Genomic DNA, 57671 nt, shown 5'->3' with positions numbered 1-57671 from the left:
AGATTAATTCATAATTCAATTTTTAATCTAGGAGGAAGAATAATGGAAAATAATAATATAGAAAATGGAATGAGAGTTTATTTTGATGGAGATAGCGAATGGTACGCTAGTCCTTGGGATATCGAAGAAACAAAGAAATGGGCAGTTAAAGAATATGGATATGGTGAGGATTTAGAGTTTGAAGAATGCGACTTGAATAATGATTGTATGTGGCTTACAACAAAAGAAGAAAAGTATATAAAAGCACTTGGAGATTATGATGAACAATGCAATGGTGGCATTGGAGATTTAAGAAAAAGCCGTAATGAGGAAGGAGCAGTTGATAGGTTAACAAGTTTTAGAGAAGTATTAAAAGAAAATGGATTTTCTAAACAACCTTATGAAATTGCTTCAACTAATTATTAATTCACAATTCAAATAGAGGTTGTAGGTATTGAGAAATAAGGTGATAGGATGAATGTACTATATGAACAAAGCAAAATTAACAATAAAGATCATGTGGAGACTCCAAGATGGGTGGTGGAAAATATATATGATCTAATAGATATAAAATCATTTAAAAATATATGGTTTCCATTTAACAACTACGATAGTGAATTCAAATTAAAAGGTGATGAACTTAGGTTAAAATATAAGGCTACTCACATTTTTGACAATTTAGGAAATGATTTTTTTAAAACAGAACCACCAAAGGGATGTGAGTTACTTATAAGCAACCCACCTTTTAGCAACCAAAATGAAATTATATCTAGAAGTTTTGAACTTGTAGATAGCGGTAAAGTTAAATCATTTGTTCTATTACTTCCTTTGGCAACTTTAGAAACGGAAACAAGAGCTAATATGTATGAGCAACACAGGGAAGGTCTTTCAATATTAATTTTTAAAAAAAGAATTAAATTTAAAGGATGCTCACAGGTCTTTAATAGAGGTTGTTGTTGGATATGCTACAACATTCCAGCATTGAAGAATAAAAAAATTAATTGGGTGTAAGTAGTAATAGGACAACCCTATGTTCTTATGTAAATTGTTCTTTGAAAATTGAATAGTACGGTGTTGGGAAATATGCTATTATATGTATGTAGATAGAAAAATATATTGCATAATAGTATTAAATTATATTCGTTAAAGAGGAATTTGATATTGGGTAAAGTTCGCATTATGGAATGATGGAAAGTAAAATAAAAATATTTTGAGGGAGGTACAAAATGAGTTTGACTGATGAACAAATAATACAGATATTAATTGATTATGTAAAAGATAGTAGATATAAACAAGCAGTTTTAATTGATGGAGAATGGGGTTCGGGAAAAACTTTTTTTGTTGAAGAAAAATTGCAGAGCAGATTAAATGAGGAGCTTTCTGAGAATTCGATTTTCTATATTTCACTCTATGGATTAGATAACTTTGCACAAATCATGGATGAAATTTATTCAATAGCATTTGAAGATTATTTTGACAAAAAGCTAGGAGATGGAAAAGGAGAAAAGCTAGGAAAAGGACTAAAATTTACATCTAAAATACTTTCGGTTGGGTTAAAGCATTTTAATATTGATTCTAAGGATTTACCGTCGTTATCTGATATTAAGCAAATCAAAGACACTATAATTATTTTTGATGACCTTGAAAGATGTAACATTGATGTTAATCAATTACTCGGCTTTATCAATAATTTAGTTGAACACAACAATATTAAAGTTATTCTTATAGCTAATCAAACTGAGATAGGGAGAATAGGAATTTCAAAAGATTTACCACAGAAATATTCAGTTGTGTTAGATTCTAGAATTCTTTTAGATGAAGTAAAAAATGATACGAAATATAACCAAAGTGAAAATCTTTTTAATGAAGTAAAAAATGATACGAAATATAACCAAAGCGAAGAGAAAGAAAACATCAGTAAAGAAAAGCTTATTTATCGAACTAAAAAACTTTTTTCTGATGACATTTCATATAAGGAAAGAAAAGAAAAGTTAATTGGACTTACGATATATTATCAAGCTGATTTTGTTGCTATTTATGAAGATATTGTAGAAAAGTATGTGGAAGATGAACAAACAAAAGAACAATTGAACAATTATAAGCAAGTTGTATTAGAAATTTTCGAAAAAAATCAACATCATAATATTCGTACATTAATATTTGCATTAATGGCTTATGAAAGATTTTTTGTAATTCTCGATACGATTGATTTTGAGCCTAAAAAGTATTTAAACGAACAGAAAGAAAAAGTTTTAGAATATACAATAGAATTGTCTATTCAAATTAAACAAGGAAAATCAGAATATTCATGGGAAAGTACAGAGGATCAAACAGGAAATATTTATTGGCGTGAGGGTAACTTTGTAAAAAGTATATTTGCATATAAATTTGTAGATACTTATCTCGTACATCATTATTGGGATTCAGATGAAATTAAAAAAATTATAAAATCAATTATGGAGGAAGAGAAAGAAAAAGATGATCATCTTATTACGGAAAAATCATTAGGATACAATAAATTATATTCCTGGTGGGAATTAGAAGATGAAGAAATAATTCAAGTTCTTTCACAAATTAAAGATGAACTTGCTACGAGAAAATACAATCCTCGTTATTTTAAAGATATGATAGTTAGATTTATTCAAATCAAATATGCCGAATTCGATGAAATGAAATATGATGAACATATTTCATTAATGAAAAGTAATTTGGAAGAATACACTGATACTTTTGAAAAGCGCTATCTTGAAATATTAAGTAGTGATTCAGAATTTTTAAATAAATACAATGATTTGGTAAAACCTCTATTTAATGTAATTGATAGAAAAGAAAAAGAGAGTAAAGAAAAACTCAACTGTTTTCTTAATGATGTAAAAGAATGGGATGATGAGTTTGTTAGTAAGTGTAGAGATAACAGATCAACTTATATAATGGATAAAAAGTTTTTCTTTTATATGGATATTGATAATGTTATAAAAAAATTAAAGACATCCCATGTAAAAGGGATATACTTTTTTATAAACGGAATAAATGAAGTGTATAGTTTTTCAAATTTGGAGGAGTTTTTTAAGGCTGATATTTCTAATATACAAAATTTAATAGATAAAATGGATATAGAAGAATTAAGTAAAAGCAAGCGTACTCGGAAAAAAGCACTCATTGCGTTACAAGAAAAACTACAACAATCATTGAAGCTTATTAAAAGGTAAGGCTTTTAATATATTATGAAGTTAAAATAAAAAATTAAATTCAATCTAGTACCGTACTATTCAGAAATGAATATGCGGTGTTTTTTTATTCGATTTTAATGAAATGAAGAAGGAAATAGGTTATGAAGTTAATAGATTTTTTAGAGAAATATATATTTACAAGTGATGAAAGAAAGAAGAAAAAGAAGGTGATTAAGTGATTTTAGCAATAGATCCAGGGAACATTGAAAGTGGATATGCATTAATAAACAAAAATACCTTGAAACCTTTAGAAATAGGGAAAATAGCCAATGATGATTTATTAAATAAATGTGGAAATGGTGATTTTGGAGAATGTAAGTATATTGCTATCGAAATGATTGCAAGTAATGGAATGCCAGTAGGAAAAACAGTGTTTGATACATGCTTCTGGATAGGAAGATTTTATGACAGGCTGATTTATGAACTTGATATAGAACCAAAGCTTATTTATAGAGAAAATGAAAAGATAAATCTATGTGGAACTAAAAGAGCCAAGGACAGCAATATAATACAGGCCTTAGTAGATAGGTTTGCACCTTATACAAGTAATAAGGGTAAAGGTACTAAGAAAGAGCCAGGATGGTTTTATGGATTTAAAAAGGATATATGGCAGGCATACGCTGTGGGTGTGACTTATTATGATATGTATTTGAAGGAGGAGATAAAATGAGTAACTGTAAATATGATTTTGGGGTTTTTAATGATGGGCATGAAGTAACAAATATAGTAGGCGTAGTAGAGCTTTTTAAGGATAAAGAGAAATTCTTAAAAGCTTGTTATGCAAATTATGCGGATGTTATAAAAGATAAAACATTTACTGTTGATGATGTAAGAGAAGGTCAAATAAGATATTTACCTAGAGGTAAGGATGGCAATGGAAGTGGATATTATCTTGTAAGTGGAAGAATGAAAGGCTCTTCAGATGTTTATTATATAGATTTATAAAATAATAATTAATTTGGGTGATAAGTACTACTATGAAGAAAATTAAGGATAGACCGAGGGTGAAGGAATAATTTGTAGGTAGTGTGAAATAACCATGTTGGTGAGGTCAACAAAATGGTAGATAGAAAGGAAGTATTGAGAATGAGTATTTATAAGGTAGGTAAATGTGATTATTGTGGAGAAGAAAATATAATATTAAGACCAACTCCATTTATGGTAGATAGAGATGCTATGATGTGTGAATATTGCTGGGATATAACACAAAAAGGATATGGAGCATCTAACGGAGAGTATATTCCAGATTTTCAAAGTGAAAAAGTAGAATATCAAGATGCTATTAAATTAAGAGCGATAGACTTATTCAATCAAATGCAAATAGAAGAAGTTTCAGCAGCGTGTGGAGAGATAGAATATATTTTAGTTTTAAGGAATGATAAAAACATAGGAATATTAAAAGAAATTGGATTTACTGATAATGAAATCAACGAAGAATGTTATTCGGAAGAAAATAGTGTATACATGGATATATCTTCTATAGCCTTTAAATATGCTGATGGATTTAATGGTAAAACAAATAAATTCTATGTGAATGAAAGATTATTCTAATTCACAAACCCAGGAGTGAAGGTGATAAATTGAAGAATGAACAACTTTCATTTTTAGAACTAAAAGAAAAACTTATTGAAGAGCATAAAATTATTGAAAAGCATGAAGTATATGATGCAACTATATGTGGTAGATGTTACTGTGAAAAGTGCAAATACAATGCTGAATCAAGATACTTTAGTGAAAATGAAACGAAGGCAGCATGGAGAAAATATGAACTCTGTTTTAACTGTGATGATTGCTTTTATTATGGTATGGATGATGAAAGCTTAAGCAAAAACATAGTTAGATTTGAGTGTGAAAGGTTTGAAATGTTAGATTATTATGCAGAGCTTGAAGCAAAAAGGAAGAGAAAAAGTTTTAAAATAATTTAGTTTGCAATTTAAAGAAAGTCAGAACCAAGGATGTAGGGTAACCTTGCATCCTTATATAAATTGTTCTTTGAAAATTGAATAGTACGGTGTTTAAATTAAGTGATATAATTATAGTAATATAATTGAAAATAAATCGTGATTAAAAGATAGTGCATACAAGGGAGATATGAAATGGGAAATAGTATTGTTGAAAAATTTATTAAAAGGTTCCATAAGAGTCAAATTCAAAATAATAATTGCGAAATAGAAACATGTAACATGAGTAAATATGAATGGGAAAATATCAATAAAGAAATAGAGTATTTGTATGAAGATGCGTTTGATGGTATAGAAGAGGTATACTTTGGTATTGAAATTGAATTCCAACTTTCGGAAAGAACAGTAAATGGAGATGATATAGTAAATTTACTAAAAAAATATGGTATATCGGTCAATACAAATGTTATTGAAGATAGAAGTGAGACAAGGGAGTATAATAACTGGCAAGTTATGAAAGAATCAACATGTGACTGGGAAGTTATTTCTCCAATTCTAAATGATACTGATAGATGTTGGAAAGAACTTCAAGAAGTATGTAATGTATTAAAAAAACAATTAAAAGCAACTGTTGATGAAAATTGTGCAATTCATTTGCATATACAAAGAGAGCCATTGCTACGCACTGGAAATGATTATGTGAAACTAATGAAGTTGTATAGGTATTTAGAACCGTTTACATATGCAGTTTCAGCTGGTGAAGAATCTGAAATTTCCTTAACTCGAACAAAGAAATATGCTGCTACACTTAAATTTGCTGATGAAAATTTATGGACTAAAGGAGTAAAGCAAAATGAAATACTCGAAGAAATCAAAAATGGTAATCTTGAATTAATTAATTATTACTTTTTTACACGTCTTTTAGGATTAAGCTTTTCAACTGCAAGTACGGAATTTAGAACTGTTGAATTCCGCACTTTTAATGGAACATTAAACCCTATAGCAATTCAGTCATATGTAATATATGTGGTAAATATGATTAATGCGGCTGTGAAAAATGATTTTATTGAAGAGTATCATGGGCAAATATTTGGAACTGGAAAAGTTGGAAAAGTGCTTGAAAAGGAATATATTAATAAATGTTTATCGCTTTTAGCTAAAAATGAGAATCAAAGGGACAGATTTGTAAGACCATTAATAAGGAATAATTATACTATTTCCCAAACCTTACATGATGCGTTAAACGGAAAATACACGAAAGAAGAGGAAAACTTTTTTTTCATATAGTTAATTCATTTTAATATAAATTATTCATATAATTAAATAGTTTATTTTTAACACCGTACTATTCAAAATGAATATGCGGTATTTTTTTATTCAAATTGAGGGGTTGATATATATAAATAAAATTACAGAATATAATCAATTATAGATGATATTTTTAATTGGTAAATGGGAGTGATAAAACATGGGTAAGAATATCATTCAAGATGAAGATATAAAGACTTTTCAGGCTATAATGGAAGAGTTCAAAGGACTCCAGGACACAGAATACGATAAAGCTTATGAACTACACAAAGTTGCATTAAGTGCTTACGATAGATGGAGTACAATCTTGTTTGAAACTAGACAAGCTGAATGGAAGGGGAAGGATCCAGCACTTAAAGAAAGAATTAAGCAAGTACTTGATATGTTAGATAAGGTTTATACATCAGCGAGAATGGTGTGGGGAAGAAGTAAAACAGATTATGATAACAAAAGTAGATATTAGCAATAGGGGGATATTATGAGTAATACTTTAGATAGAATAAAGAAATATAAAGAACTTAAAGCTGATATAGTTGATATTAATATAAGAATGGAAGAGTTAGAAGAAGAGGTTGTGGGAATAAGTGCACAACCTCAAGGTGAGAGAACATCACAGACATACAAAATAACTTCTAGTGTAGAGCAACAAGCAGAAAAGCTAATGGAAAAGAAGGATGAACTTCTTAAAATAAAAGCTGGCAAGGAAAGGGAATTAGATAGAATAGATAATGCACTAACAGTATTAACAGATGAAGAAAGAGATATAATAGAAACCGTATATATAGAACATAAAAAGTATTGGAAACTAGAAGAAAGACTAAATAAAACATATGCTAGATTAAAGCAAATAGAGAAAGTAGCCATTAGGAAGATGTCAAAGTATATACCATAGTACAACTTCAAGAGAACAACAATAAAAACTATAGAAAAACTATAGAAAAACTATAAGAAATCAATATATGCATATGAGATAATTGTATTAGGTTAAATAGTAACCAAGAGTTTTTCAACATTACTTCCCCTTTTTAAAATAATGTGAACAACCCCAATGTAAAAGACATCTATAGAAATATAGGTGTCTTTTATTGTTATATTTTAGAAGGTGTTGTAAAATATTTATGGGGGTGGGGATATGAATAATGAAAAAATAGTTTTAATTAGGGATACACTGGTTATAATATCAACTATTATTACTCTATTCACAATATTTGTAAAAATATTTTCTAATATATTTAAAGAAAGCATTAAAAGTAAGTTTAAATATGTTCCTGAGGATGATTCGTTGTTTAATTTAATATTACAAATGCTAGCGCATATCATTAGTTCAGGATTGTATCTTTTAGTTATAGTTGTTTCAGCATTAACTATTTATATTTATATAAAGAATGGATCTACAATTAGTGATGTGCTATCTAGCTTTAAATATATTGAGAAAAATAAAACTGACCTATTTGCCGATAGAATATTTTATATACAGTTAGTAATAGTATTTGTAGTAACATTTTGCTTTATCAATTGCTATGAAAGGGTTAAAAATGAATTCGTCAGAAAATTTAGTGGGGTAAAGTGGGTTAAATCAAAGAGAAAAGGCATAAAAATATGGATGCCAAATAAAAAAGTCAATATAAGAAGATTGAAATGGTATAATAGAATCACTAAGTTTGGTTCATCAATTATTAGTTTTTTTTATGCATTTATGTTCTTTATAGCTATTATGAGTAATGAAAAAATATCTTATTCAGCTACATTAAGTGGAATATTTCTAATATGTGCATACCTAGCGATTCTAATAATTGCTGTTAGCTTAGATGAAATTATAGAAGTTATTGCTTATTATAATAAATATGAATTTATTTTAGATGGTGAAAAAGTTATTTGTGAATGCTTCTTAGAGTATAAGCAACATTATCTAATTTATGAATCTAAGTTAGTTAATGGACATAATAACATTGAGAGATATATTAGAAAGAATGAAGTTAAAGAAATTAGAAAAATTTGTGGAGATAAAATTGTATATAATAAAACTAAGAGGTCTATTAAGGATAGAAAAACTAAGAAATCTGTTAAAGAAATTATAAATACATTAATAAAAAAAGATAAAAGTAGTTTTATAAATAATACAAATAAAGATTTAGAATCCTAATTACAGGGTTCTTTTTTATTTAGTAAAAAGGTGGTGTGAATATGCTAAATATCTATACAAGCTACATATGTAGAGGATGCAGTAGAGAATTTATATTGATAACTTCAGAGGTGCAAAATGCTATTAGTACAGGTAAGTATTTAGCATGTCCATATTGTGGGAATAAGAGAATAAGAAAAGAATTGGCTACAGATGACCTTAGAGAAGTAATGAAGTCTAGAAGATATAAGAGGGTAAATGGTGCAATACATCAGAAATAAAGGGAAAAGTATATTTGTATAGAATATAATTTAAATAAATATATTTTATATAAGGGAGAAATAATATTATGATAGATAAGTTAATGAACTTAATTTTAAATGATGACTTAAAGTCGTTTAAGGAGATAGTAGAATCTGGGTCAAAAGACATAATTGAAGAAAATAACTTTACAGAACTAGCATCAAGTGCATACGAAAATAATGCATATAAAATATTGGAATTTATATTAAGTGAAAAAGAAACAGTTTATTTAGATTCGACTGAGGTTGCTGATAAAGGTGCATGTGACAGAGAATTTATAGTTGATTCTATACGTAGTGGAAATATAAAGGGTGCAAAGTTTACAGTATTAAGATTAGATAATAAAATAGACTTTAGCAAACTCTATAGAAACGATTATGTATATAGAGATCTTAATGATAATAATAGCAGATATTATGGTAAACAAATTAAAGGATTAAACAGATGTCAAAGACATGAAACTTTAATAGCAATGTGTTTAGACTTGATTTTATTTGGAAGATATTTAGGTGGAAAGCTAGAAACTGTTGAATTGAAAAATATAGATAATATAGATGAAATACCTGTACCTAATGATAAGAAATATAGAGAAATGCTTTTAGATATTTTAGAGCTTATAAATATAATAAAAATAAAGCATGGAATTAAAGAGGAGTATATTAGAGAAAGGCATACACATTTTGATAAGCAAGAAAATATATATAGGGAGTATGACATTAATTATAGAGTTCTTTTAAATAAGTTTGATAAATTCATAATTCAATATGATAAGTGTATAAATATGGATTGGGAATTACCTAATATAGAAGAAATTTTAGAAGAATATAGAAAAACAAAAAATATACTTGTAAGCATAAGAGAAATGTTAAATATATAAATTAATTAGCTTATAAATATTGATATAATATTATTATAGGAGTGTGATTGTATGGTTGGAATTTATCTTAGAATGAATAATGTAAAGATTTCAATAGTAGAATAGTGTAAAGAACTAGCAAAAGAGAGTTATGAGCTATTCATTGACGAATGAAATGATTTAAGAAGGATTTGATATAATCAAGTCCTTCTTTATTTACAGGTAAATATGAATAAGTTAGAGATGAGGTGGTGGTGTGGCGAGGGTACGAAGTCCCAATAGGGATAAGGCGTATGAAATATATAAAGAACATAATGGAGAAATAACTAATAGAGAAATTGCTAAAATACTAAATGAAGATGAAAAGAAGATAGCAGTATGGAAGCAAAGAGATAAATGGAATAGTAATGTTGTACAACATAAAAATAAAAGTAGTACAACGGATAAAAAGAGTACTAAAAATAATGGCAATAAATGTAGTAAAAAAGCAGATGTTAATAATATATCTCAAATTAGCAATTCAAACACCAAAAATAAATCCCAAGCTAGATATGGTAATAAAAATGCAGTAGGCCATGGAGCACCGAAAGGAAATAAGAATGGTGAAACCCATGGCTTTTATGCTAAATACCTTCCAGAAGATACATTTGAAATGATTAAAGAGATAGAAACTAGACATCCTTTAGATATTCTTTGGGATAACATAGTAATTCAATATGCAGCTATAATAAGAGCTCAAAAGATTATGTATGTTAAATCTAAAGAAGAAATGATAAAGGAATTAAAAAAAGAAGAGAAGTCAGTTTTTGAAGGTGGAAGCACAGAAAAAACTGAATGGGAATTTCAATTTGCATGGGATAGACAGGCTACTTTTTTAAATGCACAGAGTAGGGCCATGGGTGAGTTAAGGTCTTTGATTAAGCAATATGATGAAATGTTGCATAATAATTGGGATATGGCTACTGAGGAACAGAAACTAAGAATATCTAAATTAAAAGGTGAAGTTGACAAGCTTAATGGAGATAAGAATGATGAACCAATTAAGATACAATTTATAAAGGCAAGTGATAGAAATGATAAGTAAGAAAACAAGTCTAATAGTTGAGTTTGCCTTAAACGACCATTTCTTTGACTTTGTAGATGATTGGAACCATAAATTTTATTTTCTTGTAGGAGGATATGGAAGTTCTAAAAGTTATCATGTAGCTGTTAAATTGATTAAAAAACTATGTGAAGAGAAAAGAACAGCTTTAGTAGTGAGAGAAGTCTTTGAAACAATTAGAGATTCATGCTTTTCATTATTACAAGAAGTGGCTTTAGCAATGGGACTTGAAGAAAACATAGTAAGATTTACTACATCACCTATGCAAGTTAGATTTTCAAATGGATCTAAAATAATTTTCAAAGGTATGGATAAACCTGCAAAACTTAAGTCTATGAATGATGTGTCAATAGTATGGATAGAAGAATGTTCTGAGGTTAAATATGCAGGGTTTAAAGAAATACTCGGAAGGTTAAGACATTTTAAAGTGTCTAATCACATTATTTTATCTACTAATCCAGTTAGTAAAGGCAATTGGTGCTATAAGCATTTCTTTATAGATAAACACAATAAAAGAACAGTACTTGACGATAAGGAGCTTTATAAAAAAAGAGTAGTAACAAAGAAAGATATTTATTACCATCACTCAAATGCAGATGATAATTATTTTTTACCAGGTGATTATATAAAGCAACTTGATGAAATGAAAGAATATGATCCTGACTTATATAGAATAGCTAGAAAAGGTCAATTTGGAACTAATGGATTAAAGGTGCTTCCACAACTAGAAGTAAAACCACATTATTGGATTTTAGACAGTATGAAAAAGATTAAGAAACAAGTGCTTAGAGTGGGAATGGACTTTGGGTTTGAAACTTCTTATAATGCAGTTGTTAGAATGTGCATTGATGATGATAAAAAAGATTTATATATTTATTGGTGCTATTACAAAAATAAAATGACTGATGACAGAACAGCTTTAGAACTCCAAGAGTTTAAAGTAAGCAAAGAATTGATTCGTTCAGATAGTGCAGAGCCTAAAACTATTACATATTACCAGCAAGAAGGGTTCAATATGATAGGAGCGAAGAAACCTCCAGGGAGCAGACTGCAAAATACTAAAAAAGTAAAAAGGTTTAGGCATATATATGTATCAGAAGATTGTGAGCCTGTTGTGGATGAATTACAAGAATTAGTATATGCAACAGATAAAGATGAAGAAATAATTGAAGATGAATTCAATATTGATCCGCACACATTTAGTGCAATTTGGTATGGATTAGATGGTTATGAAGTAGCTGATATAAAAGAACAGAAATATAGTGAAGAAATAACATCTCAAGGAAGAGGGGTTATTAATACTAATAATAATACAAGAAGGAAAGGAGGTACTATATTCTAATGGCAGATAGTAAAAGAAACTTAAAAACCATAAGAGAACAATTATTAAAATTACCTGATGTAGAAAAAAAAGAAAGAGGAAAGGTAAGAGTTGATTATTATTTTTATAAAGGCAGATGTGAAGATGAAGATAAAGCTAAAACTGATAAAGCATTACTAGGGCAAAATTGGGAGCTGCAAGACAATATAGGTTATATACCTACACAGGAAATAAGGAATAAAGTAAAACCTCTTATAAAAAAACAAGCCAGGTTTATGTTTGGCAAGGAGCCTACAATAACTCTAAAGCCTAAAGACATAAAAGATAAAGAAAAATGTGAAGCTCTAAGGCAGTTCATAGATAAAGTATTTATGGATAAAACAAATCAATTTTGGAAAAAGACCAGAAAAGCATTTTTAAATAGCACTATAAAGAAAAGAGTTTTACTAAGGGTGGAAGCTAATCCTAATTCACCTATTCTAATTAGGTACGAGGATATAGAGGATTTCTACTATAAGGAAATTAATAATGTTTTAGTAGAAGCTAAATTCTTTGAAGAGGATAAGAAGAACATATATGCAAAAGAAGATTCTGAAAAGATTTATTATATTCATAGATATTACTATAACAAACTAGAAGAAAGTGAAGAAATATCAGCCTTTTATCAAAAGTTAACTTATAAAGGCGATAAACTCAATGAAGCTATAGCAGATGAACCTATTGATACAGGGTTTTCAATAATTCCATGTTGGCTTATAAAAAATGGCGGTGAGTTAAATGAAGAGTTTGGAGAGTCTGATATAGAAGATTTAAAGGATATTCAGAATAATTACAATAGAACTGTTTCTGATTATAGGGATGCTCTTAGATTTGAAATGTTTGGTGCTGAAGCAGTAATTGATGGAAATCAAGATGACGTAAACAACTTTGTTATTGCGCCAGGAGCACTTCATGCAGTTAAAACAGACCAACAAGCAGCAGCACAAGGAAAGCAAGCAGTAGTTCAAAGAATAGAGTACAGTTTTAGTTCAAGTGGTGCAGTGAATAATTATCTTGATAGATCAATGCAAGATATGAATTTTGTTTTGGATATGCCTAGTATAAAAGATATGAATAACATACCTTCTGCTAAAGCTATGAAATATCTTTATAATGATCTTATTGCTAGGTGTGAAGAAAAATGGAGTGACTGGCAACCTGTTTTTGAAGAATTAATCCATTTTATAATTAATGCTGCAAAGTATTGTTATAGTGATTTTAAAGAAGAATGGAAATCATTAGAATATACTATACTATTTGAACGTAATTATCCTATACCAAGTGATGAAGAGGATAAAAAGAAAATAGGAATGGATGAAGTGGCTTCAGGGGTAAGAAGTAAGAAATCTTATATAAAAGAGTTTACAGATGAAGAAGATTCAGAAGAATCGTATAAGGAGATTTTAGAAGAAAAGTCACTTGAAGCTGGCATTGAAATGGGTGAATTAAGTCCAGGTAATAAAACTAATGCTAAGAATAATACTGATAAAGATGAAGAGGATGAAGAAAAAGAAGATGATCTAAATGAGTGATAGTACAGTTTTATATAAAAAGTTAATGGAAGAAGCTCAGAAGAAGAAGCTCAAGTTAAATTCTGATAGTATAAGGAAATTAAATAAGTTGTATGAAAGCACACTAGAATCTGTTATAAGAAAGGCAGGTAGTGCTAGAGGTGGTTTCACTAAAACATGGTTAAAAGATTATGAAAAGTTTCTTAGAATTAAAATGAATGAGCTAAACGAGCAATTAGTAAGATTAACAAAAGATACAATTAAAACTTCGTCACAAATAGCATCTAGTGTAGAGGGGGACTTTTTAACTCATATAGATAATAAGTATGATTTAGATATTCCAATAGAATTAATTGATTTTGCTTATAGTATTAATAATGATGCAATCTTAAACATAATCAATGGTGGATTTTACAAGGACAATAAGAGTCTATCAGACCGTATATGGGGATATGGAGATAAAAACATATCAGATATACAATACATTTTAAATAAAGGCATGATGGAACAGAAATCATATTTAGAGATTGTAAAAGACTTAGAGAAATATGTTAATCCTACTGCTAAAAAGGATTTTAACTGGAAGAGAGTATATCCTGGGGTTAATAAGAATGTTGATTATAATGCTCAAAGACTTTTAAGAACTTCTATGAATCATTCATTTTTTAATAGTAATATTTCTAATTGGAATGGAAATCCTTATGTTGAAGCTATACATTGGGAGTTATCATCTCAGCATTATTCAAGACAAATAAAAGCATTTGGTCCTGATGTATGTGATGATTACGCTAATCAAGATGATTATGGCTTAGGTCAAGGGAACTTTCCTAAAGATAGAGTACCGATACCACATCCAAATTGTATGTGCATAATTTATGCTGTAATTCCTAAATCTTTAGATGAAGTAGGTAGAGAGCTTAGACAATGGTTAAATGGTGGTAGTAATTCAATATTGGATGGTTGGTATAGTAATTATAAAGAGGTGGGGTAAAGTATGAACAATAGTAAAACTAGGGTAACTAATATGAATGTAGTGTGTGATAAATGCAAACATGAATTTAAAGTTAAACCCAATAGAATTAAAACTAAGTATATTACTGATGATGTAGAGAAGATGTACTTTAAATGTCCTAAGTGCAAAGAAGAATACATTGTTGGATATAGAGATAGTGAAGTAAGGGACAACATTGAACGTATAGTAGCTATCGTAGATGAAATAAATCAGAATAGGGTTAAATATACCCTTCAAGCAATTGAAAGTCTACAGAAGGAATATGGAGAGCTTAAGGATAGAAACATGGAATTAAGTAATAGGTATAAAGCTTTATTTAAATAATAAGGCTTATTTTTACTTGTAGGAGGTTTTCTATGAAATGGTTAATTAAAAAGTTAAAGCAAGTGTTTGGAATTAAAAGCCATGAACATAAAATAGTTTATCAAAAGGGCTATGGGTATAGATGCAAACACTGTGGAAAAACTAAAAGCGAAGTTGTGGAGGGTAAATAATGAATATACCAAACAAAGTTAGAATTGGTAGTGCAGATTACGAGGTCAAACAAGAGGATAAAACTATCACAATAAATTCAGCACAATGTAAAGGTATGATAGATTATGAATACCATGAAATTAAAATTGATACGAGTATTCAAGATAAACAAGGAATGGAACAGACATTTTTACATGAATTAGTCCATGGGATAGTAAGGGAAAGAAGCTTAGATTTACAGAATAGTGATGATGAAACTATTGTGGATGAAATTGCAATGGGATTACATCAAGTTATTAGGGATAATATAGAAATTTTCAGTAGTAGTGTTAAGCTTAATTTTTCAACTTCAGCAATAACACTATTAGGTAACAGGGAGAATGAATAATTAAATCTTAGAAATAAAGGGGATGTATAAGATGGATATAAAGAGTAATAGGGAAGGTTCGAAATGGATTGAAATAACAAAAGTTTTATTTTTATGGAGAACGCATCCTAAAGCTAGGTCGCAGTTTATAGCATGGAAAGCACCAGGTATTAAAAAACTCTATGCATTGCAAAATTGTAGATTTAGAATACACAAAGGAGCGAATTTTGAGCCTTGGAGCATTAAAAATTTAAGGGTATTTATTAGGCTACCATTTTTCTATTGGGATAAACATAATAGTGGTTGGGAGTTTGGATTACCTAATTTATATTTATGGTGGCACGTAGCAAGAACTCATTAAGCTTTAGGAATAAGGCTTTTTATTTTCGCCTTTTTTAGTTGTTAAGTAGGCGGTAAAGAACTTAAGAACAACTCTATTCGTGGTTCACTTGCACGGTAAAAAGTGAAATTAGAGATTAATTAGGAGGAATACACACTATGCCAAACTTAAAAGAAATTATTGGAGAAGAATTATATAAGCAAATACCTGAGGACACTAAGAAAAAGTATAAAGATGCTAATTTAGAAGATGTGTCAAATGGTGCTTATGTTACTAAAGAAAGATTTAACCAGGTAAATACAGAAGCTAAAGATTATAAGCAACAAGTAGCTGAAAGGGATAAGCAAATTACTAGCTTGAAAGATGAATTTAAAGATGCAACAGGATTAAAAGAAAAGGTAGAGAAACTTGAAGCTGATAATAAGAAGAAAGATGATGATTACCAATCTCAACTTAAACAGTTGCAATTTGATAATGCATTAAATCAAGCACTTAAGGATAACAATCCTAAGAATGTTAAGGCATTAAAAGCAATGCTTGAATTAGACAAAGTAAAACTTGATGGTGATACATTATTAGGTTTAGATGACCAAATAAAGTCCATTAAAAAAGAACATGACTATTTATTTGAAAAAGAGATAAAGGGCACAGGTAGTTTTGTAACTGGCGGCAAAGGTGATGGAACAGACCCAGCACCAGTAAATTTTGCAACTAACTTAGGTAAACAAAAAGCTGAACGATCAAAAGCAAAAGGTATTACTGATTTTATTAAATAAGAAATAATAGGAGGAATTGTTTATGAAACAAAGTTCATATCAAATAGGAGTAACTCAAAAGGATATTAGAGCATTAGCAGGAGACCATTATGTAAATGTACCTATAAAGGTTACAAAAACAAATGTTACTGCAAGTTTAGTCAATGGAGTGTTGGAAGCTGGCACATTAATTACTGCAGGCGGAAAAACAGTAACATCAACTAGCAGTACTACTGACGTTTATGGAATTGTATTTGCTGATGTAGACTTTAATAACTCTAAAGGAACAGAGGTAGTTCCAGTAATGATACATGGTTTTGTTAATACTGCAAAGATAAAGCTAAATTCTACAACAGAAGTTTCAGCAGTAGAAAAAGCTAAGTTAAACATGATCGCATTTTTATAATTATAAGATAATATAGGAGGAATAACACATGGAATTAAAAGATTTTATAAACAGTGCTAATATAGCATTATACATGAAGGAATTACCACAGGAAGAAAGCATAGATAAAGCTTTATTCCCTGTTAAAAAACAGATGGGAACAGAAATTGAGTTAGCTAAAGGAGCTAAAAAGAAAGCGGTAGCATTAAGAATGTCACAATTAGATGTAGCTGCTAAAGTTAGAGCATTAAATGCTACTTTAAGTGTAGAAAAAAGAGAATTACCATTTTTCAAAGAAGCTATAGGAATTAATGAAACTACTAGAAGAGATTTAGTTAATGCTGCTAATTCTAACAACCAAAACTTAGTTGAAGCTCTTACTAAACAAGTTTTTGAGAACTATGAAAACTTAGTTGAGGGTGCTAATATACAAGCAAAGAGAATGAGAGCATCTCTAATTCAAAATGGTGAGATAAACATAACTACTGATGATGGTGATATCGTAGTAGATTATGGAGTCCCAGCTAATCACAAAGTTACAGTTCTAAGTTCAGATATGTGGAATGTACCAGCTGCAGATATAATTGGGGATATAAAGAAATATCAAAAGGCAATTACAGATGATCATTACACAAAACCTACCATACTTTTATTAACTGAATCTACATTTGATGCTACATTCTTAGTGAATACTGCAATAATTAATCACTTAAAAGGTGGAGAAAGCACTAAGAATATGATTTTATCGCAAGCTGATTTCATTAATTTTGCTAAAGAAAGACTAGGAATATCTGTAGTATTCTTAGAAGAAAGTACTTATATACCAGCAGAAGGTGCTTCAGAACAACCTTACTATGAGAATGGTAAGATAACTCTTATGAGTGGTACTACATTAGGTAATACTGTGTATGGTGCAACACCTGAGGAGTGGGATAAGCTCTATGGTGGAGGTAAATTAGATACTTCACTTGTTAACAATGCCATTGCAATAACTGTTATGGTAAAGGAAGATCCAGTATCTGTAGATACTAAAGTTTCTCAAATGGTACTTCCTAGCTTTGAAAGAGCTGACGAAGTATTCTTTGCTAAAGTTTATACAGTATAGAGGGAGAGAGAAATCTCTTCTTCTTTTATTTTATTTTTGAAAGGCAGGTAATTATAAATTATGGCTAGTAAATATATTAATGTAAAATCATTGATAAATGTACAATATAATAAAAAAATATACAAAGTTAACTCAGTGATAAAAATGAAGGAAACTGATTATGTAAAATTGAAGGATAAAGGAATAGTTGAACTATTAGAAAATGAACCAGATGAAAAGCCAAATGAAGAATTAGATGAAGAACCTGGTGAAGAAAATCCTAAAGAAGAATAGGTGGTAAAGTGGATAATTTAGAATTATTAAAAATATTATTGCAAGAAAAAAAGTACCCTTATTTTGATGATACAGAATTACAGGTACTTTTAGAGTCTAATGATAATGATGTTTATCTAACCGCTTCAAAATTAGCATTAATGAAAGCGAATGGTGATAAGAGTATAAAAGTAGGGCCAATAACAATAGAAGGACCAGGTGCAGAGTATTGGATTAATTTATCTAATCATTATAATGAAACTTCAAAAAATAATAATAGTTCTATTGTATCGAGCGGATATAAAACTACGATGGCAAGGTGTGATGGTCAATGAGCATAAATAAGCAATATTTAAGAACCAAAGTAGCTGAAGCTATTAAGCAAATGCCTTATGACGTAGTTATTTACAGAGAAAAATTAAATGCTTACAAAGAGCCTGAAGGATATATTAAAGTAACTGAATTAGTAGGTATGCTTTATAAGGATTCTGATAGAAATATTCAAATCAATTTAAGTGATAAAGGAGAAGTTAATACACCTATAAATAAGAAGTTCTTAGTAGATTACAATGATAAATCTATATTAGTTCAGGAAGGGGATTTCTTATTTTGGGGAAATAAATGTTGGGAGATAATTTCACTTGGAGAAGAATTTGAAATTTACTTTGAAATGGTGGTAAAAGAGCATGAGTGGTTTGAAGTTTGATATTAGTGGTATAACAAAAGGTTTATTAGAATTTGATGCTAAAGCTAAGGCAGTATCTAAGATTTATGCAGAAACTGCTGGAGAGAAAATGGTCGGATATGCAAAACCAAATGCACCATGGACAGATAGAACAGGTAACTCTAGGCAGACAATAGATAAAAATATAGTCACAGGCGCAAACACTACACAAATACAACTTAGAGGTAATACGCCACATTTTAAATATTTGGAGCTATGTCATGAGAAAAAAAATGCAATATTATGGCCAACAATCCAAAGATATTCTACTGAAATTCTCAAGGGATGGGCAAAACTAATATGGAAGTGATTAAATGTTAATCAAATTATATGATTTTCTATATAGTAAAAGTGTTAATGTGTATTTCATAGGTCAGCATAGTGGTATATGTGAAAAAAACTATGTAGTAATTAAAGATGGTGGTATATCAAGTTTGAACGGTAAGGCTGGGGATAAATATCTAGACCTTATTTTTTTTATACCTCAAAATAGATTCACTTCTATTGAAGCATATAGAAAAACTATTATGAGTTATGTTAAGGAGTTTGGAAAATTAAGATATACAGGTAATGAAACATCAATAGTTACGGATGATGAAAAGAAAGCATTAACATTTTCTATAACTTATAAGATTCAAATGAAATTGGAGGGATAATTATTATGGCAGGAACACAATTAGAAGATAAGGTAATTTGTAATATAGAGCTAGTAGAAATAATAACCGGTGAAGAAGTGCCTAAAACATATTATTTTGATACTGCAGATGAAGCAGTTTATTCACCGGATATATCTGAAGGAAATGAGGATATAAAAAGAATTAAAAATAGGATAGTAGCAGTTAACAAAACTGAGGATATCCAATATGGTTCATCTATAACACTTAAAGATACATGTTTCCAACCAGAAGTACTAGCAATAGTAGATGGAGGGACAATAAAAGGTACTACCGGAAGTGTAACAGGATATTCAGCGCCTAAGAATGGTGAAGTTGTAAAAAGAATACCATTTACTTTGAATTTATATACTGCTGAAAAAGGTACAGAGGGAGAAGTAATTACTTATGCTAAATTCTCTTATCCAAGCTGCAAGGGTACACCAGCTAAGTTCTCATTTAAGGATGGAGAATATATGACACCTGAATATACTATAGTTTCAAGACCAGGTAAAGGGAAAGCACCGTACGACATAGATTTTGTTGAAGCATTACCAAACACTACAACTACACCGTAAAAGAGAGGATGATTTAAATGGAATTAACAAGTTTAGATAAATTAAAAGAAATTTCTAAAGGTCAAATAGTTAAATTAACAGGGTTTGATGAAGAGCCATTTGTAGCTAGGTTGAAAAGACCTAGCTTTTTAAATATGGTTAGCAATGGAACAATCCCAAATGAATTATTAAATGCAGCTTATATAGTTTTTAATGGAGCAAAAACAAGCAAAGATGTAGTTTCTATGAAAGAAGCTAATGAGCTTTATAGATTAGTTGCTAAATCCGCACTAGCTGAGCCTACACTAGCGCAATTAGAAGAAATAGGACTTGAGCTAACAGATGAACAATTGATAGAGATATTTAATTTTACTCAATTGGGGGTAAAAGCACTTAGATCCTTTCGTGATGAGCAAGAACGTACTAAGAGTAATAAGAGTAAGTAAAAAATATAATCAAAGACCTAGCGAGGTAATAGGAATCAAAGATGATACTTACCTCGCTTTTTGTTTTGATGAAGCATGTGAGTATATTATGTCACATAAGAAAGTTAGATACGACACCAAAGGCAAAGGTGAAGAATATTGGGAGCCAAAACCTAAATGGATAGATGAAGTAAAAGAAAAGAAAACAAATAATACGGATTTAATAAAAGAGATGAAAGCCAATTTAGAAAAACATAAACAAGGGGGTAAATAATTAATGAGTGTAAATATAGGTAGTGCAGTCGGATATTTAACCCTTGATAGAAGCCCTTTTACAGCCGGATTAATGAGTGCTGGAAGGGATTTAGATACTTTTCTTAATAGAACTAAAAGTGGTAATGAGAGAATACGAGCTTTAGGAAGTACAATGACTACTGTGGGTAGTACAGTTACTAAAACAGTTACCGTACCATTATTAGGAGTTGGAGCCGCTGCTACTATGACTGCTGCTAACTTTCAAGAAGGGATGTCCAAAGTACAAGCAATAAGTGGTGCTACTGCTAGTGATATGGAATTACTAAGTTCTAAAGCTAAAGAGATGGGAGCTAAGACTAAATTTAGTGCAAATGAAGCAAGTGAAGCTTTAAGTTATATGGCCATGGCAGGATGGAAAACTACTGATATGTTAGATGGCTTAGAAGGAATAATGGATTTAGCTGCTGCTAGTGGAGAAGATTTAGGATTAGTAAGTGATATAGTTACAGATGCTTTAACTGCATTTGGACTTCAAGCTAAAGATAGTGCACATTTTGCAGATGTATTAGCTATGGCAAGTAATGCATCTAATACAGGTGTAAGCATGTTAGGAGAATCATTCAAGTATTTTGGACCAGTAGCAGGAGCTATGAAATATTCAATTGAAGATACAGCTATAGCTATGGGTATAATGGCCAATAGTGGAGTTAAAGCTAGTCAAGCGGGTACTGCATTAAGAGCGGCTTTAGCATCACTATTAAAACCAAGTGACCCAGTATTTTCAGCTATGGAAAAGTATAATATATCTCTAACCAGAGCAGATGGAAGTACTAAATCTTTGAATGAAGTAATGTTAATGTTGAGAGAAAATTTAGGAGGGTTAGATGAAGCTGAAAAAGCAGCTGCAGCATCCACTTTATTTGGAACAGAAGCTATGTCTGGTATGCTAGCTATAGTAAATGCTAGTGAGGGAGACTATAATAAATTAGCTCAATCTATAAATAATGCTGAAGGAACTACTAAATCTATGGCAGCTACAATGCAAGATAATTTAAAAGGCTCTATAACTAAAATAAAAAGTGCATTAGAAGGAGCTGCAATAAGCGTAGGTGAAAGGTTAATACCTATGATTGATAATCTTGCAGATAAGGTACAAGATGTAGTTGATTGGTTTAATAGCCTTGATGATGCTACAAAAGATAATATAGTAAGACAAGGATTATTTGTTGCAGCAGCAGGTCCGACACTTATGATTTTAGGAAAATTAACTAGTGGGATAGGAAAAGGTGTTTTTACTGTAGGTAAATTAACCAGTGGCATAATTAAAATGAGCACAGCTACAGGAAAAGCAAATCTTATTGCATCATTGACTGCAAAAGGTGGTATTGGACAACTAGCCGCATCCTTCATAGGGTTAAATCCAGTAACAATAGCAGTAGGAGCTGGAATAGTAGCTTTGGGAGCTGGAATGTATATTTCTAAGAAAAATTCAGATTTACTTAACAAGTCAATTTTATACACTACTGATGAAATGAGTGGACTAGAAAGAACTTTAAGTAAATTGAATGGTACCCAAGCCAAAAGTAAAGATGAGTTAATAGAAATGGGACTAATATATAAAGACTTTAATGATAATATTAGTCCGGAATTTCAAGAGCAAGTAAAAAAATCAGCTAAAGAATTGAATGATTTTTCTTTATTTTTAGGTGAAATAAATATAGATAAAGCAATAACAGAAGATGAAAGTGCTGAATTTAATAATAAGGTAGGTTCTATGTGCGATAGAGCAATAGAAACAATAAAATCTAAACAAGAAGAAAGTACAAATGCATTAAAAGAAGTTTTTGCGAGTGATAAAGTACTAGATAGATCAGAAAAAATTGTACTAGCATATTTCGAAAGAACAGCAGAAGTTAGCGTAAAAGAAGTGACAAGTCTAGAAAATGAAATTTATAACATTAAAGCTAAAGCATTAGAAGAAAAGAGAGAATTAAATGAAGCTGAAATAGTAGATATACAAACTAAGCTAGATAGAATAAGCCAATTAGAGTTAGAAGCTTTAGGCTCTAATCAGGAAGAAATTGCTTATGCTAAAAATGAATTTATAGCTAGAGTGAATTCTATAGATTTACAAGGTGCTTCAGACTTAATGAAAGAGAAAGGCAAACTTAGAGATGAAGAAGTAATTCAGATAAGAGCTCACTATGATGCTAAAATTGATCTATTAAAAGCTGATTTAAACGATATGAGTGAGACTGAAAGAAATGCAGCTTTAGAGACTATTACTAATATGGAAACTGAAAGAGATAAAAAAATTGCAATAGAACAGGGCTTGTATGATGAATTTTTAAGAATTATAGGTGAAAAGAATCCAGAAATATTAGAACAAATAAATCGTTACAATGGTGAAATACTAGCAGAAGGAGATAAGAGGTGCAGAGATCAACTTAATGCAGAATTAGCAAAGTATGATGAATTAAATAAAATAACAGAAGATGGGCTTTATAGCGTGTATAATAATACTACAAAAACATTGGATCATATTCAGGTCAAGACTGATGCAACAACAGGAGAAATCATTGCAATGGGAAAAGTTGTAAGTGATGAATATGGAACTCGAGTAACTGAAATTACCGGTTATTCAGATGAATATATAAAAAAGCTACAAGAAGAAAGTTCACAAGCATATTTCACTCGTAATGCAATAAGGGAAGCTTTAGCAGACCAATCTAAAATAACTTATGATTGGAAAAGTAATACTATGAGTTATTGTAGTTCTGTTATAGGTAAATTTCAAGATGTAACTGAAGAGATTGATGGAACTAAGACAGGAATTATAGATTTAAACGGAACTCCTGTAAAAATTATTGTAGATAAAAATGGTGCTATTAAAAATATCAATGATATTCAGAACACTATTAATAATGTACAGGGAAAGACTGTTTATCTTACTGTTAAAGAACAGAGATGGAATGCTAGTGCAAGTAGTGGTATTGATTATGCAACAGGTACTACAAATGCTTTAAGTGGTTATAAGTGGGTAGGAGAACATGGACCGGAGCTTGTTAGATTAGAAGGTGGAGAAAGAATATACAATACTGTGGAAAGTCAAAGAATTGCAAACTCTATGAATGATGCTCCTGAAAATAAAAATAGTTATATAAATATAGCCATAGATAAAATGAATAGAATAAGTGAAAAACTAAATGATCTATTAAGTACAGAATCGACAATAGAAATGAGAAATTCTATAGAACTTGATGGTAAGGAAGTCGGTGCTGCTATAACACCAATAGTAAGTAATAAGTTCGCAATAGCGAGTATGAAGGGGAGGAAAAGATAATTAGAATAAATGATAAAACTATATATGAATTTGGTGGGGAGTTACTTGGAAAGAAGGTAACTCCTTCATCTTTTTATAAAGAAATATCACATGATACACCTTCTTATAAACCGATACTGTTAACTGCGCAGTTCTTAAGTGGCATGATAGAAGTAGATGTTATAGTGAAAGGTACAACGGAAGAAGAAACAAATATATTATGTAGTAACCTAGTTAAAGAAATAAGTGATAGTTATATAAGATTTATAGGTGAGAATATGGTATATAAGTGTCTTTTAGATAAGTTTGCAGGAAGCGAAGTACTCTTTGATATTTTAGAACAAAAATATTCAATGGGTATTTATATTGTATTAACATATACAGAATCTTATATGGATCAGATTACCGAAACCATGAACCGAATAACCACTAAAACAATAAATGTACCAGGCAACGAAGAAACTCCAGCTATAGTAGAAATAACACCTTCCGTAACTATAGCAGATATAGTAATCAATGGATTAAGTGATGAACCTATGACTATTAGAATCTTAACAGGTGGTAAAAAAGTAATTATAGATGGTGAAGAAGGTACCGTAACAGTGGATGGAATTAATAAGTTTAATGACACTGATATGTGGGAGTTCCCAAGACTTAAACCAGGAGCAAATACTATTACAGTTAGTAGAAACAATGTAGATATAAATATTAAATATAAACCAAGATTTATTTAAGAAAGGATGATTTAAATGAAAGAAATAATTATAAATGAAAGTGGAATAGAGGTAAGGGATGGAGAATTAAAAGTTAAAGCGTCTGAAATAGCAAGTGTTAAATTTATATTCTAACAAAAGAGCTTACATATGTAGGCTTTTTTTAATACTTAAAAATGAAAGGATGATTTTTTATGTTAAAAACAAATAAAAGTATTACATTAACAGGATATAGCATTATAGAAAATAAACAAGTAGTATACATGAATGCTACAATTTCCACAGATGGAGGAAATGTTGGGAGTGTAACAAGGAGCATACAAAACCAAGAATTGTATAATGCTAATAAAGTTGAAGTAAGAGCTGATATGGATGCATTTGACAAGAAACTCTATGCAATAGAAGATGAATTGGTAGGAGGTACTGTAAATGAAGCTTAGTAATGAAAGAATAGTAAATGATGCAAATGTACTAGGTGCAATATCACAGAAGAATTTACCTATAAAAGTTTCTTATGCTATAGCTAAGAATATAGCAAAGATTGAAGCTGAAATTAAAGTCTACAATAAAGAAAGACAAAAGCTTATAGAAAAGTATTCTGTGAAAGATGAAGAGGGTAAACCATTAATAGAAGATAATAGCATTAAAATTGCACCAGAACATGTTGAAGATTGGAATAGAGATATTAAGGAACTATTAGCAATAGAGAATGAAGTAGATATTCATAAGTTTCATATAGATGAGCTTATAAACTCTAAGTGTGATATGAGTCCAGCAGAGCTAATGCTAATAGATTATATGATAGAGGAATAAAAGTACCTCTATTAGATGGGAGGTGCTTAAATATTGTTACAATTATATGACTTAAACAAGATAAAAATAAAAGGCTTAACGCTATATAAAGACATGAATATAGAAAGTGTATTGTCCAGTGGAGATAAGACACTTTCTTTTTTATATCCTTCCAGGCTATCTAAGGACATTAAAGAAGAATGTTATATAAGAACTAAAAAGGATGAGTTTGTAGTAAAAGAAATATCTACAAATGGGGAATGGAACTCTATAAAGGCAACTCTTAATGTAGAGAATTTAGAAGGTCAGGCATGGGAGCACTTTGATACTACAGAGAAAACTATTAGTGAATGTTTAACTCTTGCAGTAGCTGGAACTGGATGGACGGTACAAGTTAATGGAGTAACTAAGAGAAGGACTATAAGAAAAACTAACTGTAGTACCTGGGATATTATCCAACAATCTAAAAAAACGTATCTTGTAGAAATAGAATTTGATACTATAAACAAAGTTGTAAAAGTTGCTGAAAAACTTGGTAGTGACAAGGGAGTCTATTTTATGGACTCTCTTAATCTTAGAAAACTAGATGTACAATCTAACTCCTATGACTTTTTTACAAGGATTATAGCTATAGGAAAAGATGACCTTAAGACTACAATAGAAAACTTTCAATATTCCAGTAAGAAGAAAACTTTTATATGGAAGGATGAAAGATATACAGATGAAAATTCACTTAGAGAAGATGCGATTGCAAAGTTAGAAGAGTTAAGTAAACCTTATAAAAGTTATGGAGCTGATATAGTAGATCTCGCAAGCATTAATGATAAGTATAGCATTTTATCATATGGTCTTGGAGACATAATTACTCTTATATCTAAAGAAGAAGGTATTAAAGAAAAGCAAAGAATAGTTAAAATGGTAGAATATCCGGATGAACCTGATAAAAATACATGTGAGATAGCAAACACTATATTGACATTTGAGGATATGCAAAAGGAATATGAAGATACTTCTAAAACTGTAAACAATATTACTAGCAGTAACGGAACTATATCTGAAGGAGCTATAAAGGGTACAGTAGAAAAAATTACAATTAATAAGGCGGACATACAGAACCTTAATGCAGTTGAAATTAGAGTTGGTGATCTTGAGGCTACAAGTGCTACAATAACACAACTAGATGCAGCTAATGCTAATATAGTAAAGTTACAGGCTGATAAAGCAGATATAACAGAACTTAATGCTGGTGTAGGAAGAATAGAGATATTAGAAAGTAGCGTAGGAGATATACAAACTCTTGTTAATGGTAATCTTACATCTAACAATATCCAATCTTTAATCCTAACTAGTGATAAAGTAACTGTAGTAAATGGTTTTATTAAAAACGCCATGATTGAGAACCTAGATGTATCTAAAATAAATGCTGGAGACATATCTGTAAATAAGTTCCGAATAAAATCTGATAGTGGAAATCTTCTAATATTTGATAACACTATACAAATTAAGGATGGTACAAGGGTTAGGGTTCAGATAGGAAAAGATGCTAGTTCTGACTACAACATGTATGTATGGGATAGTTCCGGAAAGCTAATGTTTGATGCCACAGGATTAAAAGCAGATGGTATAAAACAAAAGATAATCAGAGATGATATGGTATCTGATAATGCAAATATCCAGGGGAATAAGCTTAATATATCTAGTGTAGTAACAAGTATTAATAATGGAGCTACAACTATTAATAGTAGCAAAGTACTCCTAGATGGTACTGCACAGACTCTTGATGTAGCATTTAATACTCTTACAACTAAAGTGGATAGTGCTCCTCCTACTATAATTACAGACAACTCTGTGACTAAGTTAGATGGTGCTATAGATGGAATGTTGAAGATTAATAGTATTAAGGGAAATACTTTACAGAATGTTTTACCTAAAGTAATATTCCTGGACGCTATTAAAACCTATAGTACAACAAGTACTGTTAATGTTGCATTAATAAGTGAAGCACCTGAAGTGTTTAATATTAAACCAAATACAGAGTATACTTTAATTTTTAAAGCTAATTATACAAACCTTACATTAAGTTATTTTTACTTAGCCATGAATTATACAAATACTTCTGATGTTAATAAAGGTGTTCATTATCAAGCTTTAACTTCTACGGATAGTGGCAAAATATTTAAAATTAAATATACTACCACTTCTGATATAAAGAAGATAGTTAGTGTGTTTTTTGGTGGTAAAGAAGGTTCTGTTGATATACAAACTGGTGGTTACTACATGATGTTGGAAGGAGATTGGACTAACAAAGAAATACCTTACTTTGAAGGTATAAGAAGTGTCTCAGAAAATGGAGAGGCTTCGGAAATTGTAAGTAAAGGCGAGAACTTATTAGATATAAATAAAATAAAAGATTCTGGTAAGACAAGATCAGATGTTGTAGGTGACACTGTAACAGTATCTTCATTTGAAGCATATGCGTGGCTAAGAAGCTCTGTAGAGTGCAAAGTAAAGCCTAATACAGATTATTATTGTGATTTTGAAATTTCAGATACAACTAACGGGTTTGTAAATATAAATACACCTTTAGGATTTTTAAAAGATTTAGGTATAAAAGGTGGGACTTTTAACTCCGGAAATAACTCTAAGATAATCATAGGTCTTTATGCAACTACAACTACTGCTAAAATTAATAATGTTACTTACTCTAATTTAAGATTAACCGAAGGAAATACGTCTAAACCTTATGAACCTTATAAGGAGCACAGACAACTTATAACATTAACTAACCCATTAAGGGGTTTACCTAATGGGGTGAGAGATACTGCTAAAGAAAATGAGGTTACTAGGAATGTAGGTAAAGGGAATTTAGTCAACGTAGACTCATGGAATTGGGAAAGATACAACGCTAGTACAAACCTAGACGAGTTCTATACAAGATACTTTTCTGTACCCATAGGCTCCCCTAATGTTTTAGCTACAATATGTGATACCTTACCAGCCCTTACAGATTATTATACAGGTCCAGCATTATTAGAAGGCGTATCCACATCTAACGCATATGCAGTTACAAGAATTTCATTATCAAGGAATAAAACAGGGATAACCGACACTGATGACAGAATACAAAAAGCAGTTAAATTAAAAGCGTGGCTACAAGCTAACCCAGTTACAATATATTATCAACTTGCAACACCAGTGAAAGAACCTATTAGTGTGGAGCAGTATATGAAGCAATTCAAAGATGGATATTTCTTAACTGAGGGTAGTCTAATTAATCCAATCATAGATTTAACTTACTCTACAAGTCTTGCAAGTGCATTGTCTACAATGAAGGAAGTTACAGAAAGTAATACAACAGCTCTAAACATTCAACAAGGTAAAATAAGTGCATTAATAAGTAACACTACAATAGTTAAAGATGGACAGAACATACAACTTAAAGATGCATATAACTCCACTGTAGCAACAGTAAACGCTATAAGTAGTGTAATTAGTAGCCATACAAGTAATATAGATGCCCTAACAGGTCAAATAACTAGTGTAGAAACAAAGACTAATGAAGTAAGAAGGGACTTAGATGGCATAGTAGACACTGTATCTAAGACAAAAGTTACTGCAGAGAGTGCATTATCTACGGCTACAGAAGCAAAGCAAACTGCAGATGGATTTACACAAAGAGTATCTAATATAGAAACTAACTATGCTACTACTTCAGCTATGAATTCTGCTATAAGTCAAAAAGCTGATAGTATAAAATTAGAAGTAAGTAAGGATTTTGTATCTAAAAATGATGCTACGTTGACTTATGCTACTAAAGCAAGTATGGAGCTCACAGCAAATCAATTGAAACTAGATTTTTTCTCTATAGATATAATAAATCTTTTAAGCAATTCAAGTTTTTCGAATAGAGAAACTACAGGCTGGAATATGAGTGGTATCGGATTATATACTGGTAATGCTAATTTCTTTATGCCCACAGATGGGTGGAGAGCTTTCAGCTTAACTAGCGACAGGGGACTCTTATATCAAAAAGGTATGATAGGCGAAAGATTACCTAAAAGAAATTCACAGTATACTTTTTCTCTTAGCAGCATAACAGAAAGTAATGTAGAAACATTTAGGCTATATATAGATTATAAGTTAGGAGCCAGCTATGTAGCTAATCAAGTCATCAATCTTAAAACTGGCTATAATATTAACCGATATTCTGTAACCTTTACGACAAAAGATATTAATTATGATACCTTCTTATTATATATAGAAGTAAAACCTAAAGCTGGTACTACTGGATATAGAGTGTTTAGTATTGGACTACCTTGTCTATCTAAGGGGGAGAATGGTTCTTATACAGCAAGGCAAAATGAAGTTATTAGTGGTTCTACAGAAATTGATGCCAATGGAGTAACTATTTACAATGGGGCAATAGATGTTAGGAATAGAGCAGGTAATTCTGTTTTAAAAGGTGATGCAAATGGAAACTTAATGGTCAGAGGTAATCTTTATGCAGATCCAGCAAACCCAATTTTACACTTGTTTGGCGGATGCTCCATTGATGCGACATATAACAATGAACAAGGTGTAGGAAGTGCAGTAAGGCTTAAATGGGATGAAAATAGCTATATTCGTATTGATATAGGTTCTACAGATATATACCAAAATGGTATTGCTAGGTTTAGATTTCATCCTAATTACTTGGATTGTAAACCACCAACTATTTACTTTGCAGACCAATGTAAAATAGATGCTAGTTCTGGTACATTTAGATTTTATATATCAAAGTCGGTTGATACAGGAATAAGAATATCTCCGGATGGTACTATTAGTTTTATGATTGCCGGAACACCTAGACATGTATTTAACACAAATGGAACGAAGGCTGGAGGAACTATAGTTGTAGATGGTGCTACACTTGGAATGTCTCCAATAGATAGTCCAAAGGTATTATTAGAAGATGTATTATTTGATATAGATATACAAGAAGAAGGAACTACAGTATCCTTAGACAGCACATTTCTTAAGACTATATCTACTTATGCAGTATTCTCTAGTAATCCAGGGGTAATTATAGTTTCTAAGGATAGAACTAGCTTTACAGTAAGAGGATATAATGGAAAAGTTGATTTTAGAGTAATAGGATATCGTATTGGGTATGAAGAACAATATTATCAAGTAGTTGGTTAAGAGATTAGAGAAATCTAGTCTCTTTTTTATATACAAAAGACTTAAATGAAAGGACGGATGCGTATGTTAAAACCACCTATTTCTCGCATGGGAGGTAAAAGTAAACTAAGGAAAACCATAATAGAAATGTTACCAGAACATACCTGCTATGTTGAGCTTTTCTTTGGAGCAGGATGGGTTTATTTTGGAAAGGAGCCAAGTAAAGTCGAGGTTATAAAAGAATTAATCAACCTATTTAAAACTATAAAATATCATGCTCCAGAAGTTGAAAGGTTATTGCAATATGAGTTTTCAGGACGAGATATTTTTCAAGAATATAAAAATATCCCTATTGAGTATTTAACTGAGACTTATAGAGCTGTTAGATTTCTATATCTATTGAGCCAAAGTTTTGCAAGTAGAGGTAACCATTATGGCTATGGCACTAATACTAAACCTAGTCCTCAAATTTTTTACAAAGGTGTATTGGAAGACATAAAAAATAGACTCAGAAACACTTATGTAGAAAATCTTAACTTTGAGAAGATAATAGATAAGTATGATAGGGATTACACAGTATTTTTTTGTGATCCTCCTTACTTTGAAACAACCGGATATGGAAATACATTTGGAGAAAAAGAACATTTACTTCTTAGAGATAAATTAAATGGTATTAAAGGAAACTTTATCTTAACAATAAATGATCATGAAGAGGTTAGAGAATGGTATAAGGGTTTTAACATAAAGGAGGTGCAAGTAAATTATTCTGTAGGCAGAGAAAAAGCATCTAGGGGCAAATATAACGAGTTAATAATAACTAATTATTAAGGAAGGTGTAATATGAATGATGATTTAATTAAACATCAAATTGAAGTGCATGACGTTAGATTAAATGACCATAGTAAGCGTATTGATGAACTTGAAAAAGGAAGAGCTGCTACAGATGTTAAGATGGATAACCTCTGTGAAAAGCTTGAAGCACAAACAAAGAGTATAAATTGGTTAATAGGACTTATGGCAACTAGTTTGTTAGGGTTCTTTTTTTATGCAATTCAAAGAAATATTTTTAAATAAGAAGGAGAGATAATTATGGATTTTATTAATTACATTACAGAAAATGCTTTAATACTTATACCAGTACTTCTAATAATCGGAGCTATTTTAAAGAACACTGAGGGAATAAAAGATAAGTATATTCCAGTAATTTTACTACCTATAGGTATTGCATTAAGTGTATGGGTTATGGGTGGATTTAGTGCAGATAGTGTTATCCAAGGTATATTGGTAGTCGGAGCTGCAGTATATGGTAATCAATTAATTAAACAAATATCAAAAGAATAGTTTACAGAGTGGGAGCAATCTCACTCTTTTATATTTAAGGAGGAATGTTTTATGAAAATAGGATTAAGATATGGACACTCTATTAATTGTAGAGGTGCTAGAGGAAAAATCGACGAAGTAGATAGTTGTAGGATTCTTTATGGCAAGATTAAAGCTTTACTAGAAGTACAAGGCCATACAGTTATAGATTGTAATAGCAATGCTAACAATGTAAATTCAGAATTAAGTGAAGGTACTAATAAAGCAAATAATACGAAAGTAGATATATACATTACCATACACATGAACTCATTTAATGGTAAAGCAAAAGGTGTTGAGTGTTGGGTATATGATACTAATAGTAAAACTGCAATAACTATAGGAAATAAAATATGTGCTAATATATCGAAACTAGGCACTCTAAATAGAGGGGTTAAATACAGTACAGGTTATCATGATTTAAATGCCAGTAGTATGGAATCTATAATAGTAGAAAGTTTATTCTGTGATAGTAGTCAAGATGCCGAATTATTTAAAAATAAAACTGATGAATTAGCAAGAGCTATTGCCAATGGAATTGATAATAGAGTGAGTTTAAATATATCTAAGCCACAAAAGCCAATTATTAAGGAGGAATATGATATGAAAAAGATAGTAACTTATTTAGGAGATGCAGATCTATTTGCTGCAGTAATGGTGGCTCAAAAATTATCTTGCCCATTAATGCGAGTTAATGATTTTAAAGCTAGTGGGTTAAAGGCAGAACAAGTAATTCAGATAGGTGGTAATGTGAATGATACTAACAGATTTACAACAATGAAAAATGCAGCTAATAAGTATTTATAGGAGATTTAGAGGGTAGTGACTTCGGTTGCTGCCCTTATTTTTTATGCCTATTTTGTTAAAAATATGGACAAGTTGTAAATATATGATAAGATGAAATAGAGGATAATTTAATACTCATCATGTAGTAATTAATATTGAAATGTAAATTTTATATTTTTAGAGGTGTAATATGGATTTTGATAGAAATATTGAGCATTTAGTTAATGCTATTGAAAGAGCTAGAGAAGAAAATATAAAAGTAAATTTGCTGGTTGGTGCAGGATGCTCAGTTAGTGCGGGAATACCACTCGCTGATGAAATAGTAAATGACTTAGAAGAAAGATATGAGGATGAAATTAAATGCATTGAGATAAAAAACTATGGAGATTGTATGAGTAAACTTACACCGGTAGAAAGACGTAGGTTAATAAATAGTTATGTAAGTAACGCTAAAATAAATTGGGCTCATATAGGAATTGCAAATTTAGTGAAAAAGGGATATATAGACAGGGTATTAACTACAAATTTTGATAATATTATTCCTAAAGCATGTTCTTTAGTAGGAGAGTACCCTGGAATTTATGATTTAGCAATGTGCAAAGAATTTAGGTCAGATTTAATAAGTGAAAAGGCCATATTATATTTACATGGACAACATACCGGTTTTGTATTGTGTAATACAAAATCCGAAATAAAAGCTCAAAAGAGGAGATTAAGACCAATATTAAAAAACTTCAAAGAAAAGAGCATGTGGATAATTATTGGATATAGTTGTCAGAATGATGCTGTATGGGAAATATTAAGAGAAGAGAAGAGCTTTGACAATAGATTGTATTTAGTAGGATATAATGAAAATGATCCAAATGAAAATATGAAAAAAATATTAGGTGAAGATAAGTATTCGTTTTATATTAGAGGATATGATGCGGATAGTTTTTTTATAGCACTTATGAAAAAATTAGATGAATTTCCACCTAAAATAATAGAGAAACCGTTTTCTTATTTAGAGGAAACATTAAATGAAATTACACCATATAGTGATAATGAGTCATATTTTAAAGATGATGTGCATATAATAACAAAAGATATATTAAATGATGCTATAAGAGAATTTGAAGAGGATAAAGTAAAAATGGCTAAGTTTTATTATCAAATAAATATGCATAATAAGTTTACAGAAAAAATAAAAGAAATTGAAAATGACAACTCAAATAAGGAACTAATCAAAAAATTAAGTAAGGCTATTAAGGAAGTGGATTCTCAATTTATTGATAAAATAGAAAAGTTTTTAAATGATGGTTATTGTATAGATGATGATAATATATTAGAAAAGTTAGAAGAGGCAGATATAGTTATAAGTTTAAATGCAGATAACAGCAAGTGCTATGAATTGAGAAAGAAAATAGACTCCATGTATGATTGCATTGATGAGAAAAGATTTGATTCAAATAATATAATAAATAGATGCGATTTATTGATATATTTATACGAATATAATAAAACAGAAAAGGTTTTTTTAGAGAAGGCAGAAAAAATTTGTATTAAAAATAATGAAATATTTAGAAACAAATATGCTTATGAAGTGCAGTTATGTCAAATTTACATTAGTTTTATAGATTGGTTTACTATAAATAAAGAAACTGAAAAACAGAAAATTTATATAGATAAGGTATTAGTTATACTAGATTCAATAGAGAAGTTAGCGTATGATAATGAAAACATGATTGTAAATTTAGCAACATTATATATAAAGCTTATCAATTATGTTAATGAAAAGGACAAGGAAAATTATTTTAATAAAATTAATCTTTTATTTGAAAGTGCATATAAAATTAATAACAATCCTAATACTATATCTGTATGGGGACGGAGATTAAATGATATAAGATTTGATGAATCATCAGAATTGGAGAATAAGCGAATACTAATTTCATTTGAAAAGCTAAAAAGCTCAATAGAAACTCAAAATGATAATACTGATTATAATTTTATTATTTGGGTTGAAGTAATTATGCAAATTATATCTTTCAAAAGTACAGATGATTATTTAAAGTATATAGATATGTTTTTAGATACTACAATTTCGAATCTAAATAAAATTAAAGTTGTTAGTTGTGAAGATATATTTAATACAATTGCATATAGGTTAATTAAAATTAATGAATTTAGAATGTCCAGAAAAATATTGGATGAGGGATTAAATATAAATGGATTAGATCCATATTTAATTGCGACATTAGGATATTGGTACTATACTAATAAGGATATAGATGAATACGAAGCTGAAGAAAAGGGTAAGTATAATTATGAAAAAGCTATAGACTTAGTAGAAGATGATAATGTAAGAGAAGCTTTTAGACTAAAATATAGGTTTGAGTATGGAAAGTTTATGATAACTAGAGAAAAAGATGTAGAAGAAGGTAAAAAAATTGTAATGGATATATTTAATGAAAAAGAGACTGAATTGAATAAGCAAGTGCTTTGGGAAGTTGAGTCTTTTATAATAGATAAAGGTTATATAAAAGAAATAGAGGAATGTAATAATATACATATAAAAGAAATAGTGGATAATACAAGAGAAGAATTAGTTGCTAGTGAAAAAATATAAGTATATAATATATGTAAGGGGGAATGATGTTATGGATAAACAATTTATGAATAATAATGTTAAACCTAATATAACTAGAAGTTTAAAAAATTTATTGCTAGAAAATGACAAGCTAATAAAGGTACAAAGGGTTAAGAAAAATGAACGTATAGCATCTAATAGATCTGTATAATAAGCAGTAATATAAAAAATCTATTTTAGTATTATATTAAACAAAGGCTAGTAAGGAGAAAATCCTTATTTAGCCTTATTTTTTTATGAAATTATAAATAGAAAGTGTAATTAATAGTAAAATAAATATATCAAATAAGTTGGCAGAACACTAGTAAAATCAGTGCTTGACGTGCCTTGAAGAGTGTGGTACTATATGCATGTAAAATGACATTAAGTTATTTATAAAATTTAATATAGAGGAGGTCTAATTATGATATCAGAAAGAACTCTTTATGTGCTAGCGATAGCATTGGCCCTTATGGCGCTTGCTATAGTTAAATTGGTATAAACACTATAGTAAAACTTCAATGGCAAGCATTAAAAAAGAGATTTTCAATTTATATTCATTATGTGGTGGAAAGATAATCCATGCTCCACCCATAAAGGATATAAGATATCATAACAAATAAGCTACAGAATCAATAGTAAATATATTAAATGATATCTGTAGTTGACCTCCTTTAAATACAGAGAAAGTAGTTGATTTCTTACAATTAAGAGTCTCAACTACTTTCTTTTTATTTACACTATGATTAATTAAATAACTTATAAGGATATATAATGATTGATATTTCAAGGGATTTAAGGAGTATTAGAATCAGTGTAAAATATATTAAAGATAGTATCTGTAGTTATATCTTTTGTTTAATATCATCAAAAGCCGTGATAATTCTAAAATTATAATCATGATATTAGACAAAATATCAAGTATTCAGAATTTAAATAGATTTAATTAATAGAAAGTAAAAATATTAAAACTTAAATAAGCAAAGATGAGAATGAAGATCTTCATTGGTCTTATTTTGAACATATTTTGTTGAAAACTTTTAAATTACTAGGCAAAGTAATTTTAAAAATACTATTGAATACGTATTATACGTATGATATAATATAAATATAGGGAGGGGGTAAGATATTGAATGCGAAACAGTTATTAAAAATAGCTAAAGAAAATGGTTGGCAAATCAAAAGTCAACAAGGGTCACACATTAAACTAATACATAAGGAATTAAATAAAACACTAATAATTCCTTATCATGGTACAAAAGATATACCAATAGGTACATTAAATGAAATTCTCAAGAGGTTAGGGCTTAAATAGCCCTAGCTAATGAGATTAATATATAGATTGTAATTTTAATAAATAAATATATTAAATGTAAGGAGGAGATGGATCATGTATAATGAAACTTTTATATATCCGGCGATAATTAAAAAAATAGGAGATAAGGACTATAATATAAGATTTAAAGACTTTGAGAATATAATAACTTATGGTGAAAGTATAGATGAAGCTTATGATATGGCTGAGGATGCATTAAAACTAGAGATATTTGATTTATATAGTGATAAGTTAGAAATACCTATTGCTACAGATATAACAGATATAGAAGTTAAAAGTGATGAAACTTTAATATTAGTCAAAGTGAATCTGAAAAATATATTAAAACAATATGATAATAAAGCAATAAAGAAGACATTGACCATACCATCATGGCTTAATAAGTTAGCAGAGGAGAAGAAAGTAAACTTCTCGCAAGTACTCCAGGATGCATTGAAAAAGATACTAGATATTTAACCAAATAAAATATCAAATTAAAAGGTAGAAAGCAATTGCAATATTACTTTCTACCTTATTTTTCTTTTGTATAAGCACATAGTTGAGAGTGAACTCAAATAAATTATAGACACTTAGCATTAATTATATACATTAAATGTAAAATAATCAACAATTAGTTATATAAAATCAATGATAATATTGGAAAGTTAGGTTCAAAAATAATCCTTTCATGTATATATAAGGAAAAATAAGTGCATTTATGTGATAATATAGTAGAACGTAATTTTAAAAATATAAAAAGGGGGATTAATCAATGATTAATTTTAAGAAAAAATCCAAAAAAATAACTGCAATAACATTATTAACTTTAATTGCATTAGGAAGTTTTACTACAGCATTTGGTTACAGTAGTAACTTTTCTGCATCATATCAGGTATATAATAATGGACGAGGATGTGTGGATGGTTCTAAAAATGGTATTTTTTACAACCTAGCGAATAAAAGAACAACTTTATACGTTGATTCGAAATCAGGCTCTGGGACAGTAAATGCAGATCTTACAAGGGGGCTTGTTATACAGAAGTCTATTTCTTTTAGTGGTAGTCAATCTGCTTTCGCAATGGGAACAGTTCCAGCAGGGAAATATCATTTATTTATATCTGGAGGAACTCCAAATACTTATATAACTGTGAAAGGTAGAATTACTCAATAGAGTGTTCTAAATTGGGGAATATACTTTAATATGGAAATAGCAGGCATAATTATAGGTGGAAGATTACTCTTAATTTTCAGCATTATTATATTTATTATAATTAGAGCTATATTATTTATTAAAAACAAAAAATTTATATTAAAGAATGAAATATTATATATGATATTTTGTGTATATATTATTTCTTTAATATCAGTTACACTTTTGCCGATACTTATATATTTTACACCACAAAATTACGCAGTTGAGACATCTATTAATTTAAATATATTCGATTTTATAAGCACATATAGTAATTCAAATAAATTATTGTTTTTCAAAAATACTATTGGAAATCTAATACTGTTAGTACCTTTAGGTATATTATTGCCATTATTATGGAATAAAAAGTTCAAAAGTTTGAAAAAAGTAACTATAATAGGATTTTCAACATCTCTTATAATAGAAATACTGCAATATTTTGAAATATACTTTGGGGTAACAAGAGGGTATAGAGTATGTGATATTACAGATTTGATTTTTAATACTATTAGTATAATGTTAGGCTATATGATTTTTCAAATCTTATTTGATGATGAAAAGTTTATAATTTCAAAATAAAACTAGTAATTAAAAGTGTGATATATAATATAAAGGTAAGAACTTTAGATCCAAGACTTTACGTAGAATACACGGTGAAGTTTATTTATAATAATTAATTTAAATTTAAAAGGTATAAAGCAATATAATATTACTTTATACCTTTTTTTCTTTTGTATAATCGCATGGTTTAAGATGTATTTAAATTATAGACAGTTAATCCTCATTATATACATTAAATGTAAAAGTGTTAATCATAATAAAGTTCTTTTCTTATTTTGTAGAATCATTACTCAATTTCCTTAAGTTTATCTTCCTTTCAAAATGTGTAGAAGTTCTTCTTTGTTTGAATCTACTAACCTCAACAATGACTCTGTTACTAATCTAGATGTATCTGGTCCCATAGTGCCAGTTACATTTAACTTTCTTTTTTTCTTCATTATAAATCACCTCATTTGAAAATATTGACAAAGTGTGAATATATTATACAATGTAAATATAATAGAAAAGCATGGGGGTTATTTAATGAAGAAAATATTTAGTTTATTATTATGTGCAATAATGATATTAGGTCTAGTTGGGTGTGGGGATAATGATATGAGCTCAGAAAAAAAGCAATTAATAAAGCAATTTGAAGAGGGTGTTGAAGATTATAAAACCGCATTGGAATATTTTAAAAAAGATGATCATGAGAATAAAGGCAAATATTTAGATTTAGCTTTTGAAAAATTTAATGATATACTCAATATAACTAATGATGGTGATTTAACAGTACTTGATACTGGTTCAGAAAACTATAAATATTATTATGAACACTACTATTCAGGTAAACTTACAGAGATATATTCAAGCAATACAGATTTATATTTGGCTGATTACTATATGAGTTATGAACAACTTTTAGAAGAATGGAACAAAAATATAGATAATATGAATAATATTATTAAGGAATACAAAGAGACGAACAATAATGAAACTTCAAAATAGTTGACTAGGGAAACCTAGTCTTTTTTTATTTGAAGGAAATTTATGGGATATGTAGAATAGTATATCGTAGAGGTGGTGTTATGGAAGTTAAAAATAAACTTAAAGAGATACGTATGCGAGAGTATATGATGGATTCAGGAGAGTTTGCTAAATTTTTAGGAGTTCCAAGAAGTACATATTCACAATGGGAAACTGGAAATAATAATCCTACATTAAATAAGGCTTTTGAAATTGCTGAAAAGTTAGAAAGAAAATTAGTGGATATATGGTATTCAGAGTAATATCATATATCCTTATTTTTTATACATAAAATTCTAAAAAAATAAAATAAATTCTAAAATATAGGAAACATTTTAAAAAAACAAGCATATAAATATATTAAGAAGTTAGAAAAATTTAGAAATATTTATAAGGAGATTGATATGATTCTAGGAATTGATGTAGGAAATTATAGTGTAAAAGTTAATCCAAACATTAACGTAAAAAGTTTAGTGAGTACAGAAGAAAACATTTTAGGATCAGGTATAGTTCTAGAATATGATAATAAAAAGTTTGTTATAGGTGAGGGGAGCTTTGAAACTGAACTAAATAAGAGTAGTAAGGAGAACTTTCTACCAATGTTATACACAGGCATTGCATTAGCAAGTGAAGATGTGTTTAATCAAGTTGTTTGTGGATTGCCAATTAACCAATACAAGGCGAATAAAGATGCACTTGAGAGAATGGTTAATGAAAACAAGATGAAAACAGTAAAACTAAATGGTAAGTCTAGAGAAATAGTAATTTCTGAGTTTAAAGTTTATCCAGAAGGAATAGGAGCTTATTACAGTTTATCTACTAATGAAGATGTAATTATAGTTGATATAGGTGGAAGAACTACTGATATAGCGTATATATGTGATAAAAAGCACCACACGAGCTCTACTGTGGCAGTAGGAACACTTAATATATATAAATCTATATGTGATAGGTTAAACGGTGAGCATAGCTTAGATTTGGACTTACAAATGGTAGATAGAATTATTCAAAAGGCTTCACTTAAAGTGGATAATAAAGAAGTTGATTTAAGATTTATAACGGAAATTCTTAAAGAAAATTTTATGAAAATTAAACAGGATTTAGATTTCAAGTTCCCAGCTAGAACTGAAAGAATAATATTAGTTGGTGGTGGAGCTAAGTTGTTTAGCAGGGCATTTGCTAAAAGATATTCTAACTTTGAAATAGCAGATAATCCTTTATATGCTAATGCGATTGGATTTAAAAAGGTAGGTGAAAGTTTATGGCAATAAAACCAATAACCATAAGTTTTAAAAATAATGCAGAAGATAAAGAATTGAATTTATGGATAAATAGCCATAGCAATTACAGTGGATTCATAAAAGACTTATTAAGAAAGGCTATGCATGAGGAAAGAAAAGAAGGTGGAGAAGTTATAAAAAAGCAGGTTGGATCTAGCAATTTGATAGATTTAGGGGATTTTTAAATAAAAAATAGCCTAAATCCAAATGGGTAGACTTAGGCTAGGAAGCTTAAGCATGCACTCCAGCGTCTACTCTACGCTTTCGCTTCATACTTCAGCGTATGCTATAAATTTTGAAATGATAACTATTTTAGCTCCAAATATTCAAAGTTTACAAAATGTTAAAAATTAGAAAATAACTGCAGCACAAACAACCGCATAACAAATAAGGTAACCACATGTAATTGCAAATGGAATAGTCATATAAAACACCTCCGATAAAATTTATTAAGTATTAATATCATTAACAAGATTCAATTAATTATTCAGGAGGATCTATTATGTTAAATAAAAAAAAGGTTTATTCGATTCAAGAATTTATTCAATACTTGGATGAAAAAAACATTAAAAAGACAGATAAACAAGTAGGGATATTATTGAAAGATAGAAAATTTAAGCCTATATTAGTTGCAGTAACAGGAAATTTATTACACTATAGTGTAGCGTTAGCGGATGCATCTTCAGCTACGGGGAAAATTAGTGTTGCTGGTAATACCATATTTGGTATATGTAAAGAAGCTGCATTCTGGATATGTTTGATTATGTGTGCTATAGAAATAGTAAAAGCATTGATGAATGGGGATACGAAGAGTGTTAGTAAAGTTATAGCAAAATATATAGTAGCATATGGAGCTATATATCTTTTACCATGGTCATTCAATCTTATAAAAGATATATTTGGTTAGGAGGTATGAACTATGATTAGTTACACTATTTCTGAATTTTTAGCAGTAATTGAACCAGCGGATAAAATTTCTTATATGGATGCAATAAAAAATATAGGGACTTTTTTCAGTTATCTTTTACACCCAAGTAAAATATTATTATTGTTATGGAATTGGACATTTGAATTATCGTATTTTATATGTTTACTTATTGCTTTATATGGTTTTTTTATGGTGATGACAGGGGATAAAAGTAAAAGAAAATATTTAAGTGGTTCTCTAATAACTTATTTTTTTATTAATATTATTAACTATATAATTATGGGGTGATTACATGAAATTTAAATCATTGAAACTAAGTGATTATTTTGAAATAAAAAAACCTACGTATATTTATTTGAAACTTACACCAGATAGTTCTATAAGAAACTATAATAGCAGTGCTATAGCTAAATCTATATCTCTTATGTATAAAAGCATATTCCAACACATAAAAAATGAAAATAAAAAAATAATATTTGAGACTAATTGTAAGGTTTCATATTTTATAAATATAACTAAAAAAGAAGTTACATTTTACTTCATAGTACCAAACTTTTATAAAGATTTAATTAAAGAAAAAATACGTAACACTTGGAAACGAATAACTATAGATGAAGTAGATGCTATCAAAGAATTTAAAGGTGATTCAATAAAATATCAACTATATTATAAAAAAGAGGATGCATTATCTTTAGCTGTAGATAAAAAGAATAATGATCCATTAAATTCTTTATTAAATGTAATAGAAATAATTAAGGAAGATGAAAGAATAGGAATATTTTATAATTTCATTCCAACATTTCAAGGTGATTGGAGAGGTAGTTATAAGAAAACTATATCTAAATTAGAGAGTGGTAAACCAGTTGAAAGAGATATCACTGGTTCAATTATAATTAGGAATATAGTTAGTTTTATATCAGATATATTGAAGGAAGCATTAGGCGTTATATTAGGAAATGAAGCAAAAGAAAATTCTAATTTAAGTTTTCTAGAAGCTGCAATGGGTATAGTAAAGAACTTTAATTTATCTAATGCTACAGAGAAGAAAAAGAATGCATTAATATTAAAGGGTCAGATAATAGTAGAAAGCGAATCAAAAGATAGGGTTAGAGCAACTACAAATGCTATTACAGTATGCCAAAGTTTTAAGGCTATAGAAGAAGATAATGAGCTTAAATATAAAGAAATTAAAAATAAAATGAAGAATGTATGGTATACTACAGACTTCAAGATTAAGGGTGTAGAAGAAAGTAAATTTTCCATAGATGAATGTAGTAATTTCATTCAGTTACCAGGTAGAGAACTACAAGATAGATTTGGAGGAATTAAAAAAATTAATACACTTGAAACTGAAGTACCAGATGAACTTCAACAAGGTACAAAATGTATAGGGCATAATACTTATAAGGGAAATGTGACAAAAACTTATTTAACTACAGATAAAGATTATAAGAATTTAGCATTAGTACCTATAGGGCCTACAAGAAGCGGTAAAACTACACTATTAGGAAATCTTGCAGCAGATAGTGTTAAATGTGGAGAATGTGTAATAGTTTTAGATTATATAGAGAATTGTGGATTGAGTGAAGATATTAAAGCTATGATACCCAAAGAGAATGTTTTTGAAGTTAATTTGTATGATACTAACAATTTACAAGGTCTTGGATATAATGAAGCTATAGTTGATACAGATGATGTATTTAGACAATATGAGAGTGCTAAAAAACAAGCATCACAAGTGCTTGCACTTATTAATAGTATTAATATCAGTAATAGTGAATTTACTCCAAGAATGGAGCGATATTTAACAAGTGCTTGTCTAGTATCTTTTATACAAAAGAAGTCACTGAGAGATGTAATAAAATTATTGCAGGAATGGCAGTTTAGAGAAGATATAATAAATACCATATCTAAGAACCAAAATGATAACTTGGAAGAATATATAGGGTACCTTAAAGAGTTGGACGAATGGTCAAAGGCTACTAAAGATAATCCTTCTGAAAAAATAGGGACTAAAACAAGTTTGATAAGTGGAGTAGTGGATAGGTTTAATAAATTGAAATCTAATACTTATATGGAACTTATGCTTAAGAAAGATATTACGGATAATTTTAATCTTCTGGAAGAGATGGAGAAAAATCAAGTGATATTTATAAAAATGCCTGAAGTTATGTTTGGTACTGCAGAAGAAAGAGATATAATGACAACCTATTGGTTGACTAAAATTTGGATGGCAGCTCAAGCGAGAGCTTGGAAAATTACTGATAGATATAAAAGAAAAACAGTTACAGTAATTGGTGATGAAATAGCACAATTAAAATCAGCAGAAGAATATATTGGTAATAGATTAGATCAAACCGCAAAGTTTGGAATTAAATTTGTGTTAAGTACTATGTATATTAATCAATTAAGAATTAGAGAAAAACTTAAGACTGCTAATACTAGTTATATGTTTATATCCGGTAGTGATAAATCTAATTTTAAAGAATTGAAAGATGAATTTGAACATAGTGGATATACTTTAGAAGATATGTTAAATCTAAAAAGATATCATTCATTGAATTACATTAAGCATTCAGAAGGATATTGGGCTGGCATTACAGAATTACCTAAACCTAATTAATATGCAACAATATTAGGAGCCAAGTACATGCATGGCTTTACAATGTAAATAGAATAGAGCCAGCGGTAAGAAGACACATTGAAAAAATGGGAATAAAAGTTAGATTTGTAAGCCGTGTAGTAGATGTAAATATGGAAGGGATTAATATAAAGGGAATTTATCTTAGTAATGGTGAATATATAGAAGCAGATGCCTTTGTAGAAACTACTGGTTCTACAGGACCTATGGGAAATTGCTTACGCTATGGAAATGGTTGTTCTATGTGTATTTTAAGATGCCCAGCCTTTGGACCAAGAGTAAGTATTAGTTATAGAGCAGGTATAGAAGATATAAAAGGTGAAAGACAGGAAGATGTATTTGGTGCTTTCAGTGGATCATGCAAGTTGGAGAAGGATAGCTTATCAGAGAAAATAGTAAAACAGTTAGATGAAACAGGAGTAGTAGTATTAAAGGTTCCACCAGAAGATATAAATACGGATAAGTTAAAGCAAAAGGTTTGTCAACAATATGCACTAAAGGAATTTGCGGAAAATATAGTACTTTTAGATACTGGTCATGCTAAGTTAATGACTTCTTATTATCCCTTAGATAAACTTAGAAAAATTGAAGGTCTTGAAGAGGCAAAATTTGTAGATCCATATGCAGGTGGTAAAGGAAACTCCATTAGATATTTATCAGTTGCACCAAGAAGTAATCAGATGAAAGTTGTAGGACTTGATAATTTATTCTGTGCTGGAGAAAAAAGTGGGCTTTTTGTAGGACATACAGAAGCTATAACAACTGGTTCATTAGCAGGACATAATGCTGTTAGAAATGAGCTTGGAATGCCACTTTTAACCCTTCCAAGAAATTTAGCTACTGGAGACATTATAGCTTATGCTAATGAAAAGGTTCAAACTACAGAAGGTAGAAGAAATAGATATACCTTTGCAGGAGCCGAGTACTTTAAGAGAATGAAGGATAATGAACTTTATATTTTAGAGTCAGAAGAAATTCAAAAAAAGGTGAGGAAGTTGGAGTTAGATAATATTTTTAATCAAAAATTAGTATAGAATACATCAAATTTAGAATATAAATCTATTTAACAGTAACCATCAAGATATATGATTTAGTATATCCTGATGGTTTTATTGATGAATTTTCAATAATTTATTTATATAAAAATTTATGTTTTAAAAATTTTATATCTATATTTTCGCAGTTAGCAATAGTGTTTATAGATAAACCTTCGTAATTAAGTATTATTGACTTATCAATCAACAGCTCAGCTGCAAATTGATCAGCTTGCATTTCATATTTACCTTTAACTTGAGTAGTTTTACTTTCTAAAAAAAGTATATTTAGATTACTATGCAATATAGCGTGGCCAAGTTCATGAGCACAAGTAAATAACATATCGATTTCACTTAATCTAATATTTAAGTGAATTATTTTATTTTTTGGAGCATATTGATAAAATCCATGAATAGACCCTAAATCTTCGTACATAACATTTATTCCAAGAGCATCACATAATTCTCGAGGATCATTAGTTTTATATTTTTTTACTAAGTTATTTACTAAATTTGAAATTTCCAAAATTATATTCCCCCCCAAAAACATCATCAAATTTTACGAAATAAAGTTTGAAATTATTTTTTATATTTTTTAGGGGTATATTTTATCTTATTCATTTTCTTAGCATACTCAATTCCATTTTGAATAGCAGATTTTAATAATTCCCAGTCTTCATCATTAATAGGATTACCGGAAAGCATAAGTCCTTCTTGATTTTCTAAAGACTCCAAGGTACTGTTAAAAATTTTCTCAATATCTTTTTTATCTTTGGGATTTAATTCTAAATCATCAAAAGTTGATTTTTTAGGTGATGATATATCACTTCTACCAAGTAAGTAGTCTACAGATACGGAAAAAAAATCGGCAATTCTTTGAAGCAATTCATTTTCTGGTATTGCTTTATCATTCTCATATTTAGAAATTGAGCTATTATCTATTAAAAGAATATCTGCTAATGATTTTTGTGTTAATCCATGTTTTTTTCGAAGTTCTTTTAACCTAATACCCAGTGTATTCATATATTTACACCTCCTATAATTATATTATAACCATATTTGAAGTAAAATCAATATAAGTTGAAATAAAATCAAAAAAAATTCAATATGACTTGACAATTTGAATTTAATTCAATAAAATCAAAATATGAATATTGAATTAAATTCAAATATGGGGGTTGTATAAGAAATGAAGTATATTTAGAGAAATAACTCAATAATAGTAAATCACGTTATAATTAGAGTGCAGGCTGAAATATGTCTTTAACAAATGAAATATTATATTGAATTTAAATCAATATAATATTTCAACAACAAATAATAAAAATTGAATTAAATTCAAGGGGAATCGGTATGAATATGAATAAAAAAATTGAAACTATGCTTTATAACTTTAATCAAACGAAAGCAGAAATTAAAAATATAAAACTAGATATAGAGTTATTAGAAAATGAATATGATGACGGAATTGGTGTAAATTACGTGGAGAAGACAGGAAAAACTAATAAAATTACTTCAACAGTGGAAAACATGATAATAAGAAAAGAGGCTCAAATTAACAGATTAAATTATGCTATAAAAGTTAAAGAAGCTGAAATAAAAAAGATTGAAAATGCTCTAGAAATTCTTACAGATAGAGAAAGAAGTATTATTGAAATGAGATATTTTCAGAAGGAAAGTAATAGAAATATTTCAGCAAAGCTTTATATTACAGAAGAATATGTATCAGCAATAAAGTCAAAAGCTATTAAATCTCTTGCAAATATATTCTTTATAAATTCTTTATAAATTCTTTATAAATTTCTTTTAAACTCTCTTTATATAATCGGGTTAAAGCGGTGCTAGAATAATATCATCGCAGTGGTGATAAGTTATTAAAAGTTGAGTCTTAAGATAATAAATTAGTTTTAAATTTTAAAATAAGAATAATAAAGTTTAGATTACTAATTTATCACTATGAGTTATGGTTAAAAAGTTTTATTAACAAATAAGAAATGGAGCTAAAGGAAAGGGGTGATAACAATGCGGTGACTTTCATATTAAGATTTATAAATTCTTTGAAATACATTAGGATAATTCAAAAAGAAAGAATAGCCTCTAATTTAAAGTAAATAAAAATATATATTTAAATTTTATTAGCTAAATAGGATCTAGATAAACCATTTCAATTTTAAAAACTAGTAACCAAAGTCTTAAACTGTGACAATGATTTTAATAAATAGCTAATAGATATTAAAAATATATAAATCAGTAGAGGAGGTAGAAATGAATATAGTAGAAAGTATCAAAGAATATATAGGAACCTGTCCTTATCTAGCAAATATTAATGATGGTATTAATATTAATTACTTAGGTGAAAATACAGTATCCTATATGATAGAAGAACTTCCTAGAGAACAAATTTTAAAAAAGTATATTGATGGAACTAGTCTTAGACAATACTGTTTCATGTTTGTCAGTAGGGAAGTATGCGGACAAGATGTAGTACAAAATATAGCTAATAGTAAATTCTATGAAAACTTTGCTAAGTGGCTAGAACTTCAATCAGAGCTTAATAATCTACCAGTACTAGATAGTGGGAGAGTGGCACAAAAAATAGAAGCATTAACAAGTGGTTATGTTTTCGAAAAAAATCTAGATAAAGCACAATATAAAATAGAATGTAGATTGGTATATTACCAAGAAGGAGGAAAAAATAATGAGTAGAGAATCAATACAAAGACATCAAATAGCAGATTATATAAATATAGGTGGATCAACAGGTGTAGAAAAATATGAATTAATGGGAGCTGGATTTAATACATTAGATGAAAATCCAGCAGCTCAACTTGATACTAAAGTTTATATTAACGATAAATCATCGTCAACTACAATTAAGTCATACCAAACACAATTCCCATTCACATCAGATTTAATTAAAAGTGAAGGGGCAGTAATGGCATTATACAATGTTGGAAGAAATCATCTTACAGGTGCAGATGCACAATTTGACTATGTTAAAGTTGAACTATTTCAACCAATAGAAGGAAGTGAGAATACTTATAAGGCTAGAAAATTTATAGTAAGTTGTGAAGTTGCTGGATTAGCTGGAGCAGGCGGAGAAACTATTGTGGTATCAGGAAACTTAAATGCAGTAGGAGATTTTATAGAAGGTACATTCAATACTGCAACAAAAACATTTACTGCAATTTAGTAGGAGGAATATTTAATGAATATTAATGGAATTGAGCTAGAATTAGATATATTTGATGCCGATGTTGCAGAAAAATATGATAAAGCAATAAAAAAAGTAATGAATATAGAAGAAGAAACAAAGGGTATGTCAATTGGAGAAGGGATAAGAACTCAGTGCAAAGCCATCTTTAAAGTTTTTGATGAACTTTTTGGACAAGGTACTCATGAAAGAGTATTTGGAGATAAAGTTAACTTACTTGAATGTTTAAAGGCTTTTGAGGNNGTTTGAGGCTCTAATAACAGGCATAAATGAGAAAAATAAAGAAATTGAACTCATTGCTAATAAGTATTCTTCTAATAGAATTCAAAGACGTTCTAAAAAATAATGAATATTTTAATTGATGTTTTACCTCGAAAAGTTGAAATAGATAATAGAGAATATAAGATTAATTATGATTTTCGTACATCCATTTTGTTTGAGATAATGATTCAGGATGATGAGCTTGATGATAAAGAAAAGATATATAATGCTCTTCTTCTATATTATCCAGTAATACCAGATAATTTAGAAGAAGCAATTAAACAAATTCTTTGGTTTTATAGAGGTGGAAAAGATATTAATGAAGGAAGTAGTGGAGTATCTATGGGTAAGAGTACAAGAGCATATAGTTTTGAATATGACGATGACTATATTTACTCCGCTTTTCTAACCCAATATGACATAGACCTTCAGGATATAGAAGATTTACATTGGTGGAAATTTAAAGCCATGTTTAGAGCTTTAAAGGAAGACAATGAAATAGTTAAGATTATGGGATATAGATCTATGACTATAAATACCAATATGAGCAAAGAACAAAAGGATTTTTATAGTAATATGAAGAGAATTTATGCTATTCCAATGAGTAAATCTAAAAAACAAAAGGTAACAGAAATTGAAAATGCTCTTATGGAAAATGGAGACTTAAGGGGAATACTTTGATTTTAGTATTCTAACTATAAAAACTAATAAAAAGTGCTTATAAAACTAGGCACTTTTTATTAGTAAAGGTAGGTGATTTGCATAGTAAAAGTAAAATGTCCATTTTGTAATAAATTATTAATTAAAGCTGATTACATCAAAGGAGAAATAAAATGTAGTAGATGTAAGAGGTTAATAAATATAGAAATAGAAAAGCCAGAGCTTAGAGCCACACCCTAGAGTAGTGAGCCGTAGCCTGCTTTATAAAAGGCAGGTGATATTATGTCAAATACAAGTATAAATGAAGAGATAAATTTAACATTAAAAAGTATATTAGAAAATTTAGAATCACAAGGTGAAGAAGCTAAAGAGAAAAGTACAAAAATCATTTCTAAATTAGTTACTGGAGCAGGAAAAGAAATAATTAAGGCTAACTCCGTTGCTATGGGTAAAATTGGACAAGGGTTAAACAAAGGGTTTTCTAAGATAAATTTCTTTGAGTCTATAGCGAAAACTTTTGAAGAAAAAGTAGGAGGGCTTTCAGAAAAAGTAAGAAGAACTTTTAATACACTAAAAACTGATATTAAGCTTTGTACAATATTAGTAACAGATGTAATGAAAGAAACAAAGTGGTTTAAAATGGCATCTTCAACTATAGATAGTGCTAAAAAGGCTTTTGAAAGAATAGGCTCTGAAGTAGGAATATCAGGAAAAGGAGCTTTTCTAAAGATTGCTACTGGGGTCGGTAAAGAAGGAGCAAGTGCGCTTATAAATATATCATCTAAAGTTGGAAAGGTAGCATCAACGGCTTTTAGTGGTACTATTAAAGCTATTGGAAAAGTTGGATCTTATGGAATAAAGGCTGGAGAACAGTTTGCACAAGGAGTATCTAAAATAGCTGATTTTAGTCAAAATGCAGGGAAAGAAATAGAAGACTTAAATGTATCAGCAGCAACTATGGAAGATGGATTAGGCCGTGAAGTTACTATATTTAAAAGCTCACTTATGAGTCTTGGAAAAGATATGGGTGATAGCATAGATGGCCCATTAAAAGAAATAACAGCTTCAGCAACAGGGATGATTGGACAGCTATCTTCAGCATTCCAAGAAGGTGGATTTGAAGGACTTGCAGGTAGTGTTGGAGATGTATTTACTCAAGCAATTACAGGCATAGCTGACAAGGCTCCTGAATTTATGAATATTGCAGTTTTGATTATAGAATCATTAATAGCTGGATTCCAAGAAAATATGCCGTTAATAGCAGAATCATCAATACAGATAATAATGCAGCTAGCTGAGGGTATTATTACCATATTACCTAGTATATTTGAGCTAGGAATTACTTTAATATCTGAATTGTTATTAGGATTAGTAGAAGCTATTCCACAGTTAATAACTTTAGCACAAGAATCTATTATAAGTATTATGACATTGATAACGGAAAATTTGCCATTAATTATGGAAAGTGGATTTCAAATTGTTTTAGCACTTATAAATGGAATATCTGAAATGTTGCCAGAGTTAATACCGCTAGTAATACAAGCCATAACAACTATTATTACATCTATAGGAGAAAATTTACCACTTATACTTCAGAGTGGTATAGATATTCTTGTGGCACTTATTAATGGAATAGCAGCAATGTTGCCAGAGTTAATTCCAATGGCTGTACAAGCTTTGTTAAATATAGTAGATACCCTCATAGTAAATCTTCCACAAGTTATAGATGCAGCTATTAAAATAATAATGGCTTTAATACAAGGAATAATTGGAGCATTACCACAATTAATTATGGAAATACCAAAGATAATAAATGGAATAGTATTAGCAGTCATAAATAATTTGCCAGCAATTATAAGTGCGGCAATTCAAATAATAATGGCTTTAATACAAGGACTAATTATAGCAATTCCTACGTTAATAGGTAATATACCCACTATAATAGCTGCAATTATAGGAGCTTTTGCTAAAGCTGATTGGAAACAAATTGGTACAAACTGTTTGGAGGGCTTAAAAAATGGTCTTATAGCAGGGGTTAGTGCAGTAGTTGATACAGTAAGAAATGTAGCCAGTAGTATAGCAAATGGATTTAAAGACTTTTTTGGAATCCATTCACCATCTACTCTATTTAGAGATATGATAGGTAAAAACCTTGTTAAAGGTATCGGTTTAGGTATTGATATAGAAACTCCAAATCTTGAAAAAGAAATAGGTGGTAATCTAGAGGATCTAACAAGAAAAATGAGAGCTACAATTGATTTTGAAACTACTAAGGTTTCTGGCAATATGGCAATGAACTCTAGTTATAGAGCTGCTATGGAAACTCCATATTCCATAGTAAATAATAATGATAACGGTGTAAATGAAATTATTAATATATACCAACCAGTAAAATCACCATCTGAAGTTGCAAGAGCAATAAAAATACAAAGAAAGGAGCTTGCATTTGGATAAGTATATAGATATTAAATTAGAATGTAATGGCAAGATTTTAGAGATTGGCAAGGATAAATTATACAAATTAATAAATATAGAAGGAATCTCTAGCTCAGAATATAGTGTAGATATTGTAAATAATGCACAATTTGATGGTGGGACTGTTAAAAGTAAAAGAGTAGAATCAAGACTTATAACTATTACAGCAGAATATCCATCAACAGAAGATACAGAAACTAGAAGACAAAACCTAATTAGATTTTTTAATCCTTATTTAACTGGAAAGTTATATGTAAACTACTCTGGAGTTAAGAGGGTAATTAATTATGAGGTAGCAGGATTTAAAGATAGTAGAGAGAATTTATATGATCCACTTAAATTTATTATTAATCTGATATGTCCTAATCCATTTTTTAAAGATGAGAGAGAGTTTAGTAAAAATATGGCTGGTAAAATTAATAGTATTACTGTACCTTTCACTATTCCGGCAAGTGGTATGATTATGTCGGCTAAAGTATTGAGACAAGAGGCTACAATAATTAATAATGGAGATAAAGATACAGGGCTGATTATCTCATTTATAGCAAAAGGTGAGGTGAGCAACCCAAAGATAGAAAACTTAACTACAGGAAAATTTTTAAGGATAGTAGTGGACTTGATGCCTGGTGATATTCTCACAATTAATACGAATAAAGGGAATAAGATGATAGAACTAAATGGGAAAAATATTTCTCAAAAAATGGATCGTTCTAGCTCTTTTATTGACATGCAGGTAGGAGAAAATATATTAAAATATAGTGCTGATAAAGGATATACAAATCTTAATGTTTATCCAAAGTGGACAGCTGAATTCTTTGGGGTGTAGGACATGATAGAACTAATTATACTAAATAACAAATTTCAACCAATAGGATTTATAGATGAGTTCACATCTCTTATATTGACTAGAAGATATTACAATGTTGGGGAGTATGAGTTATATATAGATTCAAAATATTTTCAGTTATTAAGAAAGGGAGGATATATTTATAGTTCTAGCTTCAGAGAAGTTGGAATTATAGAAACTTATTCTTATATAAAGGAAGATAGTCAATGTACTATTAAAGGTAGATTTATAGAGGCTTTACTTAGTTATAGAGTTATAGATAAAATACAAAATCTGAATGGAACAGCTGAAAATATTGTTAGAAATCTTGTAAACAACTTTGCAATTGTTAATAAACCTATAAATAAACTTCAATTAGGTAATGCGAATGGACTAGGTGCAAGTATTGCATTACAAGTTGAATATGAAAATCTATGCGAAAAAATATATGATATTGTAGCTACTCAGGATTTATCTATAAGAGTTAAATACAATTATGAAGAGGATAAAATGTATTTTGAAGTGTGGCAAGGAATAGATAGAACGGAAAATCAAAGTTCAAATTCAATTGTTGTATTTAGTGATGAATATGAGAACATTTCTACGTCTACCTATGAGTGTAATCATAAAGAATATAAAAACTTTGCTTATGTAGTTGGTGAAGGAGAGGAAGGTATTAAAGTAATTATTGCTATAGATTTAACCAATGGTAATGAGCGTAGAGAGATTTTCCTTGAAGTCAGAGATAAACAAGATGAATTGACACTAGAGGAGTATAAAAAAGTATTATATCAAAAGGGAATTGAAAAACTATATGATTATGGAGTTGTTGAAAATGTTAATACGACAGTTAATTCTCTATCTAATCTTAAATATAAAGTAGATTATGATTTAGGTGATTTATGTAGTTATGTGGATAATGAGTTAGATATAGTAGTTAATCAGCGAATTACTGAAATAACTGAAGTATATGAAAATAATAAGCACGATATTTCTATAGTATTTGGTAAAGAAGAAAAAACAATAATGCAAAAATTAAATAGAGAGGTGAAATAAAATGTCAATTATAAGTGGAATATTTCCTAGCGAAATTGTAGATATAGACGAAAGTGGGCTTCCTATTTATGATAGGGCTGTGGATGAAGAATATTTTGCAAAATATCATAGTGAATTTTTAAGTAATGGTGTATATGCCAATCCATCAAATAATTTTCAAGTAATGGTTAATGACTTGATGAAATTGAAAGTAAAGGCAGGTAGCTGTTTTATAAATGGTTATTATGCCTATGATAATTTTGATGGAGAAATAATTCTTGAGCCAGCAAGTTCAGATTTAAATAGAATAGATAGAATTGTAACAAGATTAGATAGGATAAATAGAAAAATATCTATAGAAGTAAAAAAGGGTGCCTATGGAACTGTTTCATATTCAGCACCTAGCCTACAAAGAGATGATGATATATGGGAGTTAGGACTTGCAGATGTATTAGTTAAAAAGGGGACAACTCAAATAGTACAAGCAAATATAACAGACCTGAGACCTATACAAGAATATTGTGGTTATGTATATAATCCAATGCAAAATATAGATACTACGGATTTATTTGCTCAATATGATAATTCTTTTGAAGTATGGTTTCAACATGTTAAAGATCAGTTAAGTACTGATGCAGCTGGAAATTTACAGAAACAGATTGATACACATACTTCGGAATTGGAAGATTTCATGAGTTTCTTTAATAATGGTGGAAGAGTATCAGGTAAGGTAAGTACAAATGGAATTACAGTTAAACAAGATGATGGAAATGCAATAGTACTTTCAACTGGAGTTGATGGAAAATTCAAAATACAAAAATATTTAGCTAATGGTTCTTGGGATTATGATATAATGATGGAAAAAGATGGGTATATAGAAGTGGGAAAAGATTTATATATGGGAAATTACAGTAGGAAAACTAATGGGTACACAAAAATCTCTAATGGAATGATATTACAATGGGGTACTAGCAATTTATTAGCAACAAATTATTCTTCAAATGGAGCTTCATTTAAAACAGGTGTGGGGTATTTTCCTATTGCTTTTCCTAATACGTGTTTAAATGTAGTAGCTGTATCAGGATTTAGAGAATATACGCTATCAATAGCAAATACAGGCAAAACTCAATTTAATGCAGAAGGTTGCTGTGTTGCTAATGGTCCTAGTGATTCCACAAGGCCGTTTCATTGGATAGCGATAGGATATTAAAGGGGGAGGTAATAATATGTTGTATATGGATTTGGATATTGAAAAAAAAAATAATGGATTTTATACAGAAGATATACATGGGATAGAAAAATGTGAAACTATACTAGCACAAGAGGGACTATTAGTAGATGAAGAACTATGGCAGCATCTGTTAGTTGTAGAAGAATGTAAATTTATCGGTACAGTAGAACAAAGAGAATATACTATTTTAGATAAAGATTTATTTGAGAAAATAATACAACCAGTAGATACTAAACCTCAACAACCTTTACTAGAAGAAAGGCTTGCTGCTCTTGAAACGTTAATGATGGGAGTGATATAGATGAATCCTTTTTATAACTTTTTAAAAAATATGTGGATTATGAGAAAAGCTGATGAAGAGTATCTTCAAGCTAGAGTTGGTAAGAATCAAATAACCCAGGAAGAGTATAATGAAATAGTAGCAATGAAACAAGTTCAGGAGCAATAGAAGTATATTGTGAAATGATTTAATAGAAAAGAGATTAGATTTAATTCTAGTCTCTTTTGCTTATAACAAAGTATATAAGTATAGTTAAAAGATAGATATATAAGTGAAAATTATATAAAGATTATATTAGTAGGCATAGGAATTGGAATAACATGGCTATTAGGAACATTAAATATTGTAATAATTCTAATAGATAAGGAATATGAGTATATCTTACAAAAAGGTATTAGGTGATGTTGTATTTAAAGGTGTTGTTAGAAAATCTGTTATATTTATAGTTAAAGTATTATTGGATGGACTTTTGAATGCTAGTACAAGGATATCTAGAGCTCTTGTATGCTATTTTTATTTAGATAATTAAAGTATTTAATTATTAGAGAATTGCGAGGGGAGGTTACTTATATCACACAAAATAAAAGATGTAGTAGTAAAATATTTAAGTATGAATATATCAGTAATAACGCAGGGCGTGTATAAATTAATTATAGGTATAGGGTTTGTATATAGATAATAGAAATAAGCATAAGAATAAGTTTAAAATTAGGAAGGTGAAATATGAATGATGAATTAATAAAGCATAAGTTAGAAATACATGAGAAAAGAATTAATAATCATAGCGAGCGTATTGATGAACTTGAAAGAGGAAGAGCTGCTACAGATGTTAAGATGGATAACCTCTGCGAAAAGCTTGAGGCACAGACAAAGAGTATAAATTGGTTAATAGGACTTATGGCTACAAGTTTGCTAGGGTTCTTTTTTCATGCAATTCAAACTAATTTATTTAAATAGGAAGGAGAGATAATTATGAATATTATTAATTACATTACAGAAAATGCTTTAATTTTAATACCAGTACTTTATATTATAGGTATGATTTTAAAAGGAATTGAAAGAATAAAAGATAAATATATACCATTAATACTATTACCTATAGGTATAGGTCTAGCTATGGCACTTATGGGCATTAATATAAATGCTATAATTCAAGGTGTTCTAGTAGTAGGTGTTAGTGTTTATACAAATCAACTTATAAAACAAATTAATAAGTAGTTTACAGAGTGGGAGAAATCTCACTCTTTTATATTTAAGGAGGAATTGATTATGAAATTAAGAGGTATAGACGTATCACATCACCAAGGGACTATTGATTGGGATAGGGTTAAAAGTCAGATAGATTATGCAATCTTGAGTGTAGGATATGGTGATAACATAACAAGCCAGGATGACAAGCAATTCCATAGAAATGCTAAAGAATGTACTAGACTTGGGATACCCTTTGGAGTTTATATTTATTCTTATGCAATCTCAATATCACAAGCCAAAAGTGAAGCGGATCATATCCTAAGATTAATAAAAGGATATGAACTAAAATATCCAGTTTATTATGATTTAGAAGATGCAGGGACTACAGGAAAGTGCTCTAATAAACTTATAGCAGATATGGCGGAGGTATTTTGCAATGCTATAGAAAAGACTGGTTATTGGGCAGGTATTTATGCTAATACATCCTGGTTTAATAATAAGCTAACAGATAACAGGTTTAATAAATGGGTTAAGTGGGTGGCTCAATATAATACGACTTGTACCTATAAAGGTAAACATGATATGTGGCAATATGTTAGTGATGGAAGAGTAAATGGCATTAGTGGTAATGTAGATATGAACTATTGCTATGTTGATTATCCTGGACTAATTAATTCTAAAGATAACATAGATAAACCAGAAAAACCAAAACTTAATACAGATAGTAAAGAGGAAAATAAAATGGATTATATTATACAATATTCAAATGCAACAGACCAGGCAATAGCTGAGGTAATAGCTGATAGGATTAACTGTCCAACAATAAACT

74 protein-coding genes and 1 pseudogene (1 of these 75 running past the window's edge) are annotated in these 57671 nt (G+C 29.4%); 72 read left to right on the top strand and 3 right to left on the bottom strand.

The window, feature by feature from the left end; translation table 11 throughout:
• The 48 genes from B2P65_RS16830 to B2P65_RS16595 form a co-directional block, all read left to right on the top strand.
• Positions 1–7, top strand: the 3' portion of a protein-coding gene (locus B2P65_RS16830; RefSeq protein WP_346880586.1) for a hypothetical protein. Its footprint begins 257 nt before the window's first position; only the last 7 of its 264 coding nucleotides appear in the window; its start codon lies beyond the left edge, outside the window; the stop codon is at positions 5–7.
• A 35-nt stretch (positions 8–42) separates the two neighbouring features.
• Positions 43–405, top strand: a complete 363-nt coding sequence (locus B2P65_RS16825) for a hypothetical protein (protein ID WP_346880585.1) — start codon at positions 43–45, stop codon at positions 403–405.
• A 48-nt stretch (positions 406–453) separates the two neighbouring features.
• Positions 454–990 carry a hypothetical protein gene (locus B2P65_RS16820; protein ID WP_346880584.1) on the top strand — a complete coding sequence of 179 codons (537 nt, stop codon included), beginning with the start codon at positions 454–456 and terminating at the stop codon, positions 988–990.
• 215 nt (positions 991–1205) lie between these two features.
• Positions 1206–3188, top strand: a complete 1983-nt coding sequence (locus tag B2P65_RS16815; RefSeq protein ID WP_346880583.1) for a P-loop NTPase fold protein — start codon at positions 1206–1208, stop codon at positions 3186–3188.
• Between the two features lie 196 nt (positions 3189–3384).
• Positions 3385–3879 (top strand): hypothetical protein, encoded by a 495-nt coding sequence (locus B2P65_RS16810; RefSeq protein WP_346880582.1) that lies wholly within the window; start codon positions 3385–3387, stop codon positions 3877–3879.
• Entirely contained in the window at positions 3876–4154 is a 279-nt protein-coding gene (locus tag B2P65_RS16805; RefSeq protein WP_346880581.1) for a hypothetical protein, read from the top strand. The genes B2P65_RS16810 and B2P65_RS16805 overlap by 4 nt, the downstream gene beginning before the upstream one ends.
• A 114-nt stretch (positions 4155–4268) precedes the next feature.
• Positions 4269–4760: a hypothetical protein gene (locus tag B2P65_RS16800; RefSeq protein ID WP_346880580.1), complete on the top strand. Its 492-nt coding sequence runs from the start codon at positions 4269–4271 to the stop codon at positions 4758–4760.
• A 29-nt stretch (positions 4761–4789) separates the two neighbouring features.
• Positions 4790–5134 (top strand): hypothetical protein, encoded by a 345-nt coding sequence (locus tag B2P65_RS16795; RefSeq protein ID WP_346880579.1) that lies wholly within the window; start codon positions 4790–4792, stop codon positions 5132–5134.
• 171 nt (positions 5135–5305) lie between these two features.
• The gene (locus B2P65_RS16790; RefSeq protein WP_346880578.1) at positions 5306–6397 is read left to right on the top strand and encodes an amidoligase family protein; all 1092 of its coding nucleotides are present in this window, start codon (positions 5306–5308) and stop codon (positions 6395–6397) included.
• A 181-nt stretch (positions 6398–6578) separates the two neighbouring features.
• Positions 6579–6881 carry a hypothetical protein gene (locus B2P65_RS16785; RefSeq protein ID WP_346880577.1) on the top strand — a complete coding sequence of 101 codons (303 nt, stop codon included), beginning with the start codon at positions 6579–6581 and terminating at the stop codon, positions 6879–6881.
• A 15-nt stretch (positions 6882–6896) separates the two neighbouring features.
• Entirely contained in the window at positions 6897–7310 is a 414-nt protein-coding gene (locus B2P65_RS16780) for a hypothetical protein (protein ID WP_346880576.1), read from the top strand.
• 240 nt (positions 7311–7550) lie between these two features.
• On the top strand, positions 7551–8561 hold the full coding sequence (locus B2P65_RS16775) for a hypothetical protein (protein ID WP_346880575.1): 1011 nt from the start codon (positions 7551–7553) through the stop codon (positions 8559–8561).
• Positions 8562–8602: 41 nt separating this feature from the next.
• A complete protein-coding gene (locus B2P65_RS16770) occupies positions 8603–8821 on the top strand; it encodes a hypothetical protein (protein ID WP_346880574.1) in 219 nt (72 codons plus the stop codon).
• 68 nt (positions 8822–8889) lie between these two features.
• Entirely contained in the window at positions 8890–9720 is an 831-nt protein-coding gene (locus B2P65_RS16765; RefSeq protein WP_346880573.1) for a hypothetical protein, read from the top strand.
• A 235-nt stretch (positions 9721–9955) separates the two neighbouring features.
• Positions 9956–10783: a phage terminase small subunit gene (gene terS, locus B2P65_RS16760; RefSeq protein ID WP_346880572.1), complete on the top strand. Its 828-nt coding sequence runs from the start codon at positions 9956–9958 to the stop codon at positions 10781–10783.
• Entirely contained in the window at positions 10773–12143 is a 1371-nt protein-coding gene (locus B2P65_RS16755) for a PBSX family phage terminase large subunit (RefSeq protein ID WP_346880571.1), read from the top strand. The genes terS and B2P65_RS16755 overlap by 11 nt, the downstream gene beginning before the upstream one ends.
• Positions 12143–13693: a phage portal protein gene (locus B2P65_RS16750; RefSeq protein ID WP_346880570.1), complete on the top strand. Its 1551-nt coding sequence runs from the start codon at positions 12143–12145 to the stop codon at positions 13691–13693. Before B2P65_RS16755 ends, B2P65_RS16750 begins: the two co-directional genes overlap by 1 nt.
• Positions 13686–14663 (top strand): hypothetical protein, encoded by a 978-nt coding sequence (locus B2P65_RS16745; RefSeq protein ID WP_346880569.1) that lies wholly within the window; start codon positions 13686–13688, stop codon positions 14661–14663. Before B2P65_RS16750 ends, B2P65_RS16745 begins: the two co-directional genes overlap by 8 nt.
• Positions 14664–14666: 3 nt before the next feature.
• Positions 14667–15008 carry a hypothetical protein gene (locus tag B2P65_RS16740; protein ID WP_346880568.1) on the top strand — a complete coding sequence of 114 codons (342 nt, stop codon included), beginning with the start codon at positions 14667–14669 and terminating at the stop codon, positions 15006–15008.
• 32 nt (positions 15009–15040) lie between these two features.
• A complete protein-coding gene (locus tag B2P65_RS16735; RefSeq protein ID WP_346880567.1) occupies positions 15041–15178 on the top strand; it encodes a hypothetical protein in 138 nt (45 codons plus the stop codon).
• Positions 15178–15546 carry a hypothetical protein gene (locus tag B2P65_RS16730; RefSeq protein ID WP_346880566.1) on the top strand — a complete coding sequence of 123 codons (369 nt, stop codon included), beginning with the start codon at positions 15178–15180 and terminating at the stop codon, positions 15544–15546. Before B2P65_RS16735 ends, B2P65_RS16730 begins: the two co-directional genes overlap by 1 nt.
• A 31-nt stretch (positions 15547–15577) precedes the next feature.
• The gene (locus B2P65_RS16725) at positions 15578–15886 is read left to right on the top strand and encodes a hypothetical protein (RefSeq protein ID WP_346880565.1); all 309 of its coding nucleotides are present in this window, start codon (positions 15578–15580) and stop codon (positions 15884–15886) included.
• A gap of 137 nt (positions 15887–16023) precedes the next feature.
• Positions 16024–16641 (top strand): phage scaffolding protein, encoded by a 618-nt coding sequence (locus B2P65_RS16720; RefSeq protein WP_346880564.1) that lies wholly within the window; start codon positions 16024–16026, stop codon positions 16639–16641.
• A gap of 22 nt (positions 16642–16663) precedes the next feature.
• The gene (locus tag B2P65_RS16715; RefSeq protein ID WP_346880563.1) at positions 16664–17026 is read left to right on the top strand and encodes a hypothetical protein; all 363 of its coding nucleotides are present in this window, start codon (positions 16664–16666) and stop codon (positions 17024–17026) included.
• A 28-nt stretch (positions 17027–17054) separates the two neighbouring features.
• Positions 17055–18110, top strand: coding sequence for a major capsid protein (locus B2P65_RS16710; RefSeq protein ID WP_346880562.1), 1056 nt, complete (start codon positions 17055–17057; stop codon positions 18108–18110).
• Between the two features lie 60 nt (positions 18111–18170).
• Positions 18171–18383 (top strand): hypothetical protein, encoded by a 213-nt coding sequence (locus B2P65_RS16705; protein ID WP_346880561.1) that lies wholly within the window; start codon positions 18171–18173, stop codon positions 18381–18383.
• Positions 18384–18391: 8 nt separating this feature from the next.
• Positions 18392–18697: a hypothetical protein gene (locus B2P65_RS16700; RefSeq protein ID WP_346880560.1), complete on the top strand. Its 306-nt coding sequence runs from the start codon at positions 18392–18394 to the stop codon at positions 18695–18697.
• Positions 18694–19068, top strand: coding sequence for a hypothetical protein (locus B2P65_RS16695; RefSeq protein WP_346880559.1), 375 nt, complete (start codon positions 18694–18696; stop codon positions 19066–19068). The genes B2P65_RS16700 and B2P65_RS16695 overlap by 4 nt, the downstream gene beginning before the upstream one ends.
• On the top strand, positions 19049–19396 hold the full coding sequence (locus B2P65_RS16690) for a hypothetical protein (RefSeq protein WP_346880558.1): 348 nt from the start codon (positions 19049–19051) through the stop codon (positions 19394–19396). The genes B2P65_RS16695 and B2P65_RS16690 overlap by 20 nt, the downstream gene beginning before the upstream one ends.
• A gap of 4 nt (positions 19397–19400) precedes the next feature.
• On the top strand, positions 19401–19742 hold the full coding sequence (locus B2P65_RS16685; protein WP_346880557.1) for a hypothetical protein: 342 nt from the start codon (positions 19401–19403) through the stop codon (positions 19740–19742).
• A 5-nt stretch (positions 19743–19747) separates the two neighbouring features.
• Positions 19748–20317 carry a hypothetical protein gene (locus tag B2P65_RS16680; RefSeq protein ID WP_346880556.1) on the top strand — a complete coding sequence of 190 codons (570 nt, stop codon included), beginning with the start codon at positions 19748–19750 and terminating at the stop codon, positions 20315–20317.
• Between the two features lie 17 nt (positions 20318–20334).
• Complete coding sequence (locus tag B2P65_RS16675; RefSeq protein ID WP_346880555.1) at positions 20335–20742, top strand: esterase; 408 nt, start codon at positions 20335–20337, stop codon at positions 20740–20742.
• A gap of 88 nt (positions 20743–20830) precedes the next feature.
• A complete protein-coding gene (locus B2P65_RS16670; RefSeq protein WP_346880554.1) occupies positions 20831–20995 on the top strand; it encodes a hypothetical protein in 165 nt (54 codons plus the stop codon).
• A 3-nt stretch (positions 20996–20998) separates the two neighbouring features.
• Entirely contained in the window at positions 20999–24319 is a 3321-nt protein-coding gene (locus tag B2P65_RS16665) for a phage tail tape measure protein (RefSeq protein WP_346880553.1), read from the top strand.
• Positions 24320–24462: 143 nt separating this feature from the next.
• Positions 24463–25032, top strand: a complete 570-nt coding sequence (locus tag B2P65_RS16660) for a phage distal tail protein (protein ID WP_346880552.1) — start codon at positions 24463–24465, stop codon at positions 25030–25032.
• A gap of 173 nt (positions 25033–25205) precedes the next feature.
• Complete coding sequence (locus tag B2P65_RS16655; RefSeq protein ID WP_346880551.1) at positions 25206–25451, top strand: hypothetical protein; 246 nt, start codon at positions 25206–25208, stop codon at positions 25449–25451.
• Complete coding sequence (locus B2P65_RS16650; protein ID WP_346880550.1) at positions 25441–25824, top strand: hypothetical protein; 384 nt, start codon at positions 25441–25443, stop codon at positions 25822–25824. The genes B2P65_RS16655 and B2P65_RS16650 overlap by 11 nt, the downstream gene beginning before the upstream one ends.
• Positions 25825–25857: 33 nt before the next feature.
• Positions 25858–30984: a phage tail protein gene (locus tag B2P65_RS16645; protein WP_346880549.1), complete on the top strand. Its 5127-nt coding sequence runs from the start codon at positions 25858–25860 to the stop codon at positions 30982–30984.
• A 63-nt stretch (positions 30985–31047) separates the two neighbouring features.
• A complete protein-coding gene (locus B2P65_RS16640; protein WP_346880548.1) occupies positions 31048–31791 on the top strand; it encodes a DNA adenine methylase in 744 nt (247 codons plus the stop codon).
• Positions 31792–31803: 12 nt separating this feature from the next.
• Positions 31804–32037, top strand: coding sequence for a hemolysin XhlA family protein (locus tag B2P65_RS16635; protein ID WP_346880547.1), 234 nt, complete (start codon positions 31804–31806; stop codon positions 32035–32037).
• Positions 32038–32052: 15 nt separating this feature from the next.
• Complete coding sequence (locus B2P65_RS16630; protein WP_346880546.1) at positions 32053–32304, top strand: phage holin family protein; 252 nt, start codon at positions 32053–32055, stop codon at positions 32302–32304.
• 51 nt (positions 32305–32355) lie between these two features.
• Positions 32356–33129 carry an N-acetylmuramoyl-L-alanine amidase gene (locus B2P65_RS16625; RefSeq protein WP_346880545.1) on the top strand — a complete coding sequence of 258 codons (774 nt, stop codon included), beginning with the start codon at positions 32356–32358 and terminating at the stop codon, positions 33127–33129.
• A gap of 169 nt (positions 33130–33298) precedes the next feature.
• Positions 33299–35716: a hypothetical protein gene (locus tag B2P65_RS16620; RefSeq protein WP_346880544.1), complete on the top strand. Its 2418-nt coding sequence runs from the start codon at positions 33299–33301 to the stop codon at positions 35714–35716.
• A gap of 31 nt (positions 35717–35747) precedes the next feature.
• Positions 35748–35888, top strand: coding sequence for a hypothetical protein (locus tag B2P65_RS16615; RefSeq protein ID WP_346880543.1), 141 nt, complete (start codon positions 35748–35750; stop codon positions 35886–35888).
• A gap of 957 nt (positions 35889–36845) precedes the next feature.
• Entirely contained in the window at positions 36846–37031 is a 186-nt protein-coding gene (locus B2P65_RS16610; RefSeq protein WP_346880542.1) for a type II toxin-antitoxin system HicA family toxin, read from the top strand.
• A 75-nt stretch (positions 37032–37106) separates the two neighbouring features.
• A complete protein-coding gene (locus B2P65_RS16605) occupies positions 37107–37508 on the top strand; it encodes a type II toxin-antitoxin system HicB family antitoxin (RefSeq protein ID WP_346880541.1) in 402 nt (133 codons plus the stop codon).
• 295 nt (positions 37509–37803) lie between these two features.
• Positions 37804–38202: a hypothetical protein gene (locus B2P65_RS16600; RefSeq protein ID WP_346880540.1), complete on the top strand. Its 399-nt coding sequence runs from the start codon at positions 37804–37806 to the stop codon at positions 38200–38202.
• A 30-nt stretch (positions 38203–38232) separates the two neighbouring features.
• Positions 38233–38802, top strand: coding sequence for a VanZ family protein (locus tag B2P65_RS16595; protein ID WP_346880539.1), 570 nt, complete (start codon positions 38233–38235; stop codon positions 38800–38802).
• A 287-nt stretch (positions 38803–39089) separates the two neighbouring features.
• Here B2P65_RS16595 and B2P65_RS16590 read toward each other — a convergent pair whose 3' ends face one another.
• Positions 39090–39221: a hypothetical protein gene (locus B2P65_RS16590; RefSeq protein WP_346880538.1), complete on the bottom strand. Its 132-nt coding sequence runs from the start codon at positions 39219–39221 to the stop codon at positions 39090–39092.
• An 85-nt stretch (positions 39222–39306) separates the two neighbouring features.
• On the opposite strand from B2P65_RS16590, the gene B2P65_RS16585 reads away from it, so the two are divergent.
• From B2P65_RS16585 to B2P65_RS16550, 8 genes and pseudogenes are all read left to right on the top strand, one after another.
• The gene (locus tag B2P65_RS16585; RefSeq protein WP_346880537.1) at positions 39307–39768 is read left to right on the top strand and encodes a hypothetical protein; all 462 of its coding nucleotides are present in this window, start codon (positions 39307–39309) and stop codon (positions 39766–39768) included.
• Positions 39769–39848: 80 nt separating this feature from the next.
• Positions 39849–40049 carry a helix-turn-helix transcriptional regulator gene (locus B2P65_RS16580; RefSeq protein WP_346880536.1) on the top strand — a complete coding sequence of 67 codons (201 nt, stop codon included), beginning with the start codon at positions 39849–39851 and terminating at the stop codon, positions 40047–40049.
• A 141-nt stretch (positions 40050–40190) separates the two neighbouring features.
• Entirely contained in the window at positions 40191–41057 is an 867-nt protein-coding gene (locus B2P65_RS16575) for a ParM/StbA family protein (protein WP_346880535.1), read from the top strand.
• The gene (locus B2P65_RS16570) at positions 41048–41251 is read left to right on the top strand and encodes a hypothetical protein (RefSeq protein ID WP_346880534.1); all 204 of its coding nucleotides are present in this window, start codon (positions 41048–41050) and stop codon (positions 41249–41251) included. The genes B2P65_RS16575 and B2P65_RS16570 overlap by 10 nt, the downstream gene beginning before the upstream one ends.
• A gap of 317 nt (positions 41252–41568) precedes the next feature.
• On the top strand, positions 41569–41973 hold the full coding sequence (locus B2P65_RS16565) for a hypothetical protein (protein ID WP_346880533.1): 405 nt from the start codon (positions 41569–41571) through the stop codon (positions 41971–41973).
• Between the two features lie 12 nt (positions 41974–41985).
• The gene (locus B2P65_RS16560; protein ID WP_346880532.1) at positions 41986–42282 is read left to right on the top strand and encodes a hypothetical protein; all 297 of its coding nucleotides are present in this window, start codon (positions 41986–41988) and stop codon (positions 42280–42282) included.
• A gap of 4 nt (positions 42283–42286) precedes the next feature.
• A complete protein-coding gene (locus B2P65_RS16555) occupies positions 42287–44617 on the top strand; it encodes a hypothetical protein (RefSeq protein WP_346880531.1) in 2331 nt (776 codons plus the stop codon).
• 26 nt (positions 44618–44643) lie between these two features.
• A pseudogene (locus B2P65_RS16550) lies at positions 44644–45669 on the top strand (FAD-dependent oxidoreductase); the annotation flags it as partial.
• 97 nt (positions 45670–45766) lie between these two features.
• On the opposite strand, the gene B2P65_RS16545 reads toward B2P65_RS16550, so the two are convergent.
• On the bottom strand, positions 45767–46195 hold the full coding sequence (locus B2P65_RS16545; RefSeq protein WP_346880530.1) for an ImmA/IrrE family metallo-endopeptidase: 429 nt from the start codon (positions 46193–46195) through the stop codon (positions 45767–45769).
• A gap of 53 nt (positions 46196–46248) precedes the next feature.
• Complete coding sequence (locus tag B2P65_RS16540) at positions 46249–46692, bottom strand: helix-turn-helix domain-containing protein (protein ID WP_346847974.1); 444 nt, start codon at positions 46690–46692, stop codon at positions 46249–46251.
• A 330-nt stretch (positions 46693–47022) separates the two neighbouring features.
• Between B2P65_RS16540 and B2P65_RS16535 the strand changes: the two genes are divergently transcribed.
• The 16 genes from B2P65_RS16535 to B2P65_RS16460 all read left to right on the top strand — a co-directional run.
• Entirely contained in the window at positions 47023–47457 is a 435-nt protein-coding gene (locus B2P65_RS16535; protein WP_346847975.1) for a sigma factor-like helix-turn-helix DNA-binding protein, read from the top strand.
• 477 nt (positions 47458–47934) lie between these two features.
• Positions 47935–48375 carry a chloramphenicol resistance protein gene (locus B2P65_RS16530; protein WP_346878751.1) on the top strand — a complete coding sequence of 147 codons (441 nt, stop codon included), beginning with the start codon at positions 47935–47937 and terminating at the stop codon, positions 48373–48375.
• Entirely contained in the window at positions 48368–48862 is a 495-nt protein-coding gene (locus B2P65_RS16525) for a hypothetical protein (protein ID WP_346847977.1), read from the top strand. The genes B2P65_RS16530 and B2P65_RS16525 overlap by 8 nt, the downstream gene beginning before the upstream one ends.
• A 15-nt stretch (positions 48863–48877) precedes the next feature.
• Complete coding sequence (locus B2P65_RS16520; protein WP_346880529.1) at positions 48878–49132, top strand: DUF6673 family protein; 255 nt, start codon at positions 48878–48880, stop codon at positions 49130–49132.
• Positions 49119–49229 carry a DUF6673 family protein gene (locus B2P65_RS16515; RefSeq protein WP_346880528.1) on the top strand — a complete coding sequence of 37 codons (111 nt, stop codon included), beginning with the start codon at positions 49119–49121 and terminating at the stop codon, positions 49227–49229. Before B2P65_RS16520 ends, B2P65_RS16515 begins: the two co-directional genes overlap by 14 nt.
• Positions 49229–49825 (top strand): bacteriophage Gp15 family protein, encoded by a 597-nt coding sequence (locus B2P65_RS16510; protein WP_346847979.1) that lies wholly within the window; start codon positions 49229–49231, stop codon positions 49823–49825. The genes B2P65_RS16515 and B2P65_RS16510 overlap by 1 nt, the downstream gene beginning before the upstream one ends.
• Positions 49826–50086: 261 nt before the next feature.
• Positions 50087–52258 (top strand): phage tail protein, encoded by a 2172-nt coding sequence (locus B2P65_RS16505; protein ID WP_346877421.1) that lies wholly within the window; start codon positions 50087–50089, stop codon positions 52256–52258.
• Positions 52251–53105: a phage distal tail protein gene (locus B2P65_RS16500; protein ID WP_346847981.1), complete on the top strand. Its 855-nt coding sequence runs from the start codon at positions 52251–52253 to the stop codon at positions 53103–53105. Before B2P65_RS16505 ends, B2P65_RS16500 begins: the two co-directional genes overlap by 8 nt.
• A gap of 3 nt (positions 53106–53108) precedes the next feature.
• Entirely contained in the window at positions 53109–54161 is a 1053-nt protein-coding gene (locus B2P65_RS16495) for a siphovirus ReqiPepy6 Gp37-like family protein (protein ID WP_346880527.1), read from the top strand.
• 1 nt (position 54162) lies between these two features.
• On the top strand, positions 54163–55350 hold the full coding sequence (locus B2P65_RS16490; protein WP_346880526.1) for a gp53-like domain-containing protein: 1188 nt from the start codon (positions 54163–54165) through the stop codon (positions 55348–55350).
• 16 nt (positions 55351–55366) lie between these two features.
• A complete protein-coding gene (locus B2P65_RS16485; protein ID WP_346880525.1) occupies positions 55367–55672 on the top strand; it encodes a hypothetical protein in 306 nt (101 codons plus the stop codon).
• Positions 55673–55819 carry an XkdX family protein gene (locus B2P65_RS16480; protein ID WP_346847985.1) on the top strand — a complete coding sequence of 49 codons (147 nt, stop codon included), beginning with the start codon at positions 55673–55675 and terminating at the stop codon, positions 55817–55819.
• Between the two features lie 202 nt (positions 55820–56021).
• Positions 56022–56180: a hypothetical protein gene (locus B2P65_RS16475; RefSeq protein ID WP_346880524.1), complete on the top strand. Its 159-nt coding sequence runs from the start codon at positions 56022–56024 to the stop codon at positions 56178–56180.
• A gap of 194 nt (positions 56181–56374) precedes the next feature.
• Entirely contained in the window at positions 56375–56608 is a 234-nt protein-coding gene (locus B2P65_RS16470) for a hemolysin XhlA family protein (protein ID WP_346877425.1), read from the top strand.
• Between the two features lie 15 nt (positions 56609–56623).
• On the top strand, positions 56624–56869 hold the full coding sequence (locus B2P65_RS16465; protein WP_346847988.1) for a phage holin family protein: 246 nt from the start codon (positions 56624–56626) through the stop codon (positions 56867–56869).
• A gap of 51 nt (positions 56870–56920) precedes the next feature.
• On the top strand, positions 56921–57671 hold a 751-nt coding region (locus B2P65_RS16460), incomplete at its 3' end, for a glycoside hydrolase family 25 protein (RefSeq protein WP_346880523.1).

It is taken from the genome of Clostridium sp. UBA3061 (assembly GCF_002367465.1).
In the GTDB taxonomy this organism is placed as follows: Bacteria; Bacillota; Clostridia; order Clostridiales; family Clostridiaceae; genus Clostridium_J; species Clostridium_J sulfidigenes.
The sequence above is the reverse complement of the archived record's forward strand: the minus strand, read 5'-3'. Positions and strand labels throughout refer to the sequence as shown.

Bases quoted from the DNA above. Each gene is read 5' to 3' on its own strand.
- B2P65_RS16825 (WP_346880585.1), top strand. From the start codon at position 43: ATGGAAAATAATAATATAGAAAATGGAATGAGAGTTTATTTTGATGGA.
- B2P65_RS16820 (WP_346880584.1), top strand. From the start codon at position 454: ATGAATGTACTATATGAACAAAGCAAAATTAACAATAAAGATCATGTG.
- B2P65_RS16815 (WP_346880583.1), top strand. From the start codon at position 1,206: ATGAGTTTGACTGATGAACAAATAATACAGATATTAATTGATTATGTA.
- B2P65_RS16805 (WP_346880581.1), top strand. From the start codon at position 3,876: ATGAGTAACTGTAAATATGATTTTGGGGTTTTTAATGATGGGCATGAA.
- B2P65_RS16800 (WP_346880580.1), top strand. From the start codon at position 4,269: ATGGTAGATAGAAAGGAAGTATTGAGAATGAGTATTTATAAGGTAGGT.
- B2P65_RS16790 (WP_346880578.1), top strand. From the start codon at position 5,306: ATGGGAAATAGTATTGTTGAAAAATTTATTAAAAGGTTCCATAAGAGT.
- B2P65_RS16785 (WP_346880577.1), top strand. From the start codon at position 6,579: ATGGGTAAGAATATCATTCAAGATGAAGATATAAAGACTTTTCAGGCT.
- B2P65_RS16780 (WP_346880576.1), top strand. From the start codon at position 6,897: ATGAGTAATACTTTAGATAGAATAAAGAAATATAAAGAACTTAAAGCT.
- B2P65_RS16775 (WP_346880575.1), top strand. From the start codon at position 7,551: ATGAATAATGAAAAAATAGTTTTAATTAGGGATACACTGGTTATAATA.
- B2P65_RS16770 (WP_346880574.1), top strand. From the start codon at position 8,603: ATGCTAAATATCTATACAAGCTACATATGTAGAGGATGCAGTAGAGAA.
- B2P65_RS16765 (WP_346880573.1), top strand. From the start codon at position 8,890: ATGATAGATAAGTTAATGAACTTAATTTTAAATGATGACTTAAAGTCG.
- B2P65_RS16755 (WP_346880571.1), top strand. From the start codon at position 10,773: ATGATAAGTAAGAAAACAAGTCTAATAGTTGAGTTTGCCTTAAACGAC.
- B2P65_RS16750 (WP_346880570.1), top strand. From the start codon at position 12,143: ATGGCAGATAGTAAAAGAAACTTAAAAACCATAAGAGAACAATTATTA.
- B2P65_RS16745 (WP_346880569.1), top strand. From the start codon at position 13,686: ATGAGTGATAGTACAGTTTTATATAAAAAGTTAATGGAAGAAGCTCAG.
- B2P65_RS16740 (WP_346880568.1), top strand. From the start codon at position 14,667: ATGAACAATAGTAAAACTAGGGTAACTAATATGAATGTAGTGTGTGAT.
- B2P65_RS16735 (WP_346880567.1), top strand. From the start codon at position 15,041: ATGAAATGGTTAATTAAAAAGTTAAAGCAAGTGTTTGGAATTAAAAGC.
- B2P65_RS16730 (WP_346880566.1), top strand. From the start codon at position 15,178: ATGAATATACCAAACAAAGTTAGAATTGGTAGTGCAGATTACGAGGTC.
- B2P65_RS16725 (WP_346880565.1), top strand. From the start codon at position 15,578: ATGGATATAAAGAGTAATAGGGAAGGTTCGAAATGGATTGAAATAACA.
- B2P65_RS16720 (WP_346880564.1), top strand. From the start codon at position 16,024: ATGCCAAACTTAAAAGAAATTATTGGAGAAGAATTATATAAGCAAATA.
- B2P65_RS16715 (WP_346880563.1), top strand. From the start codon at position 16,664: ATGAAACAAAGTTCATATCAAATAGGAGTAACTCAAAAGGATATTAGA.
- B2P65_RS16710 (WP_346880562.1), top strand. From the start codon at position 17,055: ATGGAATTAAAAGATTTTATAAACAGTGCTAATATAGCATTATACATG.
- B2P65_RS16705 (WP_346880561.1), top strand. From the start codon at position 18,171: ATGGCTAGTAAATATATTAATGTAAAATCATTGATAAATGTACAATAT.
- B2P65_RS16695 (WP_346880559.1), top strand. From the start codon at position 18,694: ATGAGCATAAATAAGCAATATTTAAGAACCAAAGTAGCTGAAGCTATT.
- B2P65_RS16690 (WP_346880558.1), top strand. From the start codon at position 19,049: ATGAGTGGTTTGAAGTTTGATATTAGTGGTATAACAAAAGGTTTATTA.
- B2P65_RS16685 (WP_346880557.1), top strand. From the start codon at position 19,401: ATGTTAATCAAATTATATGATTTTCTATATAGTAAAAGTGTTAATGTG.
- B2P65_RS16680 (WP_346880556.1), top strand. From the start codon at position 19,748: ATGGCAGGAACACAATTAGAAGATAAGGTAATTTGTAATATAGAGCTA.
- B2P65_RS16675 (WP_346880555.1), top strand. From the start codon at position 20,335: ATGGAATTAACAAGTTTAGATAAATTAAAAGAAATTTCTAAAGGTCAA.
- B2P65_RS16670 (WP_346880554.1), top strand. From the start codon at position 20,831: ATGTCACATAAGAAAGTTAGATACGACACCAAAGGCAAAGGTGAAGAA.
- B2P65_RS16665 (WP_346880553.1), top strand. From the start codon at position 20,999: ATGAGTGTAAATATAGGTAGTGCAGTCGGATATTTAACCCTTGATAGA.
- B2P65_RS16660 (WP_346880552.1), top strand. From the start codon at position 24,463: ATGATAGAAGTAGATGTTATAGTGAAAGGTACAACGGAAGAAGAAACA.
- B2P65_RS16655 (WP_346880551.1), top strand. From the start codon at position 25,206: ATGTTAAAAACAAATAAAAGTATTACATTAACAGGATATAGCATTATA.
- B2P65_RS16650 (WP_346880550.1), top strand. From the start codon at position 25,441: ATGAAGCTTAGTAATGAAAGAATAGTAAATGATGCAAATGTACTAGGT.
- B2P65_RS16640 (WP_346880548.1), top strand. From the start codon at position 31,048: ATGTTAAAACCACCTATTTCTCGCATGGGAGGTAAAAGTAAACTAAGG.
- B2P65_RS16635 (WP_346880547.1), top strand. From the start codon at position 31,804: ATGAATGATGATTTAATTAAACATCAAATTGAAGTGCATGACGTTAGA.
- B2P65_RS16630 (WP_346880546.1), top strand. From the start codon at position 32,053: ATGGATTTTATTAATTACATTACAGAAAATGCTTTAATACTTATACCA.
- B2P65_RS16625 (WP_346880545.1), top strand. From the start codon at position 32,356: ATGAAAATAGGATTAAGATATGGACACTCTATTAATTGTAGAGGTGCT.
- B2P65_RS16620 (WP_346880544.1), top strand. From the start codon at position 33,299: ATGGATTTTGATAGAAATATTGAGCATTTAGTTAATGCTATTGAAAGA.
- B2P65_RS16615 (WP_346880543.1), top strand. From the start codon at position 35,748: ATGGATAAACAATTTATGAATAATAATGTTAAACCTAATATAACTAGA.
- B2P65_RS16605 (WP_346880541.1), top strand. From the start codon at position 37,107: ATGTATAATGAAACTTTTATATATCCGGCGATAATTAAAAAAATAGGA.
- B2P65_RS16600 (WP_346880540.1), top strand. From the start codon at position 37,804: ATGATTAATTTTAAGAAAAAATCCAAAAAAATAACTGCAATAACATTA.
- B2P65_RS16595 (WP_346880539.1), top strand. From the start codon at position 38,233: ATGGAAATAGCAGGCATAATTATAGGTGGAAGATTACTCTTAATTTTC.
- B2P65_RS16590 (WP_346880538.1), bottom strand. From the start codon at position 39,221: ATGAAGAAAAAAAGAAAGTTAAATGTAACTGGCACTATGGGACCAGAT.
- B2P65_RS16585 (WP_346880537.1), top strand. From the start codon at position 39,307: ATGAAGAAAATATTTAGTTTATTATTATGTGCAATAATGATATTAGGT.
- B2P65_RS16580 (WP_346880536.1), top strand. From the start codon at position 39,849: ATGGAAGTTAAAAATAAACTTAAAGAGATACGTATGCGAGAGTATATG.
- B2P65_RS16575 (WP_346880535.1), top strand. From the start codon at position 40,191: ATGATTCTAGGAATTGATGTAGGAAATTATAGTGTAAAAGTTAATCCA.
- B2P65_RS16570 (WP_346880534.1), top strand. From the start codon at position 41,048: ATGGCAATAAAACCAATAACCATAAGTTTTAAAAATAATGCAGAAGAT.
- B2P65_RS16565 (WP_346880533.1), top strand. From the start codon at position 41,569: ATGTTAAATAAAAAAAAGGTTTATTCGATTCAAGAATTTATTCAATAC.
- B2P65_RS16560 (WP_346880532.1), top strand. From the start codon at position 41,986: ATGATTAGTTACACTATTTCTGAATTTTTAGCAGTAATTGAACCAGCG.
- B2P65_RS16555 (WP_346880531.1), top strand. From the start codon at position 42,287: ATGAAATTTAAATCATTGAAACTAAGTGATTATTTTGAAATAAAAAAA.
- B2P65_RS16540 (WP_346847974.1), bottom strand. From the start codon at position 46,692: ATGAATACACTGGGTATTAGGTTAAAAGAACTTCGAAAAAAACATGGA.
- B2P65_RS16535 (WP_346847975.1), top strand. From the start codon at position 47,023: ATGAATATGAATAAAAAAATTGAAACTATGCTTTATAACTTTAATCAA.
- B2P65_RS16530 (WP_346878751.1), top strand. From the start codon at position 47,935: ATGAATATAGTAGAAAGTATCAAAGAATATATAGGAACCTGTCCTTAT.
- B2P65_RS16525 (WP_346847977.1), top strand. From the start codon at position 48,368: ATGAGTAGAGAATCAATACAAAGACATCAAATAGCAGATTATATAAAT.
- B2P65_RS16510 (WP_346847979.1), top strand. From the start codon at position 49,229: ATGAATATTTTAATTGATGTTTTACCTCGAAAAGTTGAAATAGATAAT.
- B2P65_RS16505 (WP_346877421.1), top strand. From the start codon at position 50,087: ATGTCAAATACAAGTATAAATGAAGAGATAAATTTAACATTAAAAAGT.
- B2P65_RS16495 (WP_346880527.1), top strand. From the start codon at position 53,109: ATGATAGAACTAATTATACTAAATAACAAATTTCAACCAATAGGATTT.
- B2P65_RS16490 (WP_346880526.1), top strand. From the start codon at position 54,163: ATGTCAATTATAAGTGGAATATTTCCTAGCGAAATTGTAGATATAGAC.
- B2P65_RS16485 (WP_346880525.1), top strand. From the start codon at position 55,367: ATGTTGTATATGGATTTGGATATTGAAAAAAAAAATAATGGATTTTAT.
- B2P65_RS16480 (WP_346847985.1), top strand. From the start codon at position 55,673: ATGAATCCTTTTTATAACTTTTTAAAAAATATGTGGATTATGAGAAAA.
- B2P65_RS16475 (WP_346880524.1), top strand. From the start codon at position 56,022: ATGAGTATATCTTACAAAAAGGTATTAGGTGATGTTGTATTTAAAGGT.
- B2P65_RS16470 (WP_346877425.1), top strand. From the start codon at position 56,375: ATGAATGATGAATTAATAAAGCATAAGTTAGAAATACATGAGAAAAGA.
- B2P65_RS16465 (WP_346847988.1), top strand. From the start codon at position 56,624: ATGAATATTATTAATTACATTACAGAAAATGCTTTAATTTTAATACCA.